Raw genomic sequence first — 42506 nt, forward strand, 5'->3', positions numbered from 1 at the left:
TGAAAAATATAACAAAAACAGATCGAGAATATTATGCTGAACTGTGCGAAAACACAAAATATAAAGTTCATGCAAAAAACTATACAGGTAAAAATATACAAGTAAAATAAAAAACTACCTTGCATAATAGGAAAAAATATGATATCCTTATGCTAAATTGGGAAAGAAGTTGAACCTGTTGGATTTGACAGTGCTTTTCAGGGGTGTTTGGCATATGGATCCGGCAGGGAGAAGGTATTTTAAAGGGTGCATATATGGTACAGGGAATACGTTTCCTAAGGCTGAGATAGGTGACGCATGACAGCAGTATCATTTGCAAAATATTATATAATGGGGGTGGAACTAATGAATAGTTCACTTATCTGGTACGCAGTATTGGTTGTAGTAGTTGCTGCGTTCGTCTTTGTATTCTTCAATTACGTGAAGGTTAAGAAGCTTGAAGAAGGAACAGACGAGATGGTAGAGATGGCCGGGATCATCCGCAGTGGAGCCGGTACATTTCTGAAAGCGGAGTTTAAGGTGATCGCCATTATCGGGATCATTATTGCTCTGGTATTTAGTTTATTTGTAGAAGCAACAAGTGGTATTACTTTTCTTATGGGTGGTCTGATGAGCAGTCTTGTCTGCATCATTGGTATGAAGAGTGCCACTTATGCAAATGTGCGTACTGCAAATAAAGCACGCGAGTCACTTTCCATCGGTGAGACCGTAAAGGTTGCACTTTGTGGTGGAAGTGTGAGTGGTATCGCAGTTCAGGCTTTTGGTATGTTCGGCCTTCTCCTGGTGCTGATCATCTGGGGGATTGATGCAGATGCTACCGGTCATGGACTTATTGCGAACATGAACTGTAATCCTTCTATTATGAGAGTTACAACATATTCTCTGGGATGCTCCATTGTTGCCATGTTTAACAGGGTTGCAGGCGGTAACTATACCAAGGCTGCAGATATTTCTTCTGATATCCTTGCTAAGATCCGTCATGACATGCCTGAAGATGACAGCCGTGTACCCAACGTAATCGCAGACTTTATTGGTGACAATGTTAATGATATTGCAGGTAACTGCTCTGACCTTCTGGAGAGTTTTGTAGCTACTATCGCTGCCTCCATTATGATTGCTGTCACTCTGTTTGTAAATGATATTGTAACCATTCCGGAAGAAACATTCACACGGATGATTCTTTTCCCAGTGATCCTTGCAGGAGTGGGACTGATCGGATGTCTGATCGGACTTACCTATGCCTCTGTTCGTAAGATGGGTAATGATCCATCAAGAGAGCTGAATCTTGCAACATGGATTTCTGCGGGACTTACGGTTATTCTCAGCCTGATCGCATCTTATGTATTATTTGGAAATGTTGAACTGTATTCTGAAATGAAAGCCGGATGGGCTTCTCCGTGGATCTCCAGTATCCTGGGCATCATCAGTGGTATTGCCATTGGAAGTATTACAGAGTACTATACAAGTGACAAATACAAACCAACCCAGGAACTTGCCAAGATGGCTACAGAGGGCGAGGCATTTGTTATCACCAAAGGTGATGCGATTGGTTCCCGTTCTGCACTGTTCCCAATTCTGATCATTGGTGTTGCATTGTTTGTCTCAGGTAAGATCAGCGGTACATATGGTATTGCTATTTCTGCACTTGGTATGCTTTCTTTCGTAGGTGCTACTGTTTCTATTGATGCATTTGGTCCTATCGCAGATAATGCAGGCGGGCTGGCAGAGTCCTGCCACCTGGAGCATAAGGTCAGGGTGATTACAGATAAGCTTGATTCTGTAGGTAATACTACAGCAGCTATCGGTAAAGGTTTCGCTATCGGTTCTGCTGCATTTGCAACTGTTTCCCTGATCGTTGCCTATGTTGGTAATTATACTGCAAATGGGGAGGAGCCGGTTCTGAATATCGCTTCCTTTATCGTTGTTGCAGGTGGATTGATCGGTGGTGCACTGATCGAGTATTTCTCAGCTATGCTTACTGACAATACCATCGAATCTGCTAAGCTGATGGCAGATGAGGGTGACAAGATGCTGTCTATTCCTGGCGTATTGGAAGGCAAAGTAAAACCGGATTACAACAAGCTGATTAGTATGGCTGCTAACCAGGCTTTGAAGAAAATGGTAGTGCCATCTATTATGGCTCTTTGCATTCCTGTGATCGGTGGATTTGTTTTCGGTGTACAGTTTGTTGGCGGTATTCTGGTAGGTGCAACTATCGTTGCTATTCCAAGAGCACTGTTTATGGGTAATTCCGGTGGTGCATTTGATAATGCTAAGAAGTATATTGAGAGTGAAGCTCTGCCGGGCCACGGCAAAGGTTCTGCAGCGCATAAGGCAGCTGTTACTGGTGATACAGTTGGTGATACAAGAAAGGACGTTGTAGGTGTTGCTCTGGATATCTTTATTAAGAGTATGTCTACAGTAGCCAATACACTTGCTTCCCTGTTTTCAACCATTACTTTGATCCGCTAAAAGAAAAGAATAGGTGCAGGGGTATCCCTGAAGAAGAGGCCTTCATCCGTCTGGGTGGAGGCCTTTTTGAGGGTGGGGAAATACTGGAAAATAATAATTGACAAATTGAGTATGCTGCTTTTGCAGGTTGAAGAAAAGATATGTTTATATATCAGGGCTTCGTTTTCGGATTTCTCCCGTGATATATAACCAAGATCTTTTCTGCCCTGCAACGAACGATACTCTTTTGTCAGTTGTTGTTTTCCTACTCTTTTTTGGAGACCAATCTCTATAAGCGAAATAAATTGACATTATTTGCAGGTTAGCTTACAATTCATAGTGAATTAGTGGATGAAAATCATGTTTTTTAGAAGAAAAGTAATTTGAGATATGGAATCCCAATCAATTAGGCAGGTGGACGTTGTAGAAAAGCCTAAAAATTTCAAAATCTATAGCGGTAAATACATCAAGAAGCCGCATAAGGAAATTAATGATCAGTGAGTAAAAATAAGGTGGTAAACGATGATTACAGGTGCAATTAAAAACAAGGTGGATAAGATTTGGACAGATATTTGGGCGGGAGGTATTACCAATCCATTGACTGTTATTGAATAGTTGACATACCTGATGTTTATCTGTTCTTTGGTGATGAAGACAATTAAGGATGTAAAAGATAATGCGGTAAGCATAGCAGGGTAAAACTTGAAAAAGAGAATTTTAAAAAGTATGCTGAATGAATAAGTTGTGATGCCGCATAGAAAGGAGCATGAAAGAATGACACAGGAATCACAGACACCGCATAAGAGGCGGGTTCGATATAAAGGAAAATACCCAAGGAAATTTGAGGAGAAATATAAGGAGCTGCAGCCGGAAAAATATCAGGATACGGTTCAGCATGTGATCCAGAAAGGAAATACACCGGCAGGGATGCATATTTCTATTATGGTAAATGAGATTCTGGACTTTTTGCAGATCCAGCCCGGGCAGACTGGCTTTGATGCTACATTGGGATATGGAGGTCATACCAAGGCTATGCTTAAGTGCCTGAAAGGACAAGGCCATATTTATGCTACAGATGTAGATCATGAAGAGGCTGCAAAAACAAAAAAGAGACTGGAAGAGCAGGGATTTGGAGAAGATTTGCTTACAATACGTTTGCAGAATTTCTGTACGATCGATCAGATTGCAAAGGATGCTGGCGGTTTTGATTTTATTCTGGCTGACCTGGGTGTGTCTTCCATGCAGATCGATAATCCGAAAAGAGGTTTTTCTTTTAAAACAGATGGTCCGCTGGATCTGCGCCTGAACCAGGAAGCGGGGATCAGTGCAGCACAGCGACTGGATACAATTACAAAAGAAGAACTGGCTGGTATGCTTGAAGAAAATGCAGATGAACCATATTGTGAGGAAATCGCAAAGGCTATTACGGATGAGGTGAGAAAGGGAAATCATATAGATACTACTTTTAAGCTTCGACAGGTAATCGAGAAAACCTTGTCTTTTATTCCTGAGAAGGACAGAAAGGAAACAGTGAAGAAAACCTGTCAGAGGACCTTTCAGGCTTTAAGGATCGATGTTAATAATGAATTTGAAGTTTTATATGAGTTTATGGAAAAGCTTCCCGGTGCGTTAAAGCCAGGCGGAAGGGCTGCCATCCTTACATTCCATTCCGGAGAGGATAAGCTGGTGAAGAGGGCTTTGAAGGAGGGATACAAGGCTGGGATTTATGAGGATTATTCCAGGGATGTGGTGCGTCCATCTGCAAAAGAGTGTGCCGGGAATCCAAGAGCACATTCTACTAAAATGCGCTGGGCGGTGAAGCGGTAGTTTTGGCTTTGCCAAGAAAAAATCAGCCTGAGAAGATATCAGCCTGAGAAGATATAAGCCTAAGAAGAAATAAGTCAGGAAAGTAATTGGCCTTGTATGGAAGAAATGATTGTTGATTTTCCTGGATTATAGGGTATAATAGACACAGGGTCTTTTTGAAAAGACACAGTAACTGCCGGGAAGTAAGACAGTTACAAGACACCAACATATCCGTGTAAAACGGGCCAAAGGAGGATATTATGAAGAAACGTATTGCTGTACTGTTAGCACTTTCATTAACAGCTGCACTGCCGTGTACAGTTATGGCTGAGGACACAGCTGAGGAGGCAACAGAAGCACAGGAGACTGATGCAGATGCACAGGATGAAGCTGCAGAGGAGAAATCTGAAGGCGTAATGACTTATCAGGAGTACATGGATGCTGACCTGGATTCAGAGGTTACTGTAGAGACTTATGTTCAGGCAAAGCAGAGCTGGTGGGAAGATAAGGCAACCGTTTATACACAGGACAAAGACGGTGCTTACTTTGTTTACAATATGGCCTGCTCTGAAGAAGATTATGATAAGCTGGTTCCTGGAACAAAGATTAAGGTTACAGGATATAAGGCTGAGTGGTCAGGAGAAGTGGAGATCACAGATGCGACCTTTGAGATCGAGGATGGAGAATATGTGGCAGAAGCTCTTGATGTTACAGATCTTCTTGGAAAAGATGAGCTGATCGACCATCAGAATGAGTATGTATCTTTTAAAGGCATGACAGTAGAGGCTTCTCAGCTTGATGGTGAGGATGTGGCTTTCCTTTACAACTATGATGGATCCGGAAGCCAGGGTGATGACCTGTATTTTAATGTTTCTTACAATGGAGAGACATATACATTTACTGTCGAGTCTTATCTTTGCGACAAGGATTCTGATGTATACAAGGCAGTTGAGGGTCTGAAGATCGGTGACAAGATCGATATGGAAGGCTTCCTGTACTGGTATGAGGGTGTGAATCCACACATCATCTCTGTTACACCTGCAGAATAATTGAGGCGGATGATCTCGCTTATCAGGTGATAGCAGAAGGATAAAAAGATATATCAGCTGGGAGATGACTCCCACCTCTATAGGTGGTGAGCAACAAGCTGGTATCAGTGATGGGAGTCAATCCCCCAGCTGATATAGCCTCCGGCAGGATTGCAGAGGTGCGCAGGAGAAGTATGTCATGCAATTGCATGACGCGCACCTCGCAGCAAGAATGCCGAGGCATTCTTGAATTGTAAAAAGAATCTAACAAACAAGAATTAAGATAATAATAAGAATAGAAATCCCGCAGCTGTGGCAGTTATGTCAGGCTGCGGGATTTTTGTCATTCAGAAAAGGTGCAGGCAGGCTGCTAACGCTGTCTGGCATATGAAATCCCTGTAGGGATTACTTGCTTTTGCAAAAATGGCGGAGCAGCAGATATATAAGAATCAGGATCCAGGCGGCTGCCAGGGAACCAAGAAGCAGCATGGCGGTGCCAGGCAGTGGTCCCAGATCTTTTTTACCTCCGGAAGCGCTATCTGCCTGGTCCAGATGATACAGGGAAGAAACGTCACTGTACAGCTTCTTTATGAAATCATCATTGACTTCCTGCTTCCTGCGGACAGATTTGGTAACAGTTTCGATCAGCTGTCCTGCAGCATCTCTAAGAGAAGCAGAGCCGTTAAATACCGGGGTGATAAAGGTATTAGCCATGTTGTCAAGAAGCAGCCTGGAGGCCTGGATCTTAATGTTATAGTGGGCGTTATTATCCTCACCAGCTTTGGACAGATAATCCTGGTATTGGTCACTGTTCTGGGCTTTGGATGTAACCGGAACATAACCTTCTGTTTCAGAATAGGCAGTTTGCACATCATTGGTCAGAAGATATTGGGTGAACAGCCAGGAAGCCAGTACCTCCTGGGGATCTTTTTTGTTAAAGATACATACCGAAGGCCCCTGGGAGATCATGGAAGGATGATCAGGGTCAAACTGTGGAATGGTCATCACTTCTGTGTCAAAGTCTACCAGTGCACTGTCGCTGATATCACACAATGGAGCATTGGTACCCATCCAGGTAGAGCCTGCAGTGGAATCCACAGCAAAAATACACTGGCCTGCATTCAGGAAATTGGCTGGGTAGCTGGAAATCTTAAATGTGGAGAAAGCACCTGTTTTGGCATGGGCTGCTATAGTATTTAACAGTTCTTTGGTTGTGTCGTTAAACAGATCGATCTCACCATCAGAAGTGGAATATCCTGCCCCTTTTTGCTTCAGCATCTGGATCATCATATTATCCGTAGACTTGTATATGAAAGGAATCATCACATCCTGTCCGTTGATCAGAAACTTTCCGTCTGAATCCTTTTTCATAGCTGCTTCGGACACTTCCCATACAAAATCCCAGGTCAGAGTTTCGGGAAGAGTATAGCCAAGGGCTTCCACATAGGTCTTATTTACATAGCAGGCTTCAGTGGAGCGCATAAAAGGCAGTGCATAATAATGGCCGTCAAAAGAGCATTCATCCAGGAATTTTGGGATGATCTCATCACTGGATGGAGAATCAAAGGTCAGTTCGCTGCCGCCCAGGCCGTAATTTTGATCTGCGATCAGGTCATCCAGAGGTACTACTGTACCTTGTCCGGTGAGATAAGTGGCAATATGGTCAGGGTAAGTGATACATACATCCGGGGTAGTGTCTGTGGCAATATTGGTGATCACATCATTGTAGATTTTGCCGTAATCTGTATACAGACGGATGTTTACAGTAATATTGGGATACAGCTCCTGAAAATCAGAGATGGCTTTTTTATAAATATCGGTCTGGGTTTTGTTGGTATCATTTTTGGCCCAGAACGTGATCTCATAATCCTTGGAGGTATCAAAGGCTTCCGGTACAGAGAAGGAAGTTTGTTCTTTGGAGCCGTGGCAGCCTGCAAAAAGAGGCAGACAGGCTGTCAGTGTAAGAAGAAGCAGGGGCTTTGTATGTAATTTCATCCTTTGATTCCTCCTTTCGATACACCGGACATGATCTTTTTGCGGAATACAAGGAATAAAAGGATCAAGGGCAGGGAAATGACCACAACCGCCGCCATCATGGCTGGGATATTTTCGCGGCCAAAGCCGTTTTCGCGGATTTCCTGGATCCCGTTGGAAACAAGATAGTAATCCGGATTATCTGTGATCAGTCTGGGCCATACATAGGAATTCCAGCACTCGATCACTTTCAGTACCCCAATGGTAACCATAGTAGGCTTGCAGATGGGGATCATGACTTTGCAAAGATATTTCAGATCTGATGTACCATCCACCTTGGCTGCCCTGTACAGCTCGTCTGGAACCTGCTGGAAATTTTCTTTCAGCAGATAAATATAGAATACCGATGTGATAGAGGGCAGGATCAGTCCGGCAAAGGTATTACGCATATCCAGGTTTGTGATCGTAACAAAGTTGGTGATGATCACAAGTTCATTGGGAATCATCATCAGGGAAAGAAACAGGGTGAACATCAGGTTTTTGCCTGGAAAGGACAGTCTGGCAAAAGCAAAGGCCGCCAATGTGATCACGATCATCATGATCCCTGTGGTTACAATTGTGAAAAACAGGGTGTTTCCCAGATACCGTGCCAGTGGAACTGAGGTAAATGCATCTTTATAGTTCTGAAGGGTAGGCGACAGAGTAAAGAAAGCGGGAATATGCTCACTGTTATAGGAATTATAATTTTTTACTGAAGTTAGAAGCATCCAGTAAAATGGAAAAAGTACGATCAGTCCCCAGATGCTAAGCAGTGTATACAGGCATATCTGGCTGAATCTACGTCTGCGCCTGGCAGAAGCTTTGATTTTTATGTAGTCAATCTGATTTTTCATGGTTATATCCTCTTTTTGCTGGAACTTACAAGCAGGTTGATGCAGGTGATGGTGAGCACGATCACAAAAAGGATGATGGCTGCGGCTGAAGCATAGGATGGATAACCGCCTCCATTGCCATATAGCATGTCATAAACATATCCTACAATGGTATTCATACCTGCTGCGTTCAGATCCGTACCAAACAAGGCAACTGCATCGCTATAGGCCTTAAAAGCACCGATAAATCCGGTGATCACCAGATAAAACACCGTAGGTGAGATCATGGGAAGGGTGATCCTTATAAAAGTACGGAATCTGGAAGTGCCGTCTACCCGGGCTGCATTATAGTAGTTTTTGTCTACAGAAGCCAAGGCGCCTGTCAGGATCAGGACCTTAAAAGGCATAACAACCCAAATGGTGTAAAAGCACAGCACAAACATTTTTGCCCAATAAGGGCCGTCAATGAAATCCACAGGCCCTTTGCCGAACCAGGCCAGCATCAGGTTGATCAGGCCGTCTGTGTAGGCTGTTTTTTTGAAAAGGATCATAAATACAAGTCCCACTGCCAGAGTGTTGGTCACATAAGGCAGGAAATAAACGGTTTGGAACAGGTTTTTCAGTGCCTTGATACTGCTTACTGCCATGGAGATCAGCAGTGACAAAAGTGTGGACAAAGGTACGGTGATGATCACAAGGATAAAGGTGTTTTTCACTGCCTGCAAAAAATAGGTGTCGTGAAGCACGTAGGAATAATTATATAAGCCTGTGCCATAATAGGTCTGGGAGGCAGAGTTATAACCCTCTTCAAAGGAGTAAATAAATACATCGATGAGAGGATATACCATAAAAACGCCAAGGAATAATATGGCAGGCAGAAGGTACAGCCAGCCTTTATAATTTCTTTTTTTCATAGCTGCCTCCTGTCATGCCAGATCTGCAGGGATCCGCGCGTCGGTCGCCCGGTCAAACAGAAAGACCTTGCCTGGTTTTAATGCAAAATGAACCACAGAAGAAGAAAGATCCACCTTGTTTTCTGCACTGATAATGGATCGGATGGCCTGATTTTCGCAGGCCGGATGTGTGGATACCACACTGATATCCCTGCCCATCACTTCTATTCCCGAAAGCTGGCAGGAGAGAGGTCCATCCTCCCTGAGGATAAATCCTTCCGGCCGGATCCCTATATATAGCTCCTGATCCGGCAGATTCTTTGCAGAAAGGATTTTTTGATCGTTCAGATAAATGCCTCCGTCTTTGCTGAAGCCTTTAAATACATTGATCTGAGGAGTTCCGAGAAATCTGGCAACAAAAAGATTGCAGGGGTCATCGTATACCTGCTGAGGCTTGCCGGTCTGCTGCACAAGGCCATCTTTCATTACTACGATACAGTCAGAAATACTCATGGCTTCTTCCTGATCATGGGTAACGAAAACAGTGGTGATCTTTGTAGCCTTCTGGATCTTGCGGATCTCTTCTCTTGTCTGGAGACGGAGACGGGCATCAAGGTTGGAAAGGGGCTCATCTAGAAGAAGGACATGAGGCATTTTTACAAGTGCCCGGGCAATGGCAACCCTTTGCTGCTGCCCACCGGACAGCTCTCCTGGCTTACGGTCCATCAATTCCTGGATCTGTACCAGACGTGCAGCTTCCTGGGCACGATTTAACATTTCCTGCTTGGACAGCTTGTTTTTTCCTTTCAGATTCTGAAGGGGAAAGAGAATATTCTGCAGTACGGTAAGATGTGGGTAAAGGGCATAGTTCTGAAAGACCATGCCTACACCACGGTTTTCAGGAGGTAGGCTGGTCACATCCTGATCTCCGAAAAAAATCTGTCCTTCTGTAGGTGTTTCCAGTCCGCAGATCATATTCAGGGTAGTGCTTTTGCCGCAGCCGGAAGGTCCTAAAAGTCCGATCAGCTGTCCGTCCGGAATCTCAAAGCTGAAATGATCCACAGCAGTAACCGGAGTATGGACGCGGCGTGATCTGGAAGGAAAGGTTTTGGTAATGTTTTTTAAGATGATTTTCATATGGGAACTCTCCTGTAGAAAAATGTGGGTAACTGTCCGGATAATATTGTAAATGTACGGAACAGTTATAAATATGAAAAGAAAGGGAAGGTTGTGTGCATACAACATTCCCTTTTTTCAAATACCTGATATATGGATCTTTGCTGATATACAGATCACATTATCGGATAAAGTTGGTCATTATCTTCTTTTCTGTTTCCGGGTGGTGGATCCCTGCTTTTTTGCCTGCCTCAATACAATTTAAAAGCCAGGTCATATTCTGACCCAGATTACGCATGATCTGAAGACCTTCTGCATCTTTACGTACTTCATCCGGGGTATTGCCGTGAACCATAGGCCAATAATTGGAAGAAACCACTGGCATTTGGTGATAGGAGAAATATTTCAGCAGTACGTCCAGGGTAGCGGTGGTGCCGGCTCTTCTGGCAGATGCAACAGCTGCAGCAGGCTTGAACAGCAGATCTTTGCCTGCAAGGGAGCAAAGCTTATCCATAAACTGGATGATCTGTCCGCTTGGGGAAGCCCAATATACTGGGGAGCCAACTACAAGTCCATCGGATTCTTTTAATTTCTGAGCAGCAGCTTTTACGTTTTCCTGGGAAGGATCTCCAGCCTGGAAAATCTCTGTTTCAATGCCATTTGCATTTAAAACGCCGGCTACTTCACAAAGTGCGGTGTAAGTACAGCCTTCTTTTCTTGGACTGCCATTTAAAAGTAAAACTTTCATTTGTGATACATCCTTTCTTACATATAGTAGCAAAATATTTATAGTCTCTGTTCTTAACTGAAAATAGCACCTGCAGCACCAAACAGACCGGCACTGGCAGCACCCATGATCACACTTGCAATCAATACACCCAGCATAACTGCCAGAACACTGGATTTAAAATCCATGTCAAGAAGACTGGCTGCAAGGGTACCGGTCCATGCACCTGTACCAGGAAGTGGGATGCCTACGAAAAGCATAAGCGCAATAAAAAGTCCTCTTCCAGCTTTTTCCTGAAGCTTTTTCCCGCCTTTTTCACCTTTTTCAAGGCAAAAAGTGAAAAACTTACCGATCACTGGTTTATCCTTTCCCCAGATCAGGATCTTACGGGCAAACAGATAAATAAATGGCACAGGAAGCATGTTCCCGATAATTGCAATGATGTAGGATGGCACAAGAGGAAGACCAAATCCAACAGCATAAGGAATGGCACCTCGAAGCTCGATCAGGGGAAGCATGGAAATCAGAAACACAATAAGATAATTTTTCATGGAAATCTCCTTTTCATAATATTTTCTGCCAAAGATCTGTGTGGCAGCAGTCTTTTCCTTTATGATTATCTGACCGCTATTATACGCCAGGGACAGTGAATTTTCAAGTGAAAAGGGGCAGGATCAGCCTTATGTGTCTGCGAATACAAGGCGAAGTGCCTTTGCCATTTCTTCAGGAGATTCTCTGGCACCACCCAAAGACCAGTGGATGTAGGAATTGTAAAGTGCACCGCTGAAAGCATGAAGTCTGTAAATATGGTCCAGGCTGTCATCCTCTTTCTTCCAGCGATACATTACATATTGATCAATGGCATTCAGGAAAAGGTGACCATATCCGCATTTGAAAAGATTGTCCAGAAATTCATGGTGTTTTTTAACGTAGGTAAAATAATGGGTCAGATTGGATGCATCATAGTAATTTCCCTTAATGGGAAGGGCTTGGATATCTTTATCATAGAAGATCAGGGCATCCTCCAGGTAGGCTTCAAAAATATCTTCCTTGGAAGAGTAATTCCGGTAATAGGTCATTCTGGAAACACCAGCTTTCTTGGTAAGTTCGGAAACCGTGATGGAAGAAAAACTCTTTTCTTTCAGAAGTTGACTAAGGGCAGCTGCAATACACTTCCGCGCTAATAAGTTGGATGGGTTCTTTTTATGGATGTTCATGAACAAATCTCCTTACATTGTCACAGTTTGAAAAAAAGAATTGAATCTTTATTTGGAAAGTGTTACAATTCGTCACATGTGATTATTGTAATCAAAAGCCAGCACCGAAGGTGTTTTGGAATGCATTTTCCTGATAGATAATTGCAAGGTACTGAACAGTTAGGATTATTTTGATTATATCGAAAGCAGGAAAATTTGCAAGATGTTAGATGAGAAGTTAAACCTATGATAACTTACTCCTTAGAGAAGAGTAATCTTCCTGGTGGAGAGAGCAGAAGGGTTTTGGAAGGGAGCTTAAGGTATGAAAACTGCCGTAATGACAGACAGTAACAGCGGTATCACTAAAGAAGAAGCAGACAGGCTGGGGATATTTTTACTTCCTATGCCGGTGATCATTAACGAACAAACATATTATGAAGGAATCAATCTGGAGCAACGCTTTTTTTATGAAAGTCTTATAGAAGGTCATGATGTATCTACATCCCAGCCTTCCCCTGGTGATGTGATGGATATGTGGAAGCAAATCCTGTCTAAGGGTTATGATGAGATCATCCATATTCCCATGTCCAGTGGTTTAAGCAGTTCCTGTGCTACTGCCATTGGACTTGCAGAGGATTTCCAGGGAAAGGTACAGGTAGCAGATAACCATCGTATTTCTGTTACTATGCGTATTGCTGTAATGGAAGCACTGCATATGGCAAACGAGGGCAGATCTGCCAGAGAGATCCGTGAGGATCTGGAAAAAAGAGCCTATGATTCCAGCATTTTTCTTGCAGTTGATGATCTGAAATATCTGAAAAAGGGAGGCAGGATCACGCCTGCAGCTGCCGCTCTTGGTACTGTGTTTCATATCAAGCCGGTACTTACGATCCAGGGAGAGAAGCTGGATGCTTTTGCCAAAACACGAGGCATGAAGAAGGCAAAAGCCATCATGCTGAAGGCACTGAAAGAGGATCTGGAAAAACGTTTTCCAGGGATCGATTCTAAATATGTAAGGATCGGGGCAGCAGGGTCAGGTCTGAGTCTGGAAGAGTCCAGAGAATGGCAGGCTATGCTCCAGGAGATGTTCCCTGAGGTACAGGTTTATTACGATCATTTGTCCTTCAGTGTAGGTAGCCACACCGGCCCGGGAGTATACGGTATGGGATTCAGCATTGTACAGGATCCATCCATTAGTTAAAATGTGCACAGTACGGAACAATCCGTGTAATTACTTACATTTTTAAATGACCGTAAATTTATATATAAAATTTGGTTTTATGACTTGATTTTTGGTTAGAAGTTGCTATCATATGATATGAATATATATGTTTTCAGTGCCTACGCAGATTAACTGTGAAGGGTAAAAGAGAATCAGGTGGAAATCCTGAGCGATCCGGTCACTGTAAGCAGGGAGCAATGCCAGTAAATCCATTGGACGACAGTCTGAGAAGGGGGCAAAGCGATGAACTGTAAGCCAGGAAACCTGCTGGAAATATCCGATGAAAAACTTCCGATGAAAGCACTTTCACTCAAATAATCAGATCAAAAGGTGGCAGGGGGATTTTTATGCGCCCTGGTACAAGTATTTTTGTATTGCAATAAATCCCCTATTGCAGCTTAAATACCACAGAGAAAGATTAAGGATTGAAGGAAGTCTGTTTTCAAATGAAAGCAGGCTTTTTTGTGTGTAAGAGGAGATTACTTTGTAATGTTCCTATTTCACTAAAATTCCACGCAAAGCACAGAAACGTGTATATCCGATGTAAGCGGACTCCTGCCTCTACAAGCAGCGAGTACCTAATTTTATCAAAGGAGGAAGTAGCAATGAGGAAAAAGTCAAATGCTCTTTTAGCACTTTTGCTAACAGGAGCAATGACCGTAACATCTGTATCTCCTGCATTTGCAGCAGAGGATTTTTCAGCAGATGCAGAGGTACAGGCTGTTCAGGATGTGACCGAGGAGGAATCTGACGCTGATGTATCCGATGTGCAGGACCAGGCTGATCTGGGAGAAGCAGAGGATGTGGAGGATGTATTTACCAGCGGTGAATAACCTTCTGATCCGGATACCGGGGATGCGTCTTTCGAGTTGACAGATGGTAATACAGAGGAATATGTACAGGATGACCTTCTGCTGGCTGCCAGTTCTGCAGAAAAATATCAGGACGGAACCTATACTCCAGAATCCTTTACTTTCCAAGGCGGTTCAGGAAAAGTTACGATTACCTGCCCGAAGGTGACCATTACAAGAGGAAAAGTAACTGCAACAGTGGTTTTTTCCAGCAGCAGCTATAATAAACTGGTTGTAGATGGAGATGAGTATCTGCCGGTTTCAGGTACAGAATATACAGGATCTGTTTTTCAGGTTCCTGCTGTTCTCAACCAGGATATGGAGATCACAGGAACTACTGTGGCAATGACAGCTGCTCATGATATTACTTATACCATTCATATTAAGCTGAATGTGCCTATGGTAACGCCAGCTCCGGACAGACTGGAGGATGGTACCTACCAGGCAGCTGTAAAGGCAGATAGCGGATTTCCGGCAGAAGCCTGCACCCTGCTTGTAAAGGATGGAGAGATTGATGCAGTTGTCACACTGAAAAACGGGGATTATGACAGACTGTATGTGGGGGATGCACTGGATGCAGTCAATGAAAAGGATGATAAGCTGATCGCTTACAGACCATCGGAGGATGGTACAAAGCATATTTTCTGGCCGTTGGCTGTAGATAAGCTGGATACCTTATTCCAGGTGGCAGCCCGAAAAACAGATAAAACCTGGACAGACCATTATGTGAAGATCCTTTCTTCTTCAGTAACCAAGGTAAGCGATGAAGTTCAGGCACCGAATCAGGCTGCTGAGGCTGCAAAATTCCTTTACAGGAATTATGTGGATGATGTGATTTCCACAACAGACGGTGTTACAAAAGACGGAAGCACCTATCATGTTGCATATTACAACAGCTACAAGAGTGCTGTTTCTGGCATCAGCCTGAAAAGACCAAGTGTAAAAGAGTATAAGAGCGGATGGTTCTTCTCAGACTGGAGCATTTTTAAGTCTACTGTTAAACAGCAGCCTGCAAAATCCCAGACGTATAGTCTGGATACATCAAAGAGAACCCAGGAGCAGCAGGTAACTGCCACACTGAAGCTGTATGATCCTTCAGTGGAGGATGCAGCCATTAATGATAACAGTGCACATCCTCTGGCTGAGTACAAATACGAGCTTGTGCTTGCAGCAAAACCAGATACCTGTCAGGTGACTTTCCGCGCAGTAAACAGTAAGACTGGTGAGGTGATTCCGGAAGCACAGATCACAGTCACAAACAATACCACAAAGGAAGAAGTGACAGGTACAGAAGGCATCTATCAGCTGAAATCCGGACAGAAATATACTGTTCAGGCACAAAGCGAAGGGTATATTGCAGAAGGCACAAAGGGGGATGCTGTTGCAAAGCAGACTTCCTTTACTGCTGCCTTTGATGAAACTGTTGATCTTTCCCTGACTGCAGAGGCGAACAGCAGGCATAAGGTTACCTTTAAGATTGTAGATGCAGAAGGCAAGAAAGTTCCGGAGGCAGTGCTTACCGTAACAGGTGAAACTCCTGCTGAGGATGGAAGCTATACCTTATGGGATAACTATACTTATTTTTATAGAGTAACTGCAGAAGGCTATCAGGTGGTAAGATCAAAATTCATCAAGCCTTTGGAAGATCAGGAGGTTGTTGTAACCCTTACAGCATTGAAAAATTACCAGGCTTCGATTAAGATCCGGGCAAAATCCGGACATTTGGAAGTTGTGAATCCAAAGGTTCTGTCTGTTACTTATAAGAAAAACGGAGAAACATTTACTGTGGAGCCATCAGAGGATGGTACCTACCCGATGGTGGAAACAGTGGCATATACTTATACATTTGCCGCTGATAACTATCAGAGTGCAACCGCAAACTGGACTGCAACCGGAACAGAAGGCCCAGTGGAACTGGAAGGTGTGTTAAGCAAGGAAACTGCAAAAGCCCTTCTTGAGGATGCCATTGCAACTGCAAAGGAGCTTTCTGATGAAATGACAGAAGGGGATGGTGCCGGACAGTGGGCAGCAGGAAGTAAAGAAACACTGGATGAAGCTATTCAAGCGGCTGAAGAAGTATATACAAAGGAAGATGCAGCAGACGATGATTATGAAAATGCAAAGGATGCTCTTCAGTCGGTTGTATCAGGCCTTAGCCAGAATGAAAATGCAGAGAGCATAAATATTACAGTTTTTGTAAATAAGAATCCAGGGGAAGCACCTGTAAAAATGGCTATGAACGTAACAGCTGATGATGCTGCTAAGGTGACGCCTACCGACTCCAAAAAAAAAGACAATTACAACAAGTCAAGTGACATGGAAAAGCGTGCAACCGTGATTGACGCACTGGTAGATCTGCATAAGGAACTGTTCGGAGAGGAATATATTGCAAATCCAACCCAATATCTGATGTGCGGAAGAAGAGGCGCCGGTACAGGCTTCCTTCTTGGCCAGAAGAGCTTCAAAAACTTTGTTGGATTCCGTGTAAATGGAAAATATGTGGAAAGTGATCCAAGAATGTGCAGGCTGAAAGAAGGAGATGTGCTTTCCGTTTTTTCAGCAACAACGGTGGCAAATCCGGCATACCTGCAGTTTGAACAGCAGGAGACCACGGTAAACCAGAATGAGGAATTTACTCTTACTCTTACCGGCGATTCCTATTACATGGATGAAGATATCAACAGAACAGTAGGTAAGAATGAATTTACACCTGCAGAAGGGTATGATATCACACTTGCAAATGCTGAAACAGGCGAAGAAGTAACAGGTGAAGCAAAAACAGATGCACAGGGTAAGGTAAGCTTTAAGATCGGTACACCTGGTACCTATGTGGTAAAAACAGTTACAAATGAAAATGTGGAAAGCATTGTACTGCCTTATGCACAGATCCAGGTTAAGGAAAAAGCACCGGTAATTCTGGAAAATGGTACCTACCTTGTAAAGGTGATCAATAACAACAAAATGTTTAATGTGATCAATAATAGCTGTGTCCTTAAAGTGGAAAACGGAAAGATGACAGCAGAGATTTCTCTTCACGGAAAAGGCTATGATTACATGTATGCAGGAATAAAAGAGGAGGCAGCGGCAGCTGGTGAGGCTGCATGGTCCCACTATTATGAAAAAGAAATTGCAGTGAATAACGGAGATAAGGTTGAAATGGGACCATGGTATACCTATTCTCTGGCTGTTTCAGCACTGGATCAGGAAATTGCTTTTTCTGTTCGTAATATCAGGGATGGTGTTTGGTTTGACCGTAGACTTACTTTCCTTACAGAAGGTATCCAGAAAATCAATACCCCACAGCCTACCCCAACTGTAACACCGACTCCAACGGTAGAGCCTACTGCTGCGCCACAGCCTACTGCAGTACCGCAGCCAACAGAGGCACCAAAGTCTGTAACTGTAGCAGCCAAGAAACTGACGGTCAATACATCCACCATGTATCTGAAAGTCAAGAAATCAGATACCATTGGCGTGATCGTTGCACCATCCAATACAACGGATAAGGTAACATATAAGTCTTCCAAAAAATCTGTTGCAACTGTTGATAAAAACGGAAAAGTAACCGCTAAAAAAGCAGGAAAAGCTGTGATCACAGTAAAAGCAGGAAAGCTTACCAAGAAGGTTACGGTTGTTGTTGGAAAATGTGCAAAGAAAGTTACAAAGCTGAAATTTGCAAAGAAATCAATGACTTTGAAAAAGGGCAGTATGCAGTTCCTGAAGGTAACTGTGAAACCAAAGAAAGCCACTACAAATCTGAAATGGAAGTCTTCTAATACCAAGGTTGTTACTGTTGATAAGAATGGAAAAGTAACTGCTAAAAAAGCAGGAACTGCCTGGATCACAGTCCGTGGCAATGGGAAGAAAGCATCTATTAAGATCAAAGTAAAATCAAAATAAAAGATCAAAGAAATCATCTGAAATAGTAAAAATCCCTGGAGCCGGATATATCCTATCGGTTCCAGGGTTTTTTGCATTCTAAAACATATTGCTGAGGAAGATCTCCACACCTATGGCGATCAGGATGATGCCGCCAAGTATCTCTGCTTTTCCGGCAAGCTTTGTACCGAATTTCTTACCAAGCTTCAGACCGCCCATACAGATCATGAATGTGACGGCAGCAATGATCAGGGAACAGACCAGTGCCATGACCCATCCATAATCGGAAATGGTAAAGCCAACAGAAAGTGCATCAATGGAAGTAGCTACACCTTGAACCAGCAAAGCCTTAAGGCCAACTCCGGTATGGGGATGCTCAGAATCATCTGGCCGTATACCACTGATCAGAAGCTGCCCTCCAATGATCACCAGAAGGATCAAAGCGATCCAGGGAATAAATTTACGGAAAGACTGGAAGTAATTGGCAATTGTGTGTACGCAGATCCATCCGGTCATAGGCATCAGGGCCTGAAAGCCTGCGAATACACCGGCTATGGTAAGCATTTTACCAGCTTTCATGTCCGGTTCTGCCAGACCATTGGCAAGGGAAACAGAAAAGGCATCCATGGCCAGTCCGACTCCCAGCAGTACGCTGTTAAAAACAAATAGTAAATTCCATTCCATATCAGTATCTCCTTTGTTTAATGATAGATTTATCCATAAAAAATCCCATATACAGTGCAAAAGTTGTATATGGGCAAAATAACACTCCCTCACAGGAATTAATTGTATCCATACCATAGCAAAAAAGATGAGAGCTGTCAATTATTTTTATCAATAAAGGACACGCCACGATATGAGCATAAAAATGGGATGTTAATCCCGCAATATGCGAATAGAGGGAAGGATTGTGGGAGTGCAAAGCACGGAACAATCCGTGTAATCATGATTTTGGCAAAAGAAGAAATGGATGTAGTTGACAAATGGTTTGATGGGACTTACACTAAAAACTGCAAATGATAAAAATTATCAAGTATGAAAAGAGGAAATGCAATATGACATTAAAGGACTTACCTATTGGAAAAACAGCTACTGTACAGTCCGTAGGAGGAGACGGGGTTTTACGACAGCATTTTCTGGATATGGGACTGATACCACAGGCTGACGTTACCATGGTGAAATATGCTCCCATGGGAGACCCTGTAGAACTAAGGATACATAGCTATGAATTAACCTTGCGCCTGGCAGATGCACAGAAGATCATTGTGGAAAATGTACGGGATGCAAAAGCTGCACCGCCTAATAAAAGAAAGGAAGCGATTCCGCACCCCGGACTTGGAGAAGGGGGAAAGTTCCACAGCAAAAAAGAAGAAACACCGCTTCCTGAAGGGGAGAAGCTGACCTTTGCCCTTGTGGGAAACCAGAACTGCGGAAAAACAACTTTATTTAATCAGCTGACAGGTTCTAATCAGCATGTGGGCAATTTCCCAGGGGTGACAGTTGACCGTAAGGATGGCGTGATCCGGGGAAATGAGAATACGCTTGTGACGGATCTTCCGGGAATTTATTCTATGTCACCTTATTCCAGTGAAGAGATCGTAACAAGAAATTTTGTGTTGGATGAGCATCCAAAAGGAATCATCAATATCGTAGATGCAACCAACATAGAGCGAAATCTTTATCTTACCATGCAGCTGATGGAGTTAAATATTCCTATGGTGCTTGCACTGAATATGATGGATGAAGTAAGGGAAAATGGAGGTTCCATACTTGTGAACCAGATGGAGGAAATGCTGGGGATCCCGGTAGTGCCCATCTCAGCGGCCAAGAATGAAGGAATCAATGAATTGATCAGCCATGCTATCCATGTGGCAAAGTATCAGGAACGGCCAAGACGGATGGATTTTTGTGATGCAAATGAAGATGGCGGTGCTGTACACAGATGCCTGCATTCAGTCATGCATCTGATCGAAGATCATGCGGAACGGACACAAATCCCCCTTCGTTTTGCAGCAAGCAAGCTGGCTGAGGGAGACCCGATCATACTGGAAAGACTGCAGCTTGACGAAAATGAAAAAGATGCTCTTGAGCATATTGTTTCACAGATGGAAAGTGAAAGAGGGCTGGACAGGGCAGCAGCGATCGCACATATGCGCTTTGACTTTATAGAAAATGTATGTGATGAGACGGTTGTAAGACCCAGGGAGAGTAAAGAGCACTTAAGAAGTGAAAAAATAGACAGGATACTTACCGGAAAATATACTGCACTTCCCTGCTTTGCCGGTATCATGGGGCTGGTGTTCTGGCTCACCTTTGGTGTGATCGGCAAAGGACTGTCCGATCTTCTGGATATGGGTATTACCAGTTTAACAACTATGGTAGATCATGGACTTGAGGCGTGGAATGTTAATAAGGTGCTTCATTCTTTGATCATTGACGGCATATTTAATGGTGTTGGAAGTGTTTTAAGCTTTCTTCCGATCATTGTCACTTTGTTTTTGTTTTTATCATTGCTGGAAGATAGCGGATATATGGCAAGGGTTGCTTTTGTTATGGATAAGCTTCTTCGTAAGATCGGGCTTTCCGGGCGAAGCATTGTGCCTATGCTGATCGGATTTGGATGTACGGTTCCAGGTGTAATGGCCAGCAGAACACTTCCCTCAGAACGAGACAGGAAGATGACCATATTGCTTACGCCTTTTATGAGTTGTTCTGCAAAGCTTCCGATTTATGCTTTTTTTGCAGCTGCTTTTTTCAAACAGTACGCCGCACTTGTAATGATCCTTTTGTATTTTGGGGGTATTTTTATAGGAATCATTATGGCACTGCTTTTTGGGAAAACCATGTTCAAAGGAGAAGCGGTTCCTTTTGTAATGGAACTTCCTAACTACCGGATGCCAGGAGCTAAGAATGTAGGCCATCTTCTTTGGGACAAAGCCAAGGATTTTCTTCAGAGAGCTTTCACAGTTATTTTTGTTGCAACCATTGTGATCTGGTTTTTACAGACCTTTGATCTGCACCTGAACCTGGTAACAGACTCCAGGAACAGTATTCTGGCTGTGGTTTCTGGCTATATTGCACCATTGTTTGCACCTCTCGGATTTGGGGACTGGAGGATTTCAACCGCATTGATCACAGGCTTTATGGCAAAGGAAAGTGTGGTATCTACGCTGTCTGTGCTGTTTGGTAAAACAGCATCCTTGGCTGAGATACTGAATCCGCTGGGAGCAGCCAGTCTGCTTGTTTTCTGCCTTTTGTATACGCCATGTGTGGCTGCCATAGCCTCTATTAAAAGGGAATTGGGAGCACGATGGGCATCAGGAGTTGTGGTTGGACAGTGTGTGATCGCATGGATTGTGGCTTTTGTTGTAAGAATGATTGGAATTGCCATTGGATTTTAAAAAAATGACTATTTTTCATTTTTTAACAAAATAATATTGACTATTGGTCATTTTGCGTTATACTATTCAACGAAGAAAATCGTTAAGGAGATGACATAAATGGTCAAAGTAGGAAAGTGGATAGCCAAACATAAGGTACTTGTTCTGCTGATCGGGCTGTTGCTTGTATTCCCGTCTATGATCGGAATTGCGAAGACAAGGGTCAACTACGACCTGCTCAGTTATCTGCCGGAGACACTGGAGACAGTGAAGGGGCAGGATATCATGGTGGATGAATTCGGAATGGGTGCTTTTTCCATGGTAGTTGTGGAAAACATGGAGATGAAGGATATTCAGAAACTGGAAGATGAATTCAGTCAGGTAGAGCATGTGAAAGATGTTCTCTGGTATGATGATGTGGCAGATATCAGCCTGCCGGTGGAGATGATTCCCCAGGATCTTAGAAAAGCCTTTTTCAAGGGAGACGCAACCATGATGCTGGTGTTGTTTGATAATACCACATCATCGGATGAGGCCATGGATGCACTGACAGAGCTTCGGAAGCTTGCCAATAAGCAGTGCTTTATCAGTGGTATGACAGGTGTTGTTACGGATATTAAGAATATTGCCATGAAGGAACTGCCGATCTACGTGGTGATCGCAGCTGTGCTTAGTTTGGTGGTATTGGAGCTTACATCCGGATCCTTTGTGGTTCCGTTCCTGTTCCTGCTTAGTATCGGGCTTGCTATTTTGTATAACCTGGGAAGCAATATCATTTTTGGAGAAACTTCCTATATTACACAGGCACTGACAGCTGTCCTTCAGCTTGGTGTAACAATGGATTATTCTATTTTCCTTCTGAACAGTTATGAGGAAAATAAAAAGAGATTTCCGGAAGATAAGAATCGTGCCATGGGTCATGCCATTGCCAATACCTTCAAGTCTGTAGCCGGAAGCTCTGTAACTACAGTGGCAGGCTTTATAGCCCTGTGTGTTATGACCTTTGCCCTGGGCCGTGATCTGGGTATTGTTATGGCAAAGGGCGTTGTGATCGGTGTTATCTGCTGTGTGACTATTCTTCCTGCCCTGGTGCTTTTCTTTGATAAGCCGATTGAGAAGACACAGCATAAGCTTTTGCTGGCAAAGATGGATAAGCCGTCTGCATTTATTACAAAGCATTATAAAGCATGGATCCTGGTATTTCTGGTGTTTTTATTACCTGCAATTTACGGAAACAATCATACAAAGATTTATTACAATATTGCTGAATCCCTTCCAGCTACATTGGACAGCAATGTGGCTAACGATGAGCTGAAGAATGTTTTTGACATGAGTAATATCCATATGATCATGATGGATAAGAACATGGATTCCAAAGAAAAACAGAAAATGCTGAATGAAATCGATCAAGTGGATGGTGTGAAGTGGAGTATCAGCATGAATTCCCTGATCGGTCCTACCATACCGGATTCTATGATCCCTGAAGATATTAAGAAAATCTTCAAGGGAAAAGATTATGAGCTTGCATTTATCTGCTCCGAATATGGTTCTGCTACAGATGAGGTAAATGCACAGATCAAAGCCATTGACAAGATCGTGAAAAGTTATGACAAGAGTGGTATGGTGATCGGAGAGGCACCTCTTATGAAAGACCTTCAGGATACTACAGATGCAGACCTGGTAAGGGTAAATGTAATCTCTATTGGAGCTATTTTCCTGATCATTATGTTCCTGTTTAAGTCCATTTCCCTGCCAATCATTTTGGTAGCAGTGATCGAATTTGCTATTATGATCAATATGGCGATTCCGTTCTACCAGGGCGTCAGCCTTCCGTTTGTGGCAAGTATTGTGATCGGTGCGATTCAGCTGGGAGCTACAGTTGACTATGCGATCTTGATGACCACCCGTTATCAGAGGGAACGTCAGCGTGGTAAGGACAAAATGGAATCCATCAGCATCGCTCATAAGACCAGCATGCCGTCTATCATCAGCAGTGGACTGAGCTTCTTTGCTGCCACCTTTGGAGTATCCTGTTATTCTCAGGTTGAGATGATCGGGTCTATCTGCACACTGCTTGCACGTGGAGCCATTATTAGTATGATCGTTGTTCTGTTTGTTCTGCCGGCTATGTTTATGATCTTTGATAAGCTGATCTGCAAAACATCCATCGGATTTCTTGGTGACAGAAAAGCAGCAGTAAAGTAACATCATAATATATATACAATTTATACAACCGGGAGCTGTCTGGTAAGATATACTGTGGCAGCTCCCATTTTTTTATTGAACAACAGACATGGAATATGTATAATGATTACTGTTCACAGGAACTTATAAACTGTTGTTCACAGGCTGATTTATGTGAATAGAAATACGTATCATGTGGTTCGTAAGACAGGAAAGCATAAGACTTTGCCGGAACATGAAGGGATAGATAGAATGACATTAACAGAAATACTGAAGCAGGTCCAGGAGGGTACTCTTTCTCTGGAAGATGCCCAGCGGATCTTAAAACAGGATGGATATAAGGAAATGGATTATGCAAAGCTGGACACAGGGCGGAAGGCCCGTACAGGCTTTGCAGAGGTGGTATATTGCAGTAACAAGGCAGATGAACATCTGCTGAACATATACGAAAGACTGTATCAGGAAGAAGGGCAGGTGCTTGGCACACGAGCCAGTGAGAAACAGTATCTGCTGGTAAGGGAAAGACTTCCTCAGGTACAGTATGACCCGGTTTCCCGAATCCTGAAGATTGAAAAGCCGGATAAGCTTCACGAAGGCCGGGTAGCTGTGTGCACAGCAGGTACTGCTGATATTTCTGTGGCAGAAGAAGCTGCCCAGACCGCAGAGTTTTTCGGAACCTATGTGGATAGGATCTATGATGTAGGGGTCAGTGGGATGCACCGGCTTTTTTCAAAAATGGATATGATACAGAAGGCGAACTGTGTAGTAGCTGTGGCCGGGATGGAAGGGGCACTTGCAAGTGTGATGGGCGGTCTGGTATGCAGACCTGTGATCGCTGTGCCTACCTCTGTAGGATATGGAGCGAATTTCCATGGCCTGTCTGCACTTCTTACTATGATCAATTCCTGCGCCAACGGTATTGCTGTAGTGAATATTGATAATGGATACGGTGCAGGCTATCTGGCAACCCAGATGAACCGGCTTGCCCTGGGAAAGGACAGATAGCCGTTTTTTACAACCGTTGCAACCAGTCTGATAATATGCTACAATACTATGACGGTTCAGGAAACCAAAAAAGACATAAGATGGAGCAAAGTAAAAATGAAGAAATACATCGACAATCTTATACAGTACAAATTTCTGTTAAGTGAGCTTGTAAAAAAAGGAATCAAACTGAAATACCGGCGTTCGTATCTTGGTATTGTGTGGTCTCTTCTGGAGCCGCTGCTTACCATGATCGTTCTGACCATTGTATTTGGTACTCTGTATGGCAATACAGACAAAACCTTCCCTGTTTATATTCTGACAGGGCGTCTGATCTACAGCTATTATTCCACAGCTACCAAGTCAGCACTGAAGTCCATACGTGCCAATTCAGCCATGATCAAGAAGGTATATGTGCCTAAGTACCTGTACCCCTTATCAACAGTTATTTTTAACTATATTATATTCTTGATCTCTTTGATCGTATTGGCTGCAGTAAGCATTGTTCTTGGGATCAAGCCTACTATCTATCTGCTTCAGGCACCTATCGCACTGATTCTGGTTCTGATCCTTTCCTATGGATGCGGCATGATCCTTGCTACCATTGGCGTATTCTTCAGGGATATGGAGTATTTATGGTCTGTTTTGCTGATGATCATCATGTATACCTGTGCCATTTTCTATTATCCTGAGAAGCTTCTGAAGAGCGGATGGTTCTGGATCCTGAAATACAATCCTCTTTACGGGATCATCAAGATCTTCAGGGATTCTGTGTTTGGAAAGCCTATCAATATGCATTATCTGATGTATACAACAGCATTCAGTCTTTTATGCCTGGTGATCGGCCTTGTATGCTTCAAGAAAAAGCAGGACGATTTTATTCTTCATATTTAAGAGGTAAGGAGTAAGAGAAGATGAGTGATAAACCGGCGATCATTGTAGATCACGTAAGCATGAAATTTAACCTTAGCAAAGAAAAAGTAGACAGCCTGAAGGATTATGTAATAAAGATGATAAAAGGCCAGATCCAGTACAATGAATTCTGGGCTTTGAAGGATGTTACCTTTACTGTGAATAAAGGAGACCGGGTAGGGATCCTTGGATTGAACGGAGCAGGGAAAAGTACCCTTTTAAAGGTGATTTCAGGAGTGTTTAAGCCTACAGAAGGGACTGTGACAAAAAATGGGAAGATCGTTCCGCTTCTGGAACTGGGAGCAGGCTTTGATCCTCAGTATACAGGTCAGGAGAATATTTTCCTGTATGGTGCAATGCTTGGATATTCCAAAGCTTTTATCCAGGAAAAATATCAGGAGATCGTAGACTTCTCAGAGCTGAAAAACTTTATGGATGTACCTGTGAAGAATTATTCATCTGGTATGAAATCCAGGCTTGGTTTTGCTATTGCTACAGTGGTATCTCCTAAGATCCTGATCCTGGATGAGGTGCTTTCAGTAGGAGATGCCAAGTTCCGTAAGAAAAGCGAGAATAAGATATTAAGCATGTTTGATTCAGGAGTGACGGTGCTTTTTGTATCCCACTCCCTGGAGCAGGTAAAGCGCCTTTGCAATAAGGCCATTATCCTTGAAAAAGGAAAAGTAGTATCCTATGGAGATATTGATACGATTTCCGAACAGTATGAACAGATGATCGGAGGTTGATCAGAGGTCACTGTTTGATGGTCATAGTATGGAGGGAATATGGGAGAAGGGTTAAAAAAAGAAGATTCTGCTGCATTAAAGGGGATTGCTATTTTGATGATGGTATTCCATCATTGCTACCGCACAGAGAAGAAGTTTGCAGGATATGAGATCCTTTTTACACCGTTTACAGCAGAGAATGTGATTCATCTGGCCCTTTATATGAAAATCTGCGTCTGTATTTTTGCTTTTGTATCAGGATACGGACTAATGTATGGATATTTAAGAAACCAGAATCCTGATAACCGGATTTCTGACAGTGCCTTTGTAAAAAGGCATCTGTTCAGTACCTGTTCAGGCTACTGGTTTCTTGTTGTTCCTGCCTATCTTGTGTATGGAGTCAGAAATGGCTTTTCCTATGGCAAATGGGGAACTACCCTTTGGGAGAAGATTGCGGGGATCCTAACAGATGCGCTTGGGCTTTCTGAGATTCTTGGTACCAAAAGTGTAAATGGAGCCTGGTGGTATATGGGAGCAGCCATTACCTTTATCATTTTGGTGCCGGTCCTGGGACAAGTGATCCTGAAAATGGGCAGCCTGACCTGCATTGGTCTTGTTTTTCTTCTGCCAAGGCTTCTTAATATTGGCTTTCAGGGAGGCAGATCTCCTTTGTCTTTTTTAATGGCACTGGCTGTGGGAATGGTATGCTGCAAGAAGGACGTGTTTGCCTGGTTTCATAGCTGGGTTCCTTTTGGCAGCAGGTATGCAGGCGGCTTTCTGAAGTTTGTGCTGCTTGCAGCTCTGGTTTTGTGGGGATATCAAAGCTATCGGCTTCTGCCCTTTTCCTATTGCTGGGAATACCAGTTTGCATTGATCCCATTTATCCTGATCCTTTTCCTTAAGGAATATGTGTTTCGTATCCCCGGCCTTAAAAGGCTGCTTGGTTTCCTTGGCAAGCATTCTTTAAATATCTGGCTTGTACATACCTTTGTGAGAGATTACCTGAAGTCCTATCTGTGGTCTTTAAAGTATTTTGCACTTGTGCCGCTGGCAATCCTATTGATCTCTCTTGTACTTAGTGTGGTGATCAATGTATTGAAGAAATATACCGGCTATGATGGCCTGATCAGGAAAATAAGCAGGAGTTTTGTATGAAAGTATTACAGATAGGCATGGGGAATAACCCAGGCGGAGTGGAAGCCTTTGTAATGAATTATTACCGGCAGCTTTCCTTAAAGGGGATCCGGTTTGACTTCGTTTCCATGTATGGAGAGATCGCCTTTCATCAGGAGATACTATCTTTGGGTGGACAGGTTTTTCTGGTGCCAAATGTAAAAAAAGATTATTTCGGCTATGTAAAAGCCATGAAGGAAATCCTTGCAGAGGGCAGATATGACGTGGTGCATGTAAATATGCTTTCCGCAGCCAATATCCTTCCCCTTCGTCTGGCAAAAGAGGCAGGCGTGGGCAAGGTGATCGCACATTCCCATAATGCTTCTGCACCGGGGATGCTGCGCAGGATACTGGATCAGTGGAACAGACCTAAGATCAGCCGGTATGCGGATGTGCTGGCTGCTTGTGGTGAAAAGGCCGGAAGATGGCTGTTTGGAGATCAGGCTTATGAACAGGGACAAGTGGTTTTGCTTTCCAATGCGATTGACGTAGAACGTTTTCTGTTCTCTGAAGAGAAACGAAAAGCAGCCAGGGCAAAACTGGGACTTACAGATGGTTTTGTAATCGGCCATGTAGGGAGATTTCAGCTTCAGAAGAATCATGAAAGGATTCTTGAGATTTTCAGGCAGATTCAGGAAATGGAGCCAGATGTAAGGCTTTTACTGGTGGGAGAAGGAGAGCTTCTTCCAAAGATCCGTGAAAAGGCCAGAGATTATCAGCTTGAGAAGCAGATTGTCTTTGCAGGCGTACGGTCAGATGTGGAAGACTGTCTTTGTGCTATGGATGTGTTCCTTTTTCCATCTCTGTTTGAGGGGCTTCCCTTTACTCTTGTGGAAGCACAGGCCAATGGACTGCCCTGTGTGATTTCAGACAGGATTACAAGAGAGGTGGTTCTGGATGAAGAAAGGGTATGCTGTCTTAGCCTTGAGAACAGTGATACAGCCTGGGCAGCAAAAGTGCTGTCTTACAAGGGGTGTGGCAGGGAAGAACCACAAATAACAAAAAAAAGACTGGTGGCAGCTCATTTTGATATACATAATGAGGCAGACAGGCTCTTGGAACTGTATAACCGTTGAAAACAGGCTGTCTTTAATGATTTGTGAACAGGAAGTGAGAGGGCAGATGGATAAAATAGATTTTGTGATCCCATGGGTAGATGGCAATGATCCTGCCTGGATCGCACAGAGAAAGAAATATCAGCCGGATACCAGGGATGATGACGGAGAAAGCCGTTACAGAGACTGGGAGAATCTGCAGTACTGGTTCCGTGGCGTGGAAAAGTTTGCACCATGGATAAATAAGGTTTACTTTCTTACTTGGGGGCATGTACCGGTCTGGCTGGATACTTCTAATCCCAAGCTGCAGATCGTCAGGCATGAAGATTATATTCCTAAAGATTATCTGCCTACCTTCAGCAGCCATCCGATTGAGATGAATATGCACAGGATCCAGGGATTAAGTGAACATTTTGTATATTTTAATGATGATATGTTTCTGATCCGTAATGCAGCGCCTGAGGACTTTTTCAAAAATGGGCTGCCCAGGGACTGCTGTATTGAAACAGCACTGGCACAGGACAATATTGATGATCCCTTTGCCCATATTCTTATGAACAATACTGCTTTGATCAATATGCATTTCAATAAAAAAGAAGTGATCCGTAAAAACTGGAAAAAATGGTTCAGCCCTGCATATGGCAAAATGGTGCTTCGTAATGTACTGATGTATCCATATCAGGAGTTTTCCGGATTTAAGTATACCCACATGCCAAGCCCTTTTTTGAAAAGCTATTTTGAGAAGCTTTGGCAGGCAGAGGGAGACAGACTTGATAAGCTGTGCCATAATCGTTTTCGCACAGCTTTTGATGTGAACCAGTATGTGGTCAAGCACTGGCAGTGCATGGAAGGTATGTATGAGCCTCAGTCTCCGGGAATCGGCCGGTTCTGCGTGATGGGCAGAGATGACGAGATGCTTTTTGATACCATGGAGCACCAGTCAGCCAAAATGATCTGTATTAATGATGACGCAAGGCTGGAGGATTTTCCAGGAATGAAACAGAAGGTGATCCAGGCTTTTGACCGGATTCTGCCGGAGAAATCTTCATTTGAAAAATAAGGGGATAGAATGAATCTGAATGCCATAAAAAAGAAGATCAGGGATGAAGGCCTGATGAAAAGTGCAGGATATTATTCTAACCGGGTGATATCCAAGCTGTCCATGCATGTGGTGGGAAGACTTGCGGCCAGGCATGGACAGGCAAAAAAGAATAGGATCGTGTTTAAAAACAGGGAAATGCTGGATTTTACAGATAATCCAAGAGCATTGTTTGAATATTTGGAAGAAAAAGGGTATAATGAAAAATACCAGATTATATATATGGTTTCTGAAAAGAAGAATTTCAGGAGCCGGCATTATAAAAATGTAAAATTTGTTACAGCAGAAAGTCCGGGTGGATTTTCCAGCCCTGCAGCTTTCTATTATGGAGCAACTGCCGGTTATTTCTTTTATTCCCACAATTCCGCTGATCTAAACCGTTTCCACAGAAAAGGCCAGATCACAGTGAATCTGTGGCATGGCTGTGGATATAAAGGGGCGTCTTTGGATAATAAGAATATTCCACATAGTACTACCATGTCAGCCTTTGATTACTGTCTGGTTCCGGGACAGGTTTTTGCCAGGTCAAAGTCTGAGTGTTGGAACTGGCCAAAGGAAAAGATCCTGTGCATGGGATATCCAAGATATGACTGGATGCTGGATCCGGGAAATGACCGGAAGGAAATCCTGGAAAGACTGGGATTTCATGTGGAACCGGATACCAAGGTGGTGGTCTGGATGCCTACTTTCCGTAAAAGTGTGCTTACTGGTTATGGTGAGAATGAGATTTCTCTGCCTTACCAGCTTCCAGGAATAGAGGCTCCTGCTCAGATGGCACAGCTGGATCGGCACTGTGGCAAAGAGAAGATTCTGCTGCTGATCAAGAAGCATCCTCTCCAGACGGGATGGGAGCAGGAGAATTGCTATAAGAATATCCGGTATGTAACAGATGAAATGTTTGCAACTGCAGATGTTGTGCTGTATCGTCTTCTTGGAGTATGTGATGGACTGATTTCAGATTATTCTTCAGTTGCAGTGGATTATATGCTGCTGGATCGTCCTATGGCATTTGTACTTACAGACCTGCCTGCTTATGGACAGCTGCGTGGTTTTGTATTTAAGGATCCACTTGCTTACATGCCAGGAGAAAAGGTGTATGATTTCGGGCAGCTTCTTACTTTCCTTACTCATGTAAGAGAAGGAAAGGATCTGTTTGCCAAGGAGCGGCAGCTGCTTCTTTTGGAGATGCATAATCCCTGTAAGGATTATAGGGGAAGGCTGCTGGACTTTTTAAATATCAGATGTATGTAAAAAATATAGGTTGGAGAGAAAAATGGGAAAATTAATCGGTTATACGCAGGGCACCTATGATATGTTCCATATCGGGCACCTGAATCTGATCAAGAATGCTAAAAGACGGTGTGATTATCTGATCGTTGGGGTAAATACAGATGAACTGGTTGAAAGCTACAAGCATAAAAGACCTATCATCCCACTTGCTGAAAGGGCTGAGATCGTAAGGGCGATCCGGTATGTGGATGAAGTGCTGATCACAGATACCCTGGACAAAAAAACAATATGGGATAAGATACGTTTTGATGAGATCTATATTGGTGATGACTGGAAGGGGAATGAACGTTGGGAGAAGACCGGTAAAGAGATGGAAGCCCTTGGGGCAAAGCTGGTATATCTGCCATATACGAAGGATACTTCCTCTACTATGCTTCGGGAAAAGCTGAAAGACTATTAAGTAAGAAACTAGGGAAGGAAAGGAGCCGTTCGTCGGCAAAACGGTTTTGATAAGATGAGTATTGTCACAAAGATAAAGAATGTAACAGGAAAATTTAATAAAATCCGGAAGGAACAGGGAACCAGGGCTGCTTTTGACGAAGTCTGGGCGCTGAGTACTTATGTGATCTATGACAGATGGAAGATCCACCGTCTGAAGAAATTTCCGCCGGCACTTCATCCAAACCGGATGCTGTTTGAAACAAATGATGATTTTACAGATAATGGACGTGCTTTATTCGATTATCTGGTAGAGAATGGATACAATCAGAAATATGAGCTGGTATGGCTTGTCCATGATCCGAAGAAATATGAAAAGTACCAGGCCCCCAATGTAAAGTTTGTTCAAAGCTTTAAGAAAGGATCCACGATCCGAAGGGCAATTGCCTATCGTTATGCCCTTACTTCAGGTTATATTTTTTATACCCAGGCATTTAACTGGATCGGCATGTCAAGAAAGAACCAGCTGTTTATCGATCTGTGGCATGGTTGCGGTTATAAGGCAAATAAGAATAACCGAAAAGTGTTTTTTGATTATTGTCTCGTTCCGGGAGACGTTTTTATTGAGACGAAGAAAGAGTTCTTTGCCTGCAGTTCCAAAAAGATCCTGCCCCTTGGGTATCCCAGGTATGATCTGATGCTGAAAGGAAGTGTCGGGGCAGACAGATTTAAAGAGAGACTTTTGAAGGACTCCGGAAGTGATAAACTGGTGCTGTGGATGCCTACCTATCGTCATGCCACCAGCGAGAGACTGAATGAAGAAACATTGAACAATGAATTTAATATTCCTATTATTGATGACAGAGAGAAGCTTCTGGATCTGAATAAGTTTTGTAAGGAGAACCATATCCTGGTGGTGATCAAGCGTCATTATCTTCAAATCCCTTATGATTTCGGGGAAAATGTGCTTACCAATATTGTATATCTGGAGAACAGTGACCTGGAAAAAGAAGGCCTTCAGCTTTATGAATTTATCCATTGTGCAGATGCATTGGTATCTGATTATTCATCGGTTGCCATTGATTATCTGCTCCTTGACCGGCCGCTTGGCTTTACACTGGATGATTATAAAGAATATACACAATCAAGAGGCTGGGTTTTTGAGGATCCTCTGGAGTATATGCCAGGAGAGCATATTTATGATGTAAAGCAGTTTGAGCAGTTCCTTCTGGATGTGAAGGATGGCAGAGATGAATATGCTGCAAAAAGAAAGGCAGTACGAGAGAAGACTCATAATGTGTGTGATAATTACTGTCAGCGTGTACTGGATTATTTCCACATCACAAAATAGGAGGGGTAAATGAAGATCTGTATCTGGGTGACGAAAATATTTGATCTGGGAGGCACCAAGCGTGTAGTTACGCTTCTTGCCAATGAGCTTGTAAAGGAACATGACGTGACGATTATGGTTTATCAGGACCGCTTCAGAGAAGACCGCACCATGTACCATATGAGCGAAGACATTAAAGTGGATTTTATTGACAATGATGCTTTTGTGGACAGACACTGGACCCCTGCATTTGGTGCCAGGTTTGTGATCAAGAAATTAAACGAGAATTACGGTATTTTTAATAAAAAATGTTTCAATCATATTCTGGGAGATGCACTTTTTCCCAAAAAAACAAGGGATAGATGGGTAGAATACTTAAACCAGCAGGATTATGACATCATTATCACCACTGCTGCATTAAGTCTCCGTCTGGGGATGATCGCGCCAAGGCTGAACGCAAAGACCATTGGCTGGCAGCACAATTGCTACAGCGGATATGTGGATGTACCGAAGGTTGTTTTCTGGAAACAGGAGTGCTTGCTTCAGGAATATCTGCCACAGCTTGACCGTTATATTGTGCTTAGCGACTATGATAAACGGGATTACCAGAAATTCCTTGGGATCGATACAGAAGTTAAGATCAATCCAAGAAGCTTTGTCAGCGAAAAGAAATGTAATCCGGATGCCAAGCGTTTTCTGATGGCTACCCGTTTTGTATATGCAAAAGGACTTGATCTGATGATGCAGTCTTTTGAAGAATTCTGTAAGCAGGATGATGAATGGGAGCTGGATATTATCGGAGATGGGGAGCTGTGGGATGAGATCCTGGCAGAGGCCAGGAAACGCCATGTAGATAAAAGGGTTCATTTTATCGGCTATACCAATGAGCCGGAGAAATACTATCTGAATTCTTCTGTATTTCTGCTTCCATCCAGATGGGAAGGCTGGCCTATGGTGATCATGGAAGCCTTTGAATTTGGTCTTCCTGTGATCGCTTATCATATGGGGGCAATGGATCTGATCATTGATGACCAGAAGACAGGCTTTCTTCCGGAAGCCTTTGATACCCACAAGTTTACAGAAGCAATGCTGAAGCTGGCTCATGATGATGAACTGCGCCATCAGATGCATAGGAATGCTATTGAAAAATCAGCAGATTTTAATATTGATAAAGCTGTGGTAGCATGGAACGATCTGTTTAACCGGTTGATGAAAGAGTAGGAGCGTAGCAGATGAAGGGGTTTGGACAATTAAAGAAACTGTTAGGCTTTGGGAAAAACAGTGTTAAAGAAGCAAAGAAAGAGGATAAAACATCAGGGCTTGAACAGGCGATCGAAGATGCAAGGGAAGAGGGCAGGCTGAACCTGAACGAGGAAATGCGTGCAGTTTATGTGGATTTCTGGCAAAACAGCCCGATCAAAGAAAAATGTATTTTATATGAGGCATTTGGGGGCAGGGGCATGACCTGCAGCCCTTATGCTTTGTTTCGGTATTTATTGACCCAGGCGGACTTATCAGAGTATGTCCATGTCTGGGTCATTGACGATTTTCAGGATAATCAGTACCAGATGGAGCTTTACAAAGAGTATGAAAATGTAAAATTCATTTCCCGCCAGTCTGTAGAATACAGAGAATATCTGGCAACTGCCAAATATCTGATTAATAATGTAAGTTTTCCTGGATTTTTTACAAAAAGAGAGGGGCAGATTTACCTTGATACCTGGCATGGGATCCCGTTAAAGACTCTTGGCTTTGACATACCTGCAGGTAAGGTAAGCGCAGGGAATACAGCCAGGAATCTGCTGGCAGCGGATTATCTGATCTCACCCAATCCATTTATGACTCAGATCTATCAGCAGGCTTTCAAGATGGAAGGGCTTTATCAGGGAAAGATCCTGGAAGAGGGACAGCCCAGAAATGACCGCTTTTTCCATACAGACCGTAAGATTATTATGGACAAATTGTCAAAAAGCGGTGTAAAGATCGATCCCTCCAAAAAGCTGATCTTGTATGCACCTACCTGGAAGGGTAGCAAATACAGCAGTCCAGATACAAGTCTGGATGCTTATTTTGAACTGATCCATACAGTAGAGGCAAATATTGATACCAGTAAGTATCAGGTGCTTGTAAAGCCTCATCAGATCGTATATTACCATATTAAGAAAAACCAGGGGATCACCGGGCAGTTTATCCCAGCAACCATTGACACCAATGAACTGTTATCAGCAGTGGATATTCTGATCTCTGATTATTCTAGTATTTATTTTGATTTTCTTGTTTCCGGACGTCCTGTGCTTTTCTTTATTCCGGATCTGGATGAGTATTTGGGCTATCGAGGACTTTATTTTGGGATTGACAAGCTGCCGGGCCCGATTGCAAGGAATCACAGGCAGCTGGGGGAAATGATCCATGATGTGGACAAGGCGATGGAGCCTTATATGGATAAGTACCAAAGGGAAGCTGCATGGGCATGTCCAAGGGATGACGGGGATGTGTGCAGCCGTATTGTGGATGTGGTATTTCGGGGAAAAAGCTCTGCGCATGCCATTTCCTGCGGGGAAATCAATAAAAAACGGCTGTTGCTTTACCCGGGAGAGATGGAGGAAAATCATGACACATTTTCCTTTATGGAACTATTGCAGCTTCTGGATTACAACAAATATGATGTAACCCTGCTTACCGGAGGTTCCGGAGATGAGCCGGAACAGCGGATCTGCAGTCTGGATCAAAGAGTCCGTGTGTTATATCGGGGACAACCGGAAAACGGAACCTGTGAAGAAAAAGGTCTTTATGCTTTTTCTAAAGGAAAGGATCCTTCTCTTGCTGCCTTTTATAAAAGGGAGGCAAAACGGCTTTTCGGAGATGCCAGGTTTGATTATGTGATCAATTTATCCAGTGAAAAAAATGTGATCACTGCAATGCTTCCGTTTGTAGAGCATGCAGTTTATGCAGAATATGGGACAAGCTTTGTGGACATTACCAGGATCAGCCAGGATCTTGGAAAACAACAGCAGATCCATTACCAGGGCCAGGACTTTTATATAGCAGAAAGACAAAAGACCGGGGAGGCAGGACCGGCTTTAAAATTGCTTCTGGTACCGGATCCTGGGAAAAAGAATTATGCTGCTATGGGAAGTCTGACAAAGGAGCAGGATTTTCAGGGACTGATCCGTAATTTTAAAGCGTATGTCCATGAAAATGAAAATAGTCATCTGTATATCCTGGGTGATGGTAACGAAAGAAAGGATTTGGAAAAGCTGCTTCTGGAAGAGGGGCTTACCAAGTGTGTTACCATGACCGGCTATGTGGCGGAGCCATTTGGATTTCTGAAGTTGTGCACAGCTTTTGTGCATACACATACACAGGGGGCTGATTCACTTCCTGTCCTGGAGGCAAAGGCTTTAAAACTTCCCATGCTGGATGGGAATTTCAGGGAAGAAGCTTATCCAGAGTTTGAGCCCCAGGCATATAATCAGAATGTTTACGCAGAGTTTGAGAGGGCGATCCTATGAGAGAGATGGATAGATATCTGAAAGAAAATATAGAGGATTATGAATCTGTAAAAAGGTCTGCCCTGAAATATATTAAGGAAAACGGGGGAGAACTGAAAAAACGTTATCCTTACAGCAAAGAACTGGAAAAGGATATACAGGAAAACCGAATTCTTTTTGTGTGGGACAGTAAGGCAGGCAGATCAGGAGAACTGCCTTATAAGATGTTTCAATATGTGGAGCGCACATACGGAAAGCAGTATGACTGCATTTGCTGTCAGAAAGGCTCCATGAAGCTTACTTCCGGGGGGAATAGTGTAAAACATGATTCTCCTGGATTCTGGGAAGCGGCAGCCAGTGCAGCATATATTGTAAGCAGCATTCCATTTCCTGTTGCTTTTGTAAAAAGAAAAGGACAGAAATATTTTTATACAGGCTCCCAGCTTTGGGAAAAGGATAACCGGATGGATGTGGAAGGGGTATCTATGCTTGCAAGGGAAATACTAAAAGCAGATTATATCCTTGCACAGGATGAAAAAACAGCTGTAAAAGGGCTGAAAGAGGATACCAGGCTTGCAGGTATTTATGAAGGAAAAGTTCTGGTCTGCCAGGATCCGGAACATGCAGTAGGAGAACTGACAGAGCTTTTGCTTGGAAAAGAAGATGGCTCACAGAAAGTGTCTGTGCTGTCTCTTCGTGAAAGAGCGAGAAAAAAGCTTCTGGTGCTTACCAGCTGGAAGGATAGCAGAGAACATAAATTTATAACCAGACAGTTGCTTAATAGGCTTCAGGAAAAAGATATGGATACTGTGATCCTTTCTTCTTGGACAGCAGACGAAGAAGAATTCAGGGATTTTGTTTCCGGAGAAGATGCCCTTGTCCGAGTGATGTACAGAGGTCGTATGACCATGGACGAAGAGGATTTCTTTTTTTACCGATGTATGGAAAAGAATCCGGATGTGTACAAAAGCTGTGCTCCTGCGAAGGAACATATGGATCTGCTGATGGAACGGGAATGGCACAGGATCTGGGGAAGCCAGACCTTTGATACCTGCCTGGTACTGGGAAGTCAGGGATATCAGCAGTATTATATGGCAATGACCTGCCCTGCAAAAGAAAAGATCCTGGTGGATCTGGATTTTCTGCCTGTATTAAAAGAAAAGGATTCAGGCAAATGGATCAAAGGCCTGTCTTTATTTGACCAGATTTTTTATCCGGCTGTCATTCCAGGCACAGGCGGTTATGGAATGGAGAATCAGGGAAAGGTAAGGCCTCTTCCTGTAATGATCCAACAACAGCAGACAAATGGAGAGCTGGTAGAACTGGATGGCAGGAAATATCTGGTATGTGACAGTGTGAAAGATAAGAATAACAGTATGGATGTTAAGCTTATGCTTTACCCGGAAGATGGAAGCATCTTGGTGAATGCAGATCTGGCTCCGGATGAAGCGGTAAAAGAGAAGCTTAACAAAGTAAAGGGCAGGATCTATCTTCTGGGTCCCTGTGCACAAAGCTATCGATTATTTTTGAAGGATGCAATTGTTCTGGATGAATATGTACGTAATATCCTGTATCTTCTGCCTGTAGCAGGATTTTACTGGAAGCAGTTCAAGGCATATGTGCCTGCAGCAGATACAAAGTCAGATCCGCTGGGGGAGATCTGCCGCCTGTTTGGGGTAGAAACCCTTTGAGCGGATGGTCTTATGTGCTTACGGAAGGGGACGCCGGGAAAAGTGCAGGTCAGCTTTTAAAAGAAGCAGGCTTTACAAAAAAGCAGATCAGCAGACAGAAGTTCCTGCCATCCGGGATCTGCCTGGATGGAGAAAAGTGCCGTGTTACGGATTCGGGTAAGCCGGGGCAGCTTCTGGAGGTGAATTTCAGGGAAGCATACAGTCCGGAACAGGCTTCAGCAGGAGAAGAAGCTGCAAGAGAAATTGTTGCAGCAGAACCCTTTGAGAAAGAACGGAATAAGGAATTTACGGATTTTCCGGATTTGGAGATCCTTTATGAGGATGAATATCTGCTGGCAGTGAACAAACCGTCAGGACTTGCCTGCCACAAGGGCAGGGGACATTATACGGATCATCTGGGAAATCAGGTGGTTCGGTATTTTCTTCAAAAAGGAAGAAATATTACTGTACGTCAGATCGGCAGACTGGATCTGGATACTTCCGGGATCGTTCTTTTTGCCCTTGATCCTGTAACTGCCCAGAGACTTTGGAAGCAAAGGCAGGAAGGGCAGCTGGTAAAGACTTATTATGCTCTTGTGCACGGCAGGATGGAACAGGAATCAGGACAGATTACTTTGCCTTTAGGAAAGAAACCAGGCTGCAAAAATCAGATGTGTGTACTTCCAAAAGGGGAAGGGCTGTCAGCAGAAACCTTATATTCCCTGCTCTGGGAGAAAAAGCTTTCAGAAGAATATATCTCTTGTGTAAGCTGTCATCTGAAAACAGGACGCACCCACCAGATCCGTGTGCATTTTTCTGCAACAGCACATCCGCTGCTTGGCGATAAAGTTTATGGTAAAGAAGATGGGGCAAAACGGCTGATGCTTCATGCAGGAGAGCTTTGCTTCATACATCCTTATACAAGACAGATCGTAAAACTGCAGGCTCGGATACCCTGGCAATGCATATCTTATCTTAAATAATTTTTCATTATTTTTAAGGCACTTTTTTCCAGGCGGCTGACCTGCGCCTGGGAAATGCCCACTTCTTCAGCTACCTCCATCTGGGTTTTTCCTTCAAAAAAGCGAAGATTGATAATATGCCGTTCTCTTGTTCCAAGGTGTTCCATGGCTTCCTGAAGAGCCAGATTTTCTACCCAGTGCTCTTCTTTATTTTTTTTATCACTGATCTGATCCATAACGTAAAGAGTATCTCCGCCTTCCGTATAAACAGGCTCAAACAGGCTTACCGGATTCTGGATGGCATCCAGCGCATAGACAATGGTTTCTTTATCTATTCCGATTTCTTTGGCGATTTCTGTAATGGTAGGCTCCTTCAAATTCTGTTTCACATAATTTTCTTTGGCATAGATAGCCTTGTAGGCAATATCACGAAGGGAACGGCTGACCCGGATGCTGTTGTTATCACGAAGATATCTGCGGATTTCCCCTACGATCATAGGCACTGCATAAGTAGAGAATTTTACCTGCAGGGAGGTGTCAAAGTTGTCAATGGCTTTGATCAGACCAATGCAGCCAATCTGAAAAAGGTCATCAGGATTTTCGTTGCTGTTCTGGAATCTGCGGATCACACTGAGTACAAGGCGCAGGTTGCCTTTGATGTAACGCTCTCTGGCAGCAGCATCCCCATCCTTGATCCGATGAAAAAGCTCTTCTTTTTCTTCTGACGTAAGTACCGGAAGCTTCGCTGTATTGACCCCGCAAATTTCTACTTTGTTAAGTGCCATTTATGCATCCTCCTTATTGTCTTTGGTTACTACAGATGATTCCACCAAGGAGGATAAATATACTTTTTCCGGAAAAATATAAAAAATATAAGACCTTGACAACAGAGGGCAAGGCAGAGTAAGAATTACTGTTTACGCAGGCATTTGTCCTCCTGTATTTCCACCAGGATAATGTCTTCGCCAATCTGGCGGATACATTCCCAGGGAATCACATATTCGTTTTCATGACAAAAAAAACTACAGAATCTGCAGGGACCAGGCACTACAAGTGCAGTCAGCCGGCTACAGCAGCAGTCAAATTCCACATCTGTGGCACAGCCCAGGCTTTTACAGGTACAGGTGTTGATGATCTCCTTTTGTTTTAATTCACAGATACGCATATAAAATCACTTTTTCTTACAATATATGCATAAATGAAAGGGTTATGAATCTAATCATCAACCTAATCATCAGGTACGGATATATATTGACAGAATTCTTGAAAATAAAGTATAATTCAGGAAAGAACAGAAAAAAGTGTTATTGTTTAATATGTACGTAATATATGTAAATAACGAAAGAAAACTACATATCAGAGGAGAGAGGGGGAGCACCTGTGAGATGTCCATATTGTAATCAGGATAATACCAGAGTAGTTGATTCCAGACCTGTAGAGGATATTAATGGCATTCGCCGCCGCCGTCTTTGTGATTCCTGCGGCAGAAGATTCACCACCTATGAAAAGGTGGAGAATATACCACTGACTGTGATCAAGAAGGATCAGAACAGGGAGCAGTACAGCAGAGCCAAGATCCAGGGAGGGGTATTACGTGCCTGTTATAAGCGGCCCATCCCTATTGGCAAGATAGAAGCTATGATGGATTCCATTGAGGCTGCCATTTTTAATACAGAGGATAAGGAGATTTCCAGTACCAGGATCGGTGAGATCGTTATGGAGCATTTGAAGGATCTGGATGCAGTAGCATACGTGCGTTTTGCTTCTGTATACAGGGAATTTAAGGATGTAAGTACCTTCCTGGATGAACTTAAGAAGTTTATGAATTAATGTAGCTGTTTAGCAGGCAGTATGTGAGGAGAGCCTGAACAGTTATGGACTTAAAGGCGGTCGGCATAATTGAATGCTGGCCGCTTTTATGACGGGGCATTCTTGTGTAAATCTACAGGAATTTCCTCATGAAAAAAGGGGAAGACGATATTTATGAAGGATACAATTGAATTGCTTCAGGATCTGTTGGAACAGCATCAATTCGAGCTTCTGATTCCGGAAAATGAAAATACAGATCGGCTTCGGCTGGTTTACCTGATGAATGATGCAGTTGAAAGCTTTCTTGTTTTTGTGAATGCAGGAATTACAGGCTTATATCAGAAAGACTATGAAGGAGAACTGGATTATTCTCTGAGCAGGGAAGGTCAGGGGTATGTATTGTCAGTATGGCAGGGAAAGAACGTAGTTACCCTGTTTTTCCGTAAGCTGGAACTGGAAGTACATTTGTATGATTACGGAGAGATTGGGCATTTCTGGGTGAAGGGATATGAATATCTCAGGCAGCTGGAGTACAGGATTGCCATTATCAGGGATAAGCTGGAGTATCTGGGAGAAGAATTCTGCACAGAGGAAGAAATCTGTCTGGCACATCTGGCCAACTTCCCTCCTTTGAATTATTGCTGCTATCCAGCTGTACCGGAGCAATACATTGTTCCGGGAGAAAATCCCTGGATGCCATCAGAGGCTGCATTTAAAGTGATGGATAACCTGTCAAGGGAAACACAGGATGCTTCCCTGCTCAGGCTTCTCAAGTTGTATAAACGCTTGCCTTATCCTTTTATGGCCAGGATGGTAGCTGGGGCGCTTCATAAAAGAAAGCATCAGGCAGTGGTACGGCTTCTTACAGAGAAAATAAAGCATGCAGCCGGTACTTATCCTGACCGCTCTTTTGGGGCAGAGGCAGATAATAAACTAAAAGAATTGCTGGAAAAAGCTGAACAAATAAAAAGGAATATGAGCATCAAGGATCAGGATATCCATGTGGATATATTGCGGGAAGAGCCCTTTACTACTGCCCAGGATGATGTGGATTTCCATGTTTACCTGATGATCTGGGACACGAAAGGGATAAATTGCAGGGTTAAAATACTCAGGATACCAGGAGCAAAGGAACTTGTATTGTAAACAATGTAACTATTCAGACGATAACTGTGAAGGTACGAAACAGCTGCTAAACAATTACATATTCACATGGAGAAGGAAGAGGATAAGTATATGGACCAATATGCACAATCCCTTGCAGGACAGGGGCAGAAAATCTCGCCGGAGGATAGCGATTACAAAGAGAAACTGATTCATGTTGTACAGTCCTTCAGAACTTTTGATGTGGCTTTGGATGATTTTATTTTACATCATGGTTATACAGGGGAACTTTCGGATATAGATGGGAAAATCAGATTTATAAAAGGAAAATTTAACATAATATATAGCAAGAATTCTCCTTCCTCTACAGGTGGGAGATGAATTGCATAAAAGCAAAAAGAACACTTGTTCTTCGATACGAACCATGGTATAATAGAATCAGTCGATAAAATAAATATTCGAAAAAAGGACTGATTTTATGGAAAAAACAGATCACAATGCACATTCGGTATATTTGATATATTATCATCTGATTATGGTGGTAAAATATCGAAGAAAAGTTATCAATGATCCAATTTCAGAAAGAGCAAAAGAAATATGGGAATATATTGCTCCCCGATATGGGATTGTTTTGGAGGAATGGAATCATGATATTGACCATGTGCATGTAATGTTTCGCGCACAGCCTAAAACGGAACTCAGTAAATTTATCAATGCATATAAAAGTGCCAGCAGCAGGCTGCTGAAAAAAGAGTATCCGGAAATCCGGGAAAAACTTTGGAAAGAAGCATTCTGGAGCCAGAGTTTCTGCCTTTTGACGGCAGGAGGGGCACCAGTTGAAGTAATCCGCCAATACATCGAAACCCAGGGAGAGAAAAAGTATTGAACATAGCATATCGTTTCCGGATCTATCCAACAGATGAACAGAAGATACTCCTTGGAAAA

36 protein-coding genes and 1 riboswitch are annotated in these 42506 nt (G+C 43.2%); of the genes, 26 read left to right on the forward strand and 10 right to left on the reverse strand.

The window, feature by feature from the left end:
• The first annotated feature begins 345 nt into the window (after positions 1–345).
• The 3 genes from OCV61_RS11475 to OCV61_RS11485 all read left to right on the forward strand — a co-directional run bounded on the left by OCV61_RS11475 (position 346) and on the right by OCV61_RS11485 (position 5306).
• The gene (locus OCV61_RS11475) at positions 346–2472 is read left to right on the forward strand and encodes a sodium-translocating pyrophosphatase (protein ID WP_173729056.1); all 2127 of its coding nucleotides are present in this window, start codon (positions 346–348) and stop codon (positions 2470–2472) included.
• A 753-nt stretch (positions 2473–3225) separates the two neighbouring features.
• A complete protein-coding gene (gene rsmH, locus OCV61_RS11480; protein ID WP_158421950.1) occupies positions 3226–4278 on the forward strand; it encodes a 16S rRNA (cytosine(1402)-N(4))-methyltransferase RsmH in 1053 nt (350 codons plus the stop codon).
• Positions 4279–4517: 239 nt separating this feature from the next.
• On the forward strand, positions 4518–5306 hold the full coding sequence (locus OCV61_RS11485; RefSeq protein WP_158421951.1) for a hypothetical protein: 789 nt from the start codon (positions 4518–4520) through the stop codon (positions 5304–5306).
• A gap of 384 nt (positions 5307–5690) precedes the next feature.
• On the opposite strand, the gene OCV61_RS11490 is transcribed toward OCV61_RS11485, so the two are convergent.
• The 7 genes from OCV61_RS11490 to OCV61_RS11520 all read right to left on the reverse strand — a co-directional run bounded on the left by OCV61_RS11490 (position 5691) and on the right by OCV61_RS11520 (position 12084).
• Positions 5691–7280 carry an ABC transporter substrate-binding protein gene (locus tag OCV61_RS11490; protein WP_158421952.1) on the reverse strand — a complete coding sequence of 530 codons (1590 nt, stop codon included), beginning with the start codon at positions 7278–7280 and terminating at the stop codon, positions 5691–5693.
• Positions 7277–8152 (reverse strand): carbohydrate ABC transporter permease, encoded by an 876-nt coding sequence (locus OCV61_RS11495; protein ID WP_158421953.1) that lies wholly within the window; start codon positions 8150–8152, stop codon positions 7277–7279. Before OCV61_RS11495 ends, OCV61_RS11490 begins: the two co-directional genes overlap by 4 nt.
• A 2-nt stretch (positions 8153–8154) precedes the next feature.
• Positions 8155–9045, reverse strand: coding sequence for a carbohydrate ABC transporter permease (locus OCV61_RS11500; RefSeq protein ID WP_158421954.1), 891 nt, complete (start codon positions 9043–9045; stop codon positions 8155–8157).
• Between the two features lie 12 nt (positions 9046–9057).
• Positions 9058–10161 (reverse strand): ABC transporter ATP-binding protein, encoded by a 1104-nt coding sequence (locus OCV61_RS11505; protein ID WP_158421955.1) that lies wholly within the window; start codon positions 10159–10161, stop codon positions 9058–9060.
• Positions 10162–10321: 160 nt separating this feature from the next.
• Positions 10322–10888, reverse strand: coding sequence for a flavodoxin family protein (locus OCV61_RS11510; protein ID WP_158421956.1), 567 nt, complete (start codon positions 10886–10888; stop codon positions 10322–10324).
• Positions 10889–10941: 53 nt separating this feature from the next.
• Entirely contained in the window at positions 10942–11418 is a 477-nt protein-coding gene (locus OCV61_RS11515) for a COG2426 family protein (protein WP_158421957.1), read from the reverse strand.
• A 129-nt stretch (positions 11419–11547) separates the two neighbouring features.
• The gene (locus OCV61_RS11520; protein ID WP_158421958.1) at positions 11548–12084 is read right to left on the reverse strand and encodes a TetR/AcrR family transcriptional regulator; all 537 of its coding nucleotides are present in this window, start codon (positions 12082–12084) and stop codon (positions 11548–11550) included.
• Positions 12085–12385: 301 nt separating this feature from the next.
• On the opposite strand from OCV61_RS11520, the gene OCV61_RS11525 reads away from it, so the two are divergent.
• The 3 genes from OCV61_RS11525 (at position 12386) to OCV61_RS11535 (ending at position 18036) form a co-directional block, all read left to right on the forward strand.
• A complete protein-coding gene (locus OCV61_RS11525) occupies positions 12386–13264 on the forward strand; it encodes a DegV family protein (RefSeq protein WP_158421959.1) in 879 nt (292 codons plus the stop codon).
• 117 nt (positions 13265–13381) lie between these two features.
• A riboswitch (cobalamin riboswitch) is annotated at positions 13382–13571 on the forward strand.
• A 319-nt stretch (positions 13572–13890) separates the two neighbouring features.
• Positions 13891–14118, forward strand: a complete 228-nt coding sequence (locus OCV61_RS11530; RefSeq protein WP_158421960.1) for a hypothetical protein — start codon at positions 13891–13893, stop codon at positions 14116–14118.
• A gap of 36 nt (positions 14119–14154) precedes the next feature.
• Positions 14155–18036 (forward strand): Ig-like domain-containing protein, encoded by a 3882-nt coding sequence (locus OCV61_RS11535; RefSeq protein WP_158421961.1) that lies wholly within the window; start codon positions 14155–14157, stop codon positions 18034–18036.
• A gap of 78 nt (positions 18037–18114) precedes the next feature.
• Here the strand turns inward: OCV61_RS11535 and OCV61_RS11540 are convergent, their stop codons facing one another.
• On the reverse strand, positions 18115–18699 hold the full coding sequence (locus tag OCV61_RS11540; protein WP_158421962.1) for a manganese efflux pump MntP: 585 nt from the start codon (positions 18697–18699) through the stop codon (positions 18115–18117).
• Positions 18700–19070: 371 nt separating this feature from the next.
• Here OCV61_RS11540 and feoB point away from each other — a divergent pair, with 371 nt between their 5' ends.
• The 15 genes from feoB (at position 19071) to OCV61_RS11615 (ending at position 38669) form a co-directional block, all read left to right on the forward strand.
• Complete coding sequence (gene feoB, locus OCV61_RS11545; protein ID WP_158421964.1) at positions 19071–21416, forward strand: ferrous iron transport protein B; 2346 nt, start codon at positions 19071–19073, stop codon at positions 21414–21416.
• 99 nt (positions 21417–21515) lie between these two features.
• Positions 21516–23600: an efflux RND transporter permease subunit gene (locus OCV61_RS11550; protein WP_158421965.1), complete on the forward strand. Its 2085-nt coding sequence runs from the start codon at positions 21516–21518 to the stop codon at positions 23598–23600.
• A gap of 231 nt (positions 23601–23831) precedes the next feature.
• Entirely contained in the window at positions 23832–24584 is a 753-nt protein-coding gene (larB, locus tag OCV61_RS11555) for a nickel pincer cofactor biosynthesis protein LarB (protein WP_158421986.1), read from the forward strand.
• A gap of 96 nt (positions 24585–24680) precedes the next feature.
• The gene (locus OCV61_RS11560) at positions 24681–25457 is read left to right on the forward strand and encodes an ABC transporter permease (protein ID WP_158421966.1); all 777 of its coding nucleotides are present in this window, start codon (positions 24681–24683) and stop codon (positions 25455–25457) included.
• A 20-nt stretch (positions 25458–25477) separates the two neighbouring features.
• On the forward strand, positions 25478–26221 hold the full coding sequence (locus OCV61_RS11565) for an ABC transporter ATP-binding protein (protein WP_158421967.1): 744 nt from the start codon (positions 25478–25480) through the stop codon (positions 26219–26221).
• 39 nt (positions 26222–26260) lie between these two features.
• The gene (locus OCV61_RS11570) at positions 26261–27355 is read left to right on the forward strand and encodes an acyltransferase family protein (protein ID WP_158421968.1); all 1095 of its coding nucleotides are present in this window, start codon (positions 26261–26263) and stop codon (positions 27353–27355) included.
• Positions 27352–28449: a glycosyltransferase family 1 protein gene (locus OCV61_RS11575; RefSeq protein ID WP_158421969.1), complete on the forward strand. Its 1098-nt coding sequence runs from the start codon at positions 27352–27354 to the stop codon at positions 28447–28449. The genes OCV61_RS11570 and OCV61_RS11575 overlap by 4 nt, the downstream gene beginning before the upstream one ends.
• A gap of 46 nt (positions 28450–28495) precedes the next feature.
• On the forward strand, positions 28496–29488 hold the full coding sequence (locus OCV61_RS11580; protein ID WP_158421970.1) for a stealth family protein: 993 nt from the start codon (positions 28496–28498) through the stop codon (positions 29486–29488).
• A gap of 9 nt (positions 29489–29497) precedes the next feature.
• Positions 29498–30778 (forward strand): CDP-glycerol glycerophosphotransferase family protein, encoded by a 1281-nt coding sequence (locus OCV61_RS11585; protein ID WP_158421971.1) that lies wholly within the window; start codon positions 29498–29500, stop codon positions 30776–30778.
• Between the two features lie 22 nt (positions 30779–30800).
• Positions 30801–31217 (forward strand): FAD synthase family protein, encoded by a 417-nt coding sequence (locus tag OCV61_RS11590; protein WP_158421972.1) that lies wholly within the window; start codon positions 30801–30803, stop codon positions 31215–31217.
• A 54-nt stretch (positions 31218–31271) separates the two neighbouring features.
• Positions 31272–32546: a CDP-glycerol glycerophosphotransferase family protein gene (locus OCV61_RS11595; protein WP_158421973.1), complete on the forward strand. Its 1275-nt coding sequence runs from the start codon at positions 31272–31274 to the stop codon at positions 32544–32546.
• Between the two features lie 9 nt (positions 32547–32555).
• Positions 32556–33746, forward strand: a complete 1191-nt coding sequence (locus OCV61_RS11600) for a glycosyltransferase (protein WP_158421974.1) — start codon at positions 32556–32558, stop codon at positions 33744–33746.
• An 11-nt stretch (positions 33747–33757) separates the two neighbouring features.
• Entirely contained in the window at positions 33758–36037 is a 2280-nt protein-coding gene (locus OCV61_RS11605; RefSeq protein ID WP_158421975.1) for a CDP-glycerol glycerophosphotransferase family protein, read from the forward strand.
• Positions 36034–37707, forward strand: a complete 1674-nt coding sequence (locus OCV61_RS11610) for a hypothetical protein (protein WP_158421976.1) — start codon at positions 36034–36036, stop codon at positions 37705–37707. Before OCV61_RS11605 ends, OCV61_RS11610 begins: the two co-directional genes overlap by 4 nt.
• Complete coding sequence (locus OCV61_RS11615) at positions 37704–38669, forward strand: RluA family pseudouridine synthase (protein WP_262582869.1); 966 nt, start codon at positions 37704–37706, stop codon at positions 38667–38669. Before OCV61_RS11610 ends, OCV61_RS11615 begins: the two co-directional genes overlap by 4 nt.
• Here OCV61_RS11615 and sigG read toward each other — a convergent pair.
• Positions 38657–39433, reverse strand: a complete 777-nt coding sequence (sigG, locus tag OCV61_RS11620) for an RNA polymerase sporulation sigma factor SigG (protein WP_158421978.1) — start codon at positions 39431–39433, stop codon at positions 38657–38659. The two genes, OCV61_RS11615 and sigG, sit on opposite strands and share 13 nt — an antisense overlap.
• 125 nt (positions 39434–39558) lie before the next feature.
• Positions 39559–39813 (reverse strand): PRC-barrel domain-containing protein, encoded by a 255-nt coding sequence (locus tag OCV61_RS11625; protein ID WP_158421979.1) that lies wholly within the window; start codon positions 39811–39813, stop codon positions 39559–39561.
• A 215-nt stretch (positions 39814–40028) separates the two neighbouring features.
• Between OCV61_RS11625 and nrdR the strand changes: the two genes are divergently transcribed.
• From nrdR to OCV61_RS18920, 5 genes are all read left to right on the forward strand, one after another.
• Positions 40029–40478, forward strand: coding sequence for a transcriptional regulator NrdR (gene nrdR, locus OCV61_RS11630; RefSeq protein ID WP_158421980.1), 450 nt, complete (start codon positions 40029–40031; stop codon positions 40476–40478).
• A gap of 153 nt (positions 40479–40631) precedes the next feature.
• Positions 40632–41603, forward strand: coding sequence for a DUF3878 family protein (locus OCV61_RS11635; RefSeq protein ID WP_158421981.1), 972 nt, complete (start codon positions 40632–40634; stop codon positions 41601–41603).
• 90 nt (positions 41604–41693) lie between these two features.
• A complete protein-coding gene (locus tag OCV61_RS11640; protein WP_262582873.1) occupies positions 41694–41942 on the forward strand; it encodes a hypothetical protein in 249 nt (82 codons plus the stop codon).
• 97 nt (positions 41943–42039) lie between these two features.
• Positions 42040–42447: an IS200/IS605 family transposase gene (gene tnpA, locus OCV61_RS11645; protein WP_158421983.1), complete on the forward strand. Its 408-nt coding sequence runs from the start codon at positions 42040–42042 to the stop codon at positions 42445–42447.
• The coding region (locus OCV61_RS18920; RefSeq protein WP_158421987.1) for a helix-turn-helix domain-containing protein at positions 42444–42506 on the forward strand (63 nt) is incomplete at its 3' end. The genes tnpA and OCV61_RS18920, both read left to right, overlap by 4 nt.

The sequence above is a fragment of the Blautia ammoniilytica genome, from assembly GCF_025566965.1.
Classification (GTDB): domain Bacteria; phylum Bacillota; class Clostridia; order Lachnospirales; family Lachnospiraceae; genus Blautia_A; species Blautia_A ammoniilytica.

What these genes read in the sequence shown, in the direction of transcription:
- OCV61_RS11605 (WP_158421975.1), top strand. Translation starts at nt 33,758, where the DNA reads ATGAAGGGGTTTGGACAATTAAAGAAACTGTTAGGCTTTGGGAAAAAC.
- OCV61_RS11530 (WP_158421960.1), top strand. Translation starts at nt 13,891, where the DNA reads ATGAGGAAAAAGTCAAATGCTCTTTTAGCACTTTTGCTAACAGGAGCA.
- OCV61_RS11485 (WP_158421951.1), top strand. Translation starts at nt 4,518, where the DNA reads ATGAAGAAACGTATTGCTGTACTGTTAGCACTTTCATTAACAGCTGCA.
- OCV61_RS11565 (WP_158421967.1), top strand. Translation starts at nt 25,478, where the DNA reads ATGAGTGATAAACCGGCGATCATTGTAGATCACGTAAGCATGAAATTT.
- feoB (WP_158421964.1), top strand. Translation starts at nt 19,071, where the DNA reads ATGACATTAAAGGACTTACCTATTGGAAAAACAGCTACTGTACAGTCC.
- tnpA (WP_158421983.1), top strand. Translation starts at nt 42,040, where the DNA reads ATGGAAAAAACAGATCACAATGCACATTCGGTATATTTGATATATTAT.
- OCV61_RS11600 (WP_158421974.1), top strand. Translation starts at nt 32,556, where the DNA reads ATGAAGATCTGTATCTGGGTGACGAAAATATTTGATCTGGGAGGCACC.
- OCV61_RS11625 (WP_158421979.1), bottom strand. Translation starts at nt 39,813, where the DNA reads ATGCGTATCTGTGAATTAAAACAAAAGGAGATCATCAACACCTGTACC.
- OCV61_RS11560 (WP_158421966.1), top strand. Translation starts at nt 24,681, where the DNA reads ATGAAGAAATACATCGACAATCTTATACAGTACAAATTTCTGTTAAGT.
- larB (WP_158421986.1), top strand. Translation starts at nt 23,832, where the DNA reads ATGACATTAACAGAAATACTGAAGCAGGTCCAGGAGGGTACTCTTTCT.
- OCV61_RS11585 (WP_158421971.1), top strand. Translation starts at nt 29,498, where the DNA reads ATGAATCTGAATGCCATAAAAAAGAAGATCAGGGATGAAGGCCTGATG.
- sigG (WP_158421978.1), bottom strand. Translation starts at nt 39,433, where the DNA reads ATGGCACTTAACAAAGTAGAAATTTGCGGGGTCAATACAGCGAAGCTT.
- OCV61_RS11635 (WP_158421981.1), top strand. Translation starts at nt 40,632, where the DNA reads ATGAAGGATACAATTGAATTGCTTCAGGATCTGTTGGAACAGCATCAA.
- OCV61_RS11580 (WP_158421970.1), top strand. Translation starts at nt 28,496, where the DNA reads ATGGATAAAATAGATTTTGTGATCCCATGGGTAGATGGCAATGATCCT.
- OCV61_RS11595 (WP_158421973.1), top strand. Translation starts at nt 31,272, where the DNA reads ATGAGTATTGTCACAAAGATAAAGAATGTAACAGGAAAATTTAATAAA.
- OCV61_RS11640 (WP_262582873.1), top strand. Translation starts at nt 41,694, where the DNA reads ATGGACCAATATGCACAATCCCTTGCAGGACAGGGGCAGAAAATCTCG.
- OCV61_RS11540 (WP_158421962.1), bottom strand. Translation starts at nt 18,699, where the DNA reads ATGGAATGGAATTTACTATTTGTTTTTAACAGCGTACTGCTGGGAGTC.
- OCV61_RS11495 (WP_158421953.1), bottom strand. Translation starts at nt 8,152, where the DNA reads ATGAAAAATCAGATTGACTACATAAAAATCAAAGCTTCTGCCAGGCGC.
- OCV61_RS11475 (WP_173729056.1), top strand. Translation starts at nt 346, where the DNA reads ATGAATAGTTCACTTATCTGGTACGCAGTATTGGTTGTAGTAGTTGCT.
- OCV61_RS11520 (WP_158421958.1), bottom strand. Translation starts at nt 12,084, where the DNA reads ATGAACATCCATAAAAAGAACCCATCCAACTTATTAGCGCGGAAGTGT.
- OCV61_RS11500 (WP_158421954.1), bottom strand. Translation starts at nt 9,045, where the DNA reads ATGAAAAAAAGAAATTATAAAGGCTGGCTGTACCTTCTGCCTGCCATA.
- OCV61_RS11515 (WP_158421957.1), bottom strand. Translation starts at nt 11,418, where the DNA reads ATGAAAAATTATCTTATTGTGTTTCTGATTTCCATGCTTCCCCTGATC.
- OCV61_RS11590 (WP_158421972.1), top strand. Translation starts at nt 30,801, where the DNA reads ATGGGAAAATTAATCGGTTATACGCAGGGCACCTATGATATGTTCCAT.
- OCV61_RS11610 (WP_158421976.1), top strand. Translation starts at nt 36,034, where the DNA reads ATGAGAGAGATGGATAGATATCTGAAAGAAAATATAGAGGATTATGAA.
- OCV61_RS11550 (WP_158421965.1), top strand. Translation starts at nt 21,516, where the DNA reads ATGGTCAAAGTAGGAAAGTGGATAGCCAAACATAAGGTACTTGTTCTG.
- OCV61_RS11490 (WP_158421952.1), bottom strand. Translation starts at nt 7,280, where the DNA reads ATGAAATTACATACAAAGCCCCTGCTTCTTCTTACACTGACAGCCTGT.
- OCV61_RS11525 (WP_158421959.1), top strand. Translation starts at nt 12,386, where the DNA reads ATGAAAACTGCCGTAATGACAGACAGTAACAGCGGTATCACTAAAGAA.
- OCV61_RS11510 (WP_158421956.1), bottom strand. Translation starts at nt 10,888, where the DNA reads ATGAAAGTTTTACTTTTAAATGGCAGTCCAAGAAAAGAAGGCTGTACT.
- OCV61_RS11570 (WP_158421968.1), top strand. Translation starts at nt 26,261, where the DNA reads ATGGGAGAAGGGTTAAAAAAAGAAGATTCTGCTGCATTAAAGGGGATT.
- OCV61_RS11505 (WP_158421955.1), bottom strand. Translation starts at nt 10,161, where the DNA reads ATGAAAATCATCTTAAAAAACATTACCAAAACCTTTCCTTCCAGATCA.
- OCV61_RS11575 (WP_158421969.1), top strand. Translation starts at nt 27,352, where the DNA reads ATGAAAGTATTACAGATAGGCATGGGGAATAACCCAGGCGGAGTGGAA.
- rsmH (WP_158421950.1), top strand. Translation starts at nt 3,226, where the DNA reads ATGACACAGGAATCACAGACACCGCATAAGAGGCGGGTTCGATATAAA.